General features: G+C 73.0%; 54 protein-coding genes and 1 pseudogene. 36 read left to right on the forward strand and 19 right to left on the reverse strand.

What is annotated here, in order from left to right; all coding sequences use genetic code 11:
* Window positions 1-317: 317 nt before the first annotated feature.
* Window positions 318-764, reverse strand: a complete 447-nt coding sequence (locus ACZ5WK_RS18500) for an SRPBCC family protein (RefSeq protein WP_405363195.1) — start codon at window positions 762-764, stop codon at window positions 318-320.
* A 124-nt stretch (window positions 765-888) separates the two neighbouring features.
* Between ACZ5WK_RS18500 and ACZ5WK_RS18505 the strand changes: the two genes are divergently transcribed.
* Complete coding sequence (locus tag ACZ5WK_RS18505; RefSeq protein WP_465548462.1) at window positions 889-2532, forward strand: AMP-binding protein; 1644 nt, start codon at window positions 889-891, stop codon at window positions 2530-2532.
* 69 nt (window positions 2533-2601) lie between these two features.
* Here ACZ5WK_RS18505 and ACZ5WK_RS18510 read toward each other — a convergent pair whose 3' ends face one another.
* Window positions 2602-3645, reverse strand: coding sequence for a helix-turn-helix domain-containing protein (locus tag ACZ5WK_RS18510; RefSeq protein WP_465548463.1), 1044 nt, complete (start codon window positions 3643-3645; stop codon window positions 2602-2604).
* Between the two features lie 720 nt (window positions 3646-4365).
* Between ACZ5WK_RS18510 and ACZ5WK_RS18515 the strand changes: the two genes are divergently transcribed.
* A complete protein-coding gene (locus ACZ5WK_RS18515; RefSeq protein ID WP_465548464.1) occupies window positions 4366-4923 on the forward strand; it encodes a glycine-rich domain-containing protein in 558 nt (185 codons plus the stop codon).
* Window positions 4924-4975: 52 nt separating this feature from the next.
* Entirely contained in the window at window positions 4976-5104 is a 129-nt protein-coding gene (locus ACZ5WK_RS18520; RefSeq protein ID WP_465548465.1) for a hypothetical protein, read from the forward strand.
* 159 nt (window positions 5105-5263) lie between these two features.
* On the opposite strand, the gene ACZ5WK_RS18525 is transcribed toward ACZ5WK_RS18520, so the two are convergent.
* A complete protein-coding gene (locus tag ACZ5WK_RS18525; RefSeq protein WP_465548466.1) occupies window positions 5264-5440 on the reverse strand; it encodes a hypothetical protein in 177 nt (58 codons plus the stop codon).
* Window positions 5441-5696: 256 nt separating this feature from the next.
* Between ACZ5WK_RS18525 and ACZ5WK_RS18530 the strand changes: the two genes are divergently transcribed.
* Window positions 5697-6734 (forward strand): hypothetical protein, encoded by a 1038-nt coding sequence (locus ACZ5WK_RS18530; RefSeq protein ID WP_465548467.1) that lies wholly within the window; start codon window positions 5697-5699, stop codon window positions 6732-6734.
* A gap of 56 nt (window positions 6735-6790) precedes the next feature.
* Here the strand turns inward: ACZ5WK_RS18530 and ACZ5WK_RS18535 are convergent, their stop codons facing one another.
* Complete coding sequence (locus ACZ5WK_RS18535; protein ID WP_465548468.1) at window positions 6791-7588, reverse strand: N-formylglutamate amidohydrolase; 798 nt, start codon at window positions 7586-7588, stop codon at window positions 6791-6793.
* A 273-nt stretch (window positions 7589-7861) separates the two neighbouring features.
* On the opposite strand from ACZ5WK_RS18535, the gene ACZ5WK_RS18540 reads away from it, so the two are divergent.
* On the forward strand, window positions 7862-8536 hold the full coding sequence (locus ACZ5WK_RS18540) for a DUF1345 domain-containing protein (RefSeq protein ID WP_465548469.1): 675 nt from the start codon (window positions 7862-7864) through the stop codon (window positions 8534-8536).
* A 120-nt stretch (window positions 8537-8656) separates the two neighbouring features.
* On the opposite strand, the gene ACZ5WK_RS18545 is transcribed toward ACZ5WK_RS18540, so the two are convergent.
* The 3 genes from ACZ5WK_RS18545 to ACZ5WK_RS18555 all read right to left on the reverse strand — a co-directional run bounded on the left by ACZ5WK_RS18545 (window position 8657) and on the right by ACZ5WK_RS18555 (window position 10215).
* On the reverse strand, window positions 8657-9130 hold the full coding sequence (locus ACZ5WK_RS18545; protein ID WP_465548470.1) for a GreA/GreB family elongation factor: 474 nt from the start codon (window positions 9128-9130) through the stop codon (window positions 8657-8659).
* Window positions 9131-9301: 171 nt separating this feature from the next.
* On the reverse strand, window positions 9302-9856 hold the full coding sequence (locus ACZ5WK_RS18550; RefSeq protein ID WP_465548471.1) for a TetR family transcriptional regulator: 555 nt from the start codon (window positions 9854-9856) through the stop codon (window positions 9302-9304).
* The gene (locus ACZ5WK_RS18555; RefSeq protein ID WP_465548472.1) at window positions 9853-10215 is read right to left on the reverse strand and encodes a DUF1304 domain-containing protein; all 363 of its coding nucleotides are present in this window, start codon (window positions 10213-10215) and stop codon (window positions 9853-9855) included. The genes ACZ5WK_RS18550 and ACZ5WK_RS18555 overlap by 4 nt, the downstream gene beginning before the upstream one ends.
* A 241-nt stretch (window positions 10216-10456) precedes the next feature.
* Here ACZ5WK_RS18555 and ACZ5WK_RS18560 point away from each other — a divergent pair, with 241 nt between their 5' ends.
* The 8 genes from ACZ5WK_RS18560 to ACZ5WK_RS18595 all read left to right on the forward strand — a co-directional run bounded on the left by ACZ5WK_RS18560 (window position 10457) and on the right by ACZ5WK_RS18595 (window position 20830).
* Window positions 10457-12157 (forward strand): glycoside hydrolase family 64 protein, encoded by a 1701-nt coding sequence (locus tag ACZ5WK_RS18560; protein WP_465548473.1) that lies wholly within the window; start codon window positions 10457-10459, stop codon window positions 12155-12157.
* A gap of 143 nt (window positions 12158-12300) precedes the next feature.
* Window positions 12301-13773, forward strand: a complete 1473-nt coding sequence (locus ACZ5WK_RS18565) for a glycoside hydrolase family 16 protein (RefSeq protein ID WP_465548474.1) — start codon at window positions 12301-12303, stop codon at window positions 13771-13773.
* A 201-nt stretch (window positions 13774-13974) separates the two neighbouring features.
* Entirely contained in the window at window positions 13975-15078 is a 1104-nt protein-coding gene (locus tag ACZ5WK_RS18570) for a LacI family DNA-binding transcriptional regulator (protein WP_465548582.1), read from the forward strand.
* A gap of 400 nt (window positions 15079-15478) precedes the next feature.
* Entirely contained in the window at window positions 15479-16768 is a 1290-nt protein-coding gene (locus ACZ5WK_RS18575; protein ID WP_465548475.1) for an ABC transporter substrate-binding protein, read from the forward strand.
* A gap of 23 nt (window positions 16769-16791) precedes the next feature.
* Window positions 16792-17733 carry a carbohydrate ABC transporter permease gene (locus ACZ5WK_RS18580; protein WP_465548476.1) on the forward strand — a complete coding sequence of 314 codons (942 nt, stop codon included), beginning with the start codon at window positions 16792-16794 and terminating at the stop codon, window positions 17731-17733.
* Window positions 17734-17782: 49 nt separating this feature from the next.
* Window positions 17783-18673 (forward strand): carbohydrate ABC transporter permease, encoded by an 891-nt coding sequence (locus ACZ5WK_RS18585; protein WP_465548583.1) that lies wholly within the window; start codon window positions 17783-17785, stop codon window positions 18671-18673.
* Window positions 18674-18807: 134 nt separating this feature from the next.
* Complete coding sequence (locus tag ACZ5WK_RS18590; protein WP_465548477.1) at window positions 18808-20250, forward strand: GH1 family beta-glucosidase; 1443 nt, start codon at window positions 18808-18810, stop codon at window positions 20248-20250.
* A gap of 100 nt (window positions 20251-20350) precedes the next feature.
* A complete protein-coding gene (locus tag ACZ5WK_RS18595) occupies window positions 20351-20830 on the forward strand; it encodes a hypothetical protein (RefSeq protein ID WP_465548478.1) in 480 nt (159 codons plus the stop codon).
* A 177-nt stretch (window positions 20831-21007) separates the two neighbouring features.
* On the opposite strand, the gene ACZ5WK_RS18600 is transcribed toward ACZ5WK_RS18595, so the two are convergent.
* The 4 genes from ACZ5WK_RS18600 to ACZ5WK_RS18615 form a co-directional block, all read right to left on the reverse strand.
* Entirely contained in the window at window positions 21008-21475 is a 468-nt protein-coding gene (locus ACZ5WK_RS18600) for a MarR family winged helix-turn-helix transcriptional regulator (protein ID WP_465548479.1), read from the reverse strand.
* Window positions 21476-21537: 62 nt separating this feature from the next.
* Window positions 21538-22752, reverse strand: coding sequence for an MFS transporter (locus ACZ5WK_RS18605; RefSeq protein WP_465548480.1), 1215 nt, complete (start codon window positions 22750-22752; stop codon window positions 21538-21540).
* Window positions 22753-22861: 109 nt separating this feature from the next.
* The gene (locus ACZ5WK_RS18610) at window positions 22862-23341 is read right to left on the reverse strand and encodes an SgcJ/EcaC family oxidoreductase (protein WP_465548481.1); all 480 of its coding nucleotides are present in this window, start codon (window positions 23339-23341) and stop codon (window positions 22862-22864) included.
* Complete coding sequence (locus tag ACZ5WK_RS18615) at window positions 23334-23882, reverse strand: hemerythrin domain-containing protein (RefSeq protein WP_465548482.1); 549 nt, start codon at window positions 23880-23882, stop codon at window positions 23334-23336. The genes ACZ5WK_RS18610 and ACZ5WK_RS18615 overlap by 8 nt, the downstream gene beginning before the upstream one ends.
* Window positions 23883-24205: 323 nt before the next feature.
* Here ACZ5WK_RS18615 and ACZ5WK_RS18620 point away from each other — a divergent pair, with 323 nt between their 5' ends.
* Both ACZ5WK_RS18620 and ACZ5WK_RS18625 read left to right on the forward strand, forming a co-directional pair.
* Entirely contained in the window at window positions 24206-25108 is a 903-nt protein-coding gene (locus ACZ5WK_RS18620; RefSeq protein ID WP_465548483.1) for a LysR family transcriptional regulator, read from the forward strand.
* 434 nt (window positions 25109-25542) lie between these two features.
* The gene (locus tag ACZ5WK_RS18625) at window positions 25543-26847 is read left to right on the forward strand and encodes a YncE family protein (protein WP_465548484.1); all 1305 of its coding nucleotides are present in this window, start codon (window positions 25543-25545) and stop codon (window positions 26845-26847) included.
* Between the two features lie 31 nt (window positions 26848-26878).
* Here the strand turns inward: ACZ5WK_RS18625 and ACZ5WK_RS18630 are convergent, their stop codons facing one another.
* A complete protein-coding gene (locus ACZ5WK_RS18630; protein ID WP_465548485.1) occupies window positions 26879-27784 on the reverse strand; it encodes an MBL fold metallo-hydrolase in 906 nt (301 codons plus the stop codon).
* A gap of 219 nt (window positions 27785-28003) precedes the next feature.
* Complete coding sequence (locus tag ACZ5WK_RS18635) at window positions 28004-28948, reverse strand: LysR family transcriptional regulator (RefSeq protein WP_465548486.1); 945 nt, start codon at window positions 28946-28948, stop codon at window positions 28004-28006.
* Window positions 28949-29057: 109 nt separating this feature from the next.
* On the opposite strand from ACZ5WK_RS18635, the gene ACZ5WK_RS18640 reads away from it, so the two are divergent.
* The 4 genes from ACZ5WK_RS18640 to ACZ5WK_RS18655 all read left to right on the forward strand — a co-directional run bounded on the left by ACZ5WK_RS18640 (window position 29058) and on the right by ACZ5WK_RS18655 (window position 31501).
* Complete coding sequence (locus ACZ5WK_RS18640) at window positions 29058-29975, forward strand: NAD(P)H-binding protein (protein ID WP_465548487.1); 918 nt, start codon at window positions 29058-29060, stop codon at window positions 29973-29975.
* On the forward strand, window positions 29965-30330 hold the full coding sequence (locus tag ACZ5WK_RS18645) for a darcynin family protein (protein WP_465548488.1): 366 nt from the start codon (window positions 29965-29967) through the stop codon (window positions 30328-30330). The genes ACZ5WK_RS18640 and ACZ5WK_RS18645 overlap by 11 nt, the downstream gene beginning before the upstream one ends.
* Window positions 30331-30454: 124 nt before the next feature.
* A complete protein-coding gene (locus ACZ5WK_RS18650; protein ID WP_465548489.1) occupies window positions 30455-31090 on the forward strand; it encodes a TIGR03086 family metal-binding protein in 636 nt (211 codons plus the stop codon).
* A 69-nt stretch (window positions 31091-31159) separates the two neighbouring features.
* Window positions 31160-31501 (forward strand): metalloregulator ArsR/SmtB family transcription factor, encoded by a 342-nt coding sequence (locus ACZ5WK_RS18655; RefSeq protein WP_465548490.1) that lies wholly within the window; start codon window positions 31160-31162, stop codon window positions 31499-31501.
* A 131-nt stretch (window positions 31502-31632) separates the two neighbouring features.
* Here ACZ5WK_RS18655 and ACZ5WK_RS18660 read toward each other — a convergent pair whose 3' ends face one another.
* The gene (locus ACZ5WK_RS18660; protein ID WP_465548491.1) at window positions 31633-32445 is read right to left on the reverse strand and encodes an SDR family NAD(P)-dependent oxidoreductase; all 813 of its coding nucleotides are present in this window, start codon (window positions 32443-32445) and stop codon (window positions 31633-31635) included.
* A 355-nt stretch (window positions 32446-32800) separates the two neighbouring features.
* Here ACZ5WK_RS18660 and ACZ5WK_RS18665 point away from each other — a divergent pair, with 355 nt between their 5' ends.
* A complete protein-coding gene (locus ACZ5WK_RS18665; RefSeq protein ID WP_465548492.1) occupies window positions 32801-33652 on the forward strand; it encodes an SAM-dependent methyltransferase in 852 nt (283 codons plus the stop codon).
* A gap of 197 nt (window positions 33653-33849) precedes the next feature.
* Here ACZ5WK_RS18665 and argG read toward each other — a convergent pair whose 3' ends face one another.
* Window positions 33850-35295: an argininosuccinate synthase gene (gene argG, locus ACZ5WK_RS18670; protein WP_396324930.1), complete on the reverse strand. Its 1446-nt coding sequence runs from the start codon at window positions 35293-35295 to the stop codon at window positions 33850-33852.
* Window positions 35296-35540: 245 nt separating this feature from the next.
* Between argG and ACZ5WK_RS18675 the strand changes: the two genes are divergently transcribed.
* From ACZ5WK_RS18675 to rocD, 3 genes and pseudogenes are all read left to right on the forward strand, one after another.
* Window positions 35541-36056 (forward strand): Lrp/AsnC family transcriptional regulator, encoded by a 516-nt coding sequence (locus ACZ5WK_RS18675; RefSeq protein WP_396324931.1) that lies wholly within the window; start codon window positions 35541-35543, stop codon window positions 36054-36056.
* A 146-nt stretch (window positions 36057-36202) separates the two neighbouring features.
* A pseudogene (locus tag ACZ5WK_RS18680) lies at window positions 36203-36346 on the forward strand (amidinotransferase); the annotation flags it as partial.
* Complete coding sequence (gene rocD, locus ACZ5WK_RS18685) at window positions 36343-37614, forward strand: ornithine--oxo-acid transaminase (protein WP_465548493.1); 1272 nt, start codon at window positions 36343-36345, stop codon at window positions 37612-37614. The pseudogene ACZ5WK_RS18680 and the gene rocD, both read left to right, overlap by 4 nt.
* A 99-nt stretch (window positions 37615-37713) precedes the next feature.
* Here rocD and ACZ5WK_RS18690 read toward each other — a convergent pair whose 3' ends face one another.
* Entirely contained in the window at window positions 37714-38628 is a 915-nt protein-coding gene (locus ACZ5WK_RS18690) for an alkaline phosphatase family protein (RefSeq protein WP_465548584.1), read from the reverse strand.
* A gap of 404 nt (window positions 38629-39032) precedes the next feature.
* On the opposite strand from ACZ5WK_RS18690, the gene ACZ5WK_RS18695 reads away from it, so the two are divergent.
* Complete coding sequence (locus ACZ5WK_RS18695; RefSeq protein WP_465548494.1) at window positions 39033-39518, forward strand: cupredoxin domain-containing protein; 486 nt, start codon at window positions 39033-39035, stop codon at window positions 39516-39518.
* Between the two features lie 45 nt (window positions 39519-39563).
* Window positions 39564-40034, forward strand: a complete 471-nt coding sequence (locus ACZ5WK_RS18700; RefSeq protein WP_396324935.1) for a hypothetical protein — start codon at window positions 39564-39566, stop codon at window positions 40032-40034.
* Window positions 40035-40058: 24 nt separating this feature from the next.
* Here the strand turns inward: ACZ5WK_RS18700 and ACZ5WK_RS18705 are convergent, their stop codons facing one another.
* Window positions 40059-40922: a hypothetical protein gene (locus ACZ5WK_RS18705; RefSeq protein ID WP_465548495.1), complete on the reverse strand. Its 864-nt coding sequence runs from the start codon at window positions 40920-40922 to the stop codon at window positions 40059-40061.
* Window positions 40923-41089: 167 nt separating this feature from the next.
* Between ACZ5WK_RS18705 and ACZ5WK_RS18710 the strand changes: the two genes are divergently transcribed.
* The gene (locus ACZ5WK_RS18710; protein WP_465548496.1) at window positions 41090-41440 is read left to right on the forward strand and encodes a VOC family protein; all 351 of its coding nucleotides are present in this window, start codon (window positions 41090-41092) and stop codon (window positions 41438-41440) included.
* A 60-nt stretch (window positions 41441-41500) separates the two neighbouring features.
* Here the strand turns inward: ACZ5WK_RS18710 and ACZ5WK_RS18715 are convergent, their stop codons facing one another.
* Window positions 41501-41887 (reverse strand): hypothetical protein, encoded by a 387-nt coding sequence (locus tag ACZ5WK_RS18715; protein ID WP_465548497.1) that lies wholly within the window; start codon window positions 41885-41887, stop codon window positions 41501-41503.
* A gap of 179 nt (window positions 41888-42066) precedes the next feature.
* Between ACZ5WK_RS18715 and ACZ5WK_RS18720 the strand changes: the two genes are divergently transcribed.
* From ACZ5WK_RS18720 to ACZ5WK_RS18740, 5 genes are all read left to right on the forward strand, one after another.
* Entirely contained in the window at window positions 42067-42525 is a 459-nt protein-coding gene (locus tag ACZ5WK_RS18720; RefSeq protein WP_396324979.1) for a carboxymuconolactone decarboxylase family protein, read from the forward strand.
* Between the two features lie 334 nt (window positions 42526-42859).
* Window positions 42860-43093 carry a hypothetical protein gene (locus ACZ5WK_RS18725; RefSeq protein WP_465548498.1) on the forward strand — a complete coding sequence of 78 codons (234 nt, stop codon included), beginning with the start codon at window positions 42860-42862 and terminating at the stop codon, window positions 43091-43093.
* 106 nt (window positions 43094-43199) lie between these two features.
* Complete coding sequence (lysA, locus tag ACZ5WK_RS18730; RefSeq protein WP_465548499.1) at window positions 43200-44648, forward strand: diaminopimelate decarboxylase; 1449 nt, start codon at window positions 43200-43202, stop codon at window positions 44646-44648.
* A gap of 270 nt (window positions 44649-44918) precedes the next feature.
* Entirely contained in the window at window positions 44919-47324 is a 2406-nt protein-coding gene (locus tag ACZ5WK_RS18735) for an ATP-binding cassette domain-containing protein (protein ID WP_465548500.1), read from the forward strand.
* Window positions 47325-47436: 112 nt separating this feature from the next.
* A complete protein-coding gene (locus tag ACZ5WK_RS18740) occupies window positions 47437-47886 on the forward strand; it encodes a helix-turn-helix transcriptional regulator (RefSeq protein WP_465548501.1) in 450 nt (149 codons plus the stop codon).
* Window positions 47887-48026: 140 nt separating this feature from the next.
* Here the strand turns inward: ACZ5WK_RS18740 and ACZ5WK_RS18745 are convergent, their stop codons facing one another.
* A complete protein-coding gene (locus ACZ5WK_RS18745; protein WP_465548502.1) occupies window positions 48027-49385 on the reverse strand; it encodes an FAD-dependent oxidoreductase in 1359 nt (452 codons plus the stop codon).
* Between the two features lie 469 nt (window positions 49386-49854).
* Here ACZ5WK_RS18745 and ACZ5WK_RS18750 point away from each other — a divergent pair, with 469 nt between their 5' ends.
* From ACZ5WK_RS18750 to ACZ5WK_RS18770, 5 genes are all read left to right on the forward strand, one after another.
* Window positions 49855-50871: a serine protein kinase RIO gene (locus ACZ5WK_RS18750; protein WP_465548503.1), complete on the forward strand. Its 1017-nt coding sequence runs from the start codon at window positions 49855-49857 to the stop codon at window positions 50869-50871.
* Window positions 50872-50976: 105 nt separating this feature from the next.
* Window positions 50977-51711 carry a response regulator transcription factor gene (locus tag ACZ5WK_RS18755; protein ID WP_465548504.1) on the forward strand — a complete coding sequence of 245 codons (735 nt, stop codon included), beginning with the start codon at window positions 50977-50979 and terminating at the stop codon, window positions 51709-51711.
* The gene (locus ACZ5WK_RS18760; RefSeq protein ID WP_465548505.1) at window positions 51708-53291 is read left to right on the forward strand and encodes a sensor histidine kinase; all 1584 of its coding nucleotides are present in this window, start codon (window positions 51708-51710) and stop codon (window positions 53289-53291) included. The genes ACZ5WK_RS18755 and ACZ5WK_RS18760 overlap by 4 nt, the downstream gene beginning before the upstream one ends.
* 191 nt (window positions 53292-53482) lie before the next feature.
* Complete coding sequence (locus ACZ5WK_RS18765) at window positions 53483-53914, forward strand: hypothetical protein (protein WP_465548506.1); 432 nt, start codon at window positions 53483-53485, stop codon at window positions 53912-53914.
* Window positions 53911-54144, forward strand: coding sequence for a hypothetical protein (locus ACZ5WK_RS18770; RefSeq protein WP_465548507.1), 234 nt, complete (start codon window positions 53911-53913; stop codon window positions 54142-54144). The genes ACZ5WK_RS18765 and ACZ5WK_RS18770 overlap by 4 nt, the downstream gene beginning before the upstream one ends.
* The last annotated feature ends 103 nt before the right edge of the window (window positions 54145-54247 follow it).

A 54247-nucleotide genomic window follows, 5' to 3' on the forward strand; every position in this document is an offset into this window, starting at 1 on the left:
GCGAACGACTGGACGATGGGAGCCGTGTGATCGGAGACGATCAAGCACGGTTCTGAGAGAGCCGGGGGGTGAAACTCCCCCCGGCTACTCGCTAGATTTCGGGTCATCTCCACCCATCTCTGCCCGAAGAGGCACACCGTCCGCACCGGGATTCCGGCGGATCCCGGCCACGGCCACCGGCCGGCCGGGATCCACCCGGGGCCGGCGGCCCACGCCGGAGGGCGGGTGCCGCACGCGCGGCCCCGCCCTCTGCCGGCCGGCTCGGGCGCCCGCCGTCGTGTCCGGCCACGCCCTCCCGCCTCAGCCGGCACCGGCGGTCAGGAGGCCTCGACCGCCGCCTTGATGCGCCGCCCGAACGCCGGTGCGTCCTTGCGGGCCGCGCTCAGGGCCAGGCCCACCAGCAGCTTGCCCAGGCCGTGGCCCTCCAGCTTGTTGAAGATCCGCACCCGGGTCGTGGTCTCCGTGAGCGGCGCCAGGTCGTAGCCCCCGACGTCGGAGGTGACGAGGTTCTTGGAGACCTCGGTCCAGCGGAGCGTGGTCGGCGCGTCCAGTGCGGTGATCCGGATCTGCCGCCGGGTCTTCATCCCCGCGTCCTTGACCGTGCTGCTGAACACGGTGCCGACGGTGGTCGGACCGTCCGGCGTCTTGCTGATCTCCAGCACGCGCGGGCTGAACCTGGGGTCGTTCCGGCCGTCCGCGAGGAAGGCGAACACCTCCGCGATGGGCCGCTCGACCTCGATCACGGCCTCGAACTGACCTGCCATGGATCCTCCTTCGACATTGGGGTGACGTGGCGTCATGGTTCCAGTCCGCCGGGGTGAATGACGTCAGGCGCGGCCCTGCATAGACTCGGTCGCCAGCTGTCCGGACGAGCCGAGGAGCCCCCGCATGCCCACCCCGCCTCCCAGCATCGACGCCGGCGCCTCGGCCACACCCCTGCTGGACGACACCATCGGCGCGGCCCTCGACCGTGCCGTCCGCGCCTTCCCCGGTCGCGAGGCCCTGGTCGACCTGCCCACGGGCCGTCGCTGGACGTACCGCGAGCTGTCCGCCGAGGTGGACCGGGTCGCGGGCGGCCTGCTGGCCCTCGGCGTCGGCCGGGGCGACCGGGTCGGGATCTGGGCCCCGAACTGCGCGGAGTGGGTCTTCGTCCAGTACGCCACCGCCCGGATCGGCGCGATCCTGGTGACCGTCAACCCCGGCTACCGCACGCACGAACTCGAGTACGTGCTACGGCAGTCGGGCATCCGGACGGTCGTCGCCGCGCCCTCGTTCAAGACCTCCGACTACGCGGCGATGCTCGCCGAGGCCGGGCCGCGGTGTCCGGAGCTGAAGGACGTCCTGCTGATCGGTTCGACCGGGTGGAGCGAGCTGCTCGCCGCCGGGGACACCGACCGGCCCGGGAGTACGGGCGCCGCACTCGGCCCGGACGACCCGATCAACATCCAGTACACCTCGGGCACCACCGGGTTCCCCAAGGGCGCGACGCTCTCCCACCGCAACATCCTCAACAACGGCTTCTTCGTGGGCGAGCTGTGCGGCTACTCCGAACACGACCGGATCTGCGTACCGGTGCCCTTCTACCACTGCTTCGGCATGGTCATGGGCAACCTCGCCGCCCTCTCGCACGGTGCCTGCGTGGTGATCCCCGCCCCGGCGTTCGATCCCGCCGCCACCCTGCGCGCGGTGGCCGCCGAACGCTGCACCTCGCTCTACGGCGTCCCCACCATGTTCATCGCCGAGCTCAACGACCCGGGCTTCGCCGACCACGACCTCTCCAGCCTGCGGACCGGCATCATGGCGGGATCGCCCTGCCCGACCGAGGTCATGAAGCAGGTCGTCGAACGGATGGGCATGCGCGACGTGTCGATCTGCTACGGCATGACCGAGACCTCCCCGGTCTCCACCCAGACCCGCGTCGAGGACCCGCTGGAGCGCCGCGTCTCCACCGTCGGCCGGGTCGGGCCGCACCTCCAGGTCAAGATCGTCGACCCGCAGAGCGGGCAGACCGTCCCCCGCGGCACCCCCGGCGAACTCTGCACCCGCGGCTACTCGGTCATGCTCGGCTACTGGGACCAGCCCGACCGCACGGCCGAGGTGGTCGACGCCGACGGCTGGATGCACACCGGCGACCTCGCCGTGATGGACGAGGAGGGCTACCTCACCATCACCGGCCGGATCAAGGACATGGTCATCCGCGGCGGCGAGAACATCTACCCCCGCGAGATCGAGGAGTTCCTCCACACCCACCCCGACGTCCTCGACGCCCAGGTCATCGGCGTCCCCGACGCCAAGTACGGCGAGGAGCTGATGGCCTGGATCCGGCTGCGCCCCGGCGCCGGCGAGCTGACCCCCGAGACCCTGCGCGCGTACTGCACCGGCCGGATCGCCCACTACAAGATCCCGCGCTACGTGCACCTGGTGGACGAGTTCCCGATGACCGTCACCGGCAAGGTCCGCAAGGTCGAGATGCGCGACCGGGCCGCCGCCCTCCTGGGCCTCCACACGGAGGCGGGTGCGGAGCACGCCTGACGGATGCCCGGGCCTCGCCGGCTGCTGCCGGCGAGGCGGCCCCTGACACCTGTGCAGCGCTTGCCCAGGTCAGCTGTACTCGCGGATGCGGATGTCCTTCGACCGCCACGGCTCAGGGATCTCGTCCGCGTCCGCCAAGCGCTGCATCCAGGCCAACTGATCGGCGAAGTACTGCCAGTACGGCGTGCCGTCGCCCTCGCCCTTGTCGAAGACCAGGATCGGTCCGTCGGTCCCGCGTTTCCCGTGGCCGTACAGCATGACGCGCATGGTGTCGTCGATCTGCTCGATCGCGAAGCTGCACGGGAAGTCGTAGAGGTAGACCTTCAGGTCGGTGCCCTCGCGGGCGACGGCCTGGACGAGAGGGTTCAGCACCTCTCGCACGTAGCGATTCGGATCCTCCATCGCTGCCTCGGCCGGCTCCAGCCGGTACCGGTCTCTACGGGAGGCGCAGTGTGGATCCATGATGAAGATCCGAATGGGAACCTCTTTGGACTTGGAGGTGAACAGCGGCAGCATCTCGTCGCTGCCGTAGAAGTTCCTGGTAAGGCCGAACATGACGATGCGTTCACGCGCACCGCGCAGACGATCGATCAGATCGGCTTTGGAGTCGGTGTTGGTCAGCGGGAAGGCGCCGGACAGGCCGGCCTGTTCGAGGTGTCCCAGCATGGCACCACTGTAGTCATGCCCAAACCCCAACCGGTCGGGCCGCGTGCCATAGACGCGGCAAAGGTAGTCAACGCGCTCATCGGACGGACGACGCTGGCCGTGCTCCCAACGGCACAGCTCAGCGTCCGAGACGTGCGGAGGATGAAGTCCGTCGTCCTCGTAGACGCGGTCGATGTGGGCCGACAACTCTGATCGACTCCACCCCTGTGCCCATCGGTGCGCCTCCAGAAGGTGCACGTTGGGAAGGGCCGTCAGGATCCGCATCACGATCTCGCTGGGCGGTAGGCCATCACGGATGCCCCCGAGCCGAATTGTTCGGGCTGCTTGCTCCGCTTGCCGGCGTGACCCACGGTCTACGCGCTGGATTGACGTCGTCACGGCGCTCATATTGACGGATTGCGTCAATGCTTTTGGCGTCTTTGCGCATACTGCCAGGTCGTCAGGCATCCGATGCTGAGTAGGCGGCCAGCTCAACTCCCGACGGGCTGGCTGTCCAGCGGGAGACGGCAGGTCCAGACAACACCTGAACGCGGGGTAAGGAGCGGCGATGTACTCGGCGGATGAGTACCCCACGATCCGGCGCAACCTCGCCAAGGCCCGTGCACAGCACGTGGACGACGGGGAGTGTGTGGCTCTGGAGGCAGTACATGGGCAGCGCTGAGGAGCGGCACCCGGCCCCGTGGACGCATTTCCTGGGCGGCCCTGCACCGTACCCGTCGGATGTTCCGGGCGATGAACTGGCAGCGCCGGTCGACCCGTTCGAGTGGCTGAGGGAGCTCCGGTGGCCGCCGAAGCGCCCGTCCGCTCCCCGCCCGGTTCTGACGCCGGAGGAGTTCAGCGAGATCCCGTTGACGTCGGAGCAGCGTCAGCGGCGAGCGGAACTGCTGGCCCGGGTTCGCGAAGCCAACCACCCGAAGCTCCGCTGATGGACCCGTACTCCGCGGCCGTCTTTGGCATCGGCGGCCTATGAGCTGACCAGCGCCGAGCGCGGGACGGCCTCTCACCTCCTGTGCCCCGGTAGGCACAGGACCGGCCCTCTTGGGTCCCCACAGATTCCCGCCCCGACCGTCAATCCCTGGCAGGCAGCCGGCCGGAGCGGGTTCCGCAACACCGAACGGCCCCGGCGTCGCCGACGTCGGGAACCCCGCAATGTGAGGAGACACCAGTATGACCACTCCGACGCCGCCCACGCCGCCGGCTCCGCCCGGACCCGGGCCGATGATCCCGGTGAACCCGGTCGTCCCGCCGACGACGTTACTCACGCGGGACGAGTTCCGACGCGTTGCCCTGACCGTCGTCGGCAACAACCCCGGAATGGAGATGAACCTTGCCGGGCAGATCGTGGGGGAGGCGCTGGCCTACCTCGTCACCGTCTCGCAGAACCGGGACCTCCCGCTCGCGCCGTCGCCCGTGGTGGACGAGGGCTGGCACGCCCTGATCCTGCAGACGGAGATGTACGGGCAGCTCTGCGAGAAGCTGGGCGGCTTCATTCACCACTACCCGGAGACGCCGGAGGAGACGGCGTACGACGCCGAGAACGTCGCCCTGACGCTTGCCATCATGGAGGCGGCAGGGGTGGCCCCGGACCGGGCGCTGTGGGCCCGCCCGGACAGGAACGAGGTCGGGGTCCGGTCGATCGTCTGGCACACCCCCAGCTCCAACTGCACGCCGATCAAGGTCGAGAAGAAGCCGAAGCCGAAGCCCAGCAAGGCTGTTCCGGCGTAACCGCCAACCGGTATCCGGGCAGTCCGTACGCTGCTGCGGGAAGGGAGATCTCATGGACAGCTGGACCGACCCGCAGTACGCGGATCTCGTCAGGACGTACCACCAGGCGGTGGAGGATGCCGAAGGGGAAGCGGAACAGCCCGTAGTGCGCATGTTCCTCGTTGACCCCGACCCGGAGTAGCCCACCGACCGGCCCGGCCGGGCCCACGTCCCGCACGGACGGAGGACGGTCGGGCCCCTGGACGCCTCTCGAAGGCAAGCGCAGCCGACCTGCGCCGAAGTCCCTGAACGGCCGTGGCCGTTCGCCGAAGCGCAAGCTCGTTGCAGCGCAGTGAGCCACTCAGCCAGCGGGCCGAGACTTGTCGTCCGCGCCCCCGAGGCGACCGGCGATGGCTGCGGCGAGAGCGAGGTACGCCTCGACCTTTGCTGCCTCAACGATGGTCTCGTCTCTCAGGCGCTTGGGAAGCGTTGCCAAGTACGCCCGGGCGGCGTTGGCGTGGTCGAGGTAGTCACTCATGCGGGCCCCCAGGTGATGTTCGGTCGATGTTCCCCGAGCGTAGACCCGAGCTGCGGGTGGTGGTGGTGTCTTTCGGACCTCGTCAAGCTCCTGGCGCCAGACACCCGCGTCCGGAGGGCGGGAGGTGCGCACCGGGGTTGACCTTGATCTACGGGTGCTCGACCTGTGGGCCTCGGCTCGCCCTGGTTCGCCGGCGTTCCCGCGACTCCTGGCCCTGCCTGATCGCCGCGGCTGCGGGGTGTTTAAGGTCGCGGCCATGACGAGGACCACACCGCCACGCCCGCTCGACGTCGAGGCGCTCTTCCCGGAGCTGGCCGCCCATCGGGGCACCACCACCCGGCTCCACCCGCGGCCGGGCCGCCCGGAGGTGTCGGCCAGCTCCGTGGGCGGGCCGCTGCTTTGGCCGGCGGACGAGGCGTGGCCGGTCTGCGCCGACTCCCACGGCCGCCGGCGGGGGAGGCGCCCGGCGGACGTCCGCCGGTACCGGGAGGTGCTGGCGGCCGCCTGGGAGCGCGACCCGGCGTCGGGCCCCACCGACGAGGAGCGGGAGCTGCTGGACGGGCTCAGGCGGGAACACCGGCTCGAAGGGGCCGAGGCGACCGGGCCGCTGCCGATGATCGGCCTCGCCCAGCTGTACCGGCGGGACCTCCCCGACCTGCCGGCCGGGCCCGGCGACTGCGACCTGCTCCAGGTGTTCTGGTGTCCCTTCGACGCGCACGGACCGACCGGCTTCGGCATGCAGATCGATCTGCGCTGGCGCCGATCGTGGGAGGTGACCGAGGTGCTGGCCGCCCCGCCGCAGGCACCGCTCGCCGGCTTCGACGGATATGTGCCCGAACCCTGTGTGCTGCACCCGGAGCAGGTGACCACGTACCCGTTCGCCGGCCTCCTGCCCGAGGACCTCTGCGCCAGGGTCGAGACCTGGGAGGACACCCGCGAGGAGGAGGCCGAGCAGTCCGAGGACGAGGGCGGGGACGAGGTCACGACGGTCGGTTACCAGTACGACCTGTCCATCCCGCCCGGCTGGCGCGTCGGCGGTTTCGCCTCCTGGCACTCGACCGACCCGGCCCCCATGGACTGCCGGGCCTGCGCGACCCCCATGCACCTGCTGCTCACCGTCGACAGCTCGGAGTGGGACGGCGGCAGCGGCAGCTGGAAACCACTGGAGCAACACGACCTGCCCCCGCACCCGCACGCGACACCCACCGAGGTGACCGTGGGCAGCTGGGGCGAGCTCAACGTCTTCGCCTGCCCCACCGACCCGGGCCACCCGCACCGCTGGAGCATCCAGTAGGCCGCCGGCTCCCGGTCGGAGGCCCCCAGCGGGCCCCCACCGCCCCCGGAGGACCGTCAGGCGGACACCCGGTCGACGAGAGCGGCGAGCGCGCCCGCCAGTGCGTCGAGCCCCGAGCCCGCCGGGCCGCCGGGCTCGTCCATGTAGAGGTCGCGGCGGATCTCCACCATGAGCGCGCTGACGTCGGCGGCCTTCCCGTAGTACCGCAGGGGCACGTACGTGCCCGCGAACGGGCTGTCGAGGCCGGTGCCGCCGAAGCCGGCGAACGCCTGCTGCGCCGCGTCGAGCAGTGCGGCGGGCGTGTGGAAGGGGTCCGTGCCGAGGCAGATGGGCGGCCGGGGCCCGTCGCCGTGCAGCTCGTACGGCAGGGCCTTCGTCGGGTACGAGTGGACGTCGATGACCACCGCGCGCCCGACCGCTTCGAGGCGTTCCGCGACCGCGGCCGTCACCGCCTCCGCGTACGGGTGGAAGTAGCGCTCCAGCAGTGGCTGCCCGTCGAAGCCGGCCGGGCGGAGCTCCTCGCGGTGCGTGGTCCGGGTGTAGACCGCCCCCATGCCGGCGGCCAGCATCTCCTCGCGCTCGTCGGGGAAGCGCTCGGGGTCGATGACGAGGCGGGACAGCCGGTTGACGAACCGCCAGGGAGTGACGCGCGCCGCCGCTGCCGCAGCGGCGGCGATCTCCGCCGTGTGCGCGTCGGTGATGTGGTCCAGTTCCAGCGCGAGCGCCTCGTCGTCCGGCACGATCCCGGCGCGGACGTCGGCGGGTATCGCGCGGGAGGAGTGCGGGACGTGCAGGATCACGGGGGAGTCGGGCGATCCGGGGTGGAGCCGGAAGGAGGCGGAGGTGTCGGTCATCTGTCCTCGATGCGGGTCGGGTCCGGTGATGAGGTGTCACCCCCATCATGTCCGCCCGACGGCCGGCTCCGTGCGGCCCGGGTGGCGTGCGCACGTGCGGGCAGGCCGTGCCTGCTGATCCGGGCGCGCCATTTGCCCCCCTGAGCCTCGGTGGCCTGCCGCGACAGGCGTCCTCGGCCTGCCGGGCTGCACCCCGGTTCACGTGCGGATACGCTGACGTTGCCCGCTCCCCGTCCCCTTCCGTCCGTCCCCGTTCGCTTCCGTCCGCTTTCGATGGCTCTGCGTCCCGAGGCCCCCATGACCCACCGGCTGGTGCTCTCCGCCGTTCCCCGGCTCGCCGGCTCGGCGGTCCTCGGAGCTGCTGCCGGCGCGGCCGTCGGTGTGCCGACCCACCTGCCGCTGGGAATCCTCGCCGGCATCGCGGTGGCGGAGACGGCCTTCGTGGTGGCCGGGTGGCTCGTCCTGTGGCCGATGAACCCCACCAGCACCCATCGCAACGTCGGGCGTGAGGAGTTCCGCCCCGTCGTCGAGGAACTCGCCGTCGTCGCGGCCGCCCTGTGCGGACTGGTCGGGATCGTGGCGCTGCTCCTGGTCGGCAGGACGGACGTGAGCCGGGCCGCCGCGGCGACGGCGCTCTGCGGCGTGTTCATGGCCTGGGCGGCGCTTCACCTGATGTACGCCACCCGCTACGCGTATCTCTACTACCTGCCGCCGGAGGGCGGGATCGACTTCAACACCGACGACCCGCCCCGGTACAGCGACTTCCTGTACTTCAGCTACAACCTCGGGATGACCTACCAGGTCTCCGACACCGGCGTCTCCAGCTCGGAGCTCCGGGCGGTGATCCTCCGGCACTGTCTGCTGTCCTACGTGTTCGGAGCCAGCATCCTGGCCACCACCATCAACCTGGTGGCCGGAATCGTCGGGCTGACGGGGTCGTCGGGCTGACAGGCTGATGATGGGCCGACGGGGTCGCCGGGCTGATGCGCTGCCCGAACCGCAGGCGCCGACCTGTCGCCCGTCGTCCCGAGTCCGCCCGCCTCCCGAGGCGCCCGTTTCCGGCCGTCGTTACCCGTCGTCCCCGCCGCCGAGGGAGAGCACGACGGCCGTCGTCCGACCCCCGGGCGCCTCGTAGCTGACGGTGTCGCCGGCGCGGCGGCCGATCAGGGCGCGGCCGAGCGGGCTGTCGGTGGTGACCAGTGTCCGGTCCAGCGCCCCGGCGACCTGGCCGATCTGCAGGGTGGTCTCCGTGCCGTCGGCGAACCGCACCGTGACGGTGCTGCCCACGCCGACCGCGTCGGTACTCGGAGGGCCCGCCACGGCGGCCTGGCGCAGGCGGCCGTTGATCTCGGCGATGCGGGCGTCCAGCCGGTCGACCTCCGTGGCGCGCTGCAACTCGTCGGCCTGGTCCGCCCGGTCGCCCACCTCCTTGCCGCCCCGCAGGGTGACGGCGACCTTTTCGCGGTCGGTGCGCAATGCGGCGAGCTCGCGTTCGAGTGCCTCGCGGGCGACAGCGCTGATGGGCTCGGCTTCACCGGTCATTCCCGGCTCCTCGGGGGGCAGGTGGCACGGGTGAGTGTCACAGGACAATTGCGGCATTTTCGAAGATATCAGGCAAGTGGTGGGGCTGCGGTGGCAGGCCGTGGCCCCGGCTCCCGGCCTCGGCCGGCCCGGGTGGCCCGGGCGCGGGCGGGCCGAGTGGCTCGCCGTCGCTCAGGCGAACGGTGTGCGGTGGAGGGAGATCAGCAGGCGCCAGCTGTGGGCGGCGAGTTCGGCCGGGGTGGCCGGCACCAGGTCGTGGAGCCAGTCGGCGAGCAGGGCGGTGAAGGTGGCGGCCACCGCGGTGGCGACCAGGTCGGGGTGCGGGGCTCCGGCCAACTGCCGCTCGGTGCGGCTGCGTTCGCGGAGCTCGCGGTGGAGGAGGTCGCCCAGCGGGCCGGTGCCGCCGGGCCGGAGCAGGGAGCGGTAGACCGCCGCGTGCCGGTCCACGTCGGTGAGGAAGGCGGCCAGGGCGGGTGGAGGGGCAGCGGGGTCGGGGGTGCCGCGCCACGCGTGCAGCGCATCGACGGCGTCCCGGACGACCTCGGCGCAGGCGTCCACGGCGAGGGCCTGGAGGTCCTCGTAGTGGAGGTAGAAGGTGGCCCGCCCCACGGCCGCCCGCCGGACCACAGCGGCCACGCTCACCTCGGCCAGCGGGCGTTCGGCGCACTCGGCGAGCAATGCGGCACGGAGGCGGGCCCGGGTGCGGTCGGCCCGTGCGTCGCTCATCGGGCGGCCAGGACGGCGGCGAGAGCGAGGGCGCCGGGCAGGGCCTGGGCGAAGAGGATCCGGCGGTTGGCGGTCGCCGCGCCGTAGAGGCCCGCCACGACCACGCAGGAGAGGAAGAACACCTGGACGCGGAAGCCGGTCGGGTCGTCGGCGACCAGGCCCCAGACCAGGCCGGCGGCCAGGAAGCCGTTGTAGAGGCCCTGGTTGGCGGCCAGCGGGGCGGTGGCCTTGGCCATCGGTGCGTCGAAGCCGGAGAGTCCCCGGCCGGGCGCGCGCTCCCAGAGGAACATCTCCAGCACCAGGATGTATCCGTGCAGTGCGGCCACCAGGCCCACCAGTGTGTTCGCCACGATGCCCATAACGGGCTCCTTTCTGGACTGTTGTCCAGCAATCATAGACACATGTCCAGAACCTTGCGAACCCGCTCGCTTCAAGAGATGAACTCACCTGACTGGGGCAGAAGTTCGTTGCTTCACCTCTTGACCGTGGCGGGCCAAGGCGGGACAGTGTGTCGACCGCGTGAGAGCGCTCTCACGGCGCGCTCTCCTCCCGTTCCCCTCTCGTCCGCCGCGCCCCACCGCGCCGAGGGAAGGCATCCCCATGACGGCACCCCCACCCGCCCCCGCCCCCGCCCCCGTGCCGGGGCCCGCCGGCCACCGCCCGGCCCTCGACAGCCCGGACCTCGACAGCCCGGCCATCCGTCGCCCGGACCACCATCGGGAGGCCCAGCACCGCCCGTGGCAGCACCGCCCGACCCAGCACCGCCCGACCCAGCACCGCCCGACCCAGCACCGCTCGGCCCAGCACTGCCGGCCGCGACGCGGCCTGCCGATGGCCGTGCTCACGGTGCTCGCCCTCCTGCTCACCGGCCTCTGGACGGCGGCGGGCGCGCGGGCGGCAACCGACTACACCCAGTCGGCGGCCACCGCCGGCCCCGGCTCGGTCCGGTTCACCTTCACTCCGGCCACCCCCGCCGGCCTCGTCGACGTCCACTACCGGCCGAGCACCGGCGGCCAGCAGGACTTCCGGATGACCCAGAGCGCGGGCAGCTGGCAGAAGACCGCCGACGGGCTGGCCGCCGGCTCCACGCTGGAGTACTGGTTCACCTACGAGAAGTCCGGCCCGCTCTACGACACCCCGCACTTCACCTTCACCGTCGGCTCGTCCGGGCCGGGCACCCCGGGCGGGGGCGGCGGGCCCGGCACCTTCCCGCTCACCTTCACGAACAACACCCGGGGCGCCTACGCCGACTCCCAGATCTACGTGACCGTGCTCGGCATGGTCGCCCCCGGCCAGTGGTCCTACCTGCGGCCCGACGGCACGACCGCGCACATCGACCACCGCGACGCCACGGCCCCCGGCCACCTGACCAAGAACGGCGTCGCCTACCCGAACATGTCCTTCACCCTCGACCGGGCGCGCACCGTCCCCTCGCCGGCCTCGATCCGCGGCGGCCGGATCTACATCTCGCTCGGCTCGCCCCTGTTCATCCCCGTCTCGCCCGACGACCAGGGCTGGGGCGGGCCGGACCCACGAAACGCGGCCGACCCCAACAACGACGTCTACTACGACTGGTACGAGTACACCTACGTCAACGGCGAGGTCGCGTTCGGCGGCAACACCACCCAGGTCGACGGCTTCGGCTTCCCGCTGACCGCCCGGCTCCAGCAGGCGTCCAGCGGCTACGACACCACCGCCGGGATCACCCGGACCCGCGCCGAGGTGATGGCCGGCTACGCCGCGGCCGTCGGGCCCGCCTTCCGCCCCCTTCAGGGCACGTACCGGATCGTCGCGCCGCGCTCGTCCGACCTGTTCCTGGCCGGCGGTGCGCAGCAGGGTTACCTCCAGCCGGTGATCGACCGGTTCTGGTCCACCTACACGGCGGGCCAGTTCACCTTCACCCGGCTCGGTGAGACCTTCACCGGGCGGGTCAGTGACAACACCCTGACCTTCACCAAGAACGGCGCCGGGCCGTTCCACCTGGCCAAGCCCACCTCGCCGGACGTGATGGCCTGCGCAGGCGCGCTGGCCAGCGGCAACGACACCGAGAAGCAGCTCGGTGCCGAGCTGTGCGCGGCCTTCCACCGCGGGGTCGCGCTCACCCCGGCGGACTGGTACCGGCCCTCGGCCTACTACCGCAGCGGCGTGGCCGGGAACGACTACGCGGCGTACCTGCACGGCGTCAGCCTCAACGGCCGCTCCTACGCCTTCCCGTACGACGACATCAACGACCAGTCGTCCGTGCAGATCCTCGGCAACGCCAACCCGCCCACCGGCCTGACCCTCGGCATCGGCTGGTGAACCCGAGCCCGCGGGCGGGAGGTGCCTTCCCGCCCGCCGTAACTCCGGGGCCCTGCCCCGCCGTTCCGCCCGCACGCGGCCCCGCCGACCCGCCCGAACCCTGCACCGAGCCCACGTCCGCCCACCTACGGAGGTGCACCACCGTGTCCGCACGTACCGTTCCCAGAACCACCGCCACCCGCCGCCGGCGTCCGCGCCGGGCGCTGGCCACCGTCCTGACGGCGGCCGGCGCCGCCACCGCGCTCTGCGCCGCGCTCCTCGGCTCCACCGCCACGGCCGCCGTCCCGCCCGCCCCGGCCGGCTGGACCACCGTCTGGAGCGACGACTTCGGCGGCGCCGCCAACACCCTTCCCGCCGGCGCCGACTGGATCGTCGACACCGGGACGAGCTACCCCGGCGGCGCCGCCAGCTGGGGCACCGGCGAGGTCCAGACCTACACCTCCGACACCGCCAACCTCCGCCAGGACGGCGCCGGGAACCTGCGCATCACCCCGATCCGTGATGCCAACGGCAACTGGACCTCCGGCCGGATCGAGACCCGGCGCAGCGACTTCGAACCGCCGGCCGGGGGCAAGCTGCGGATCGAGTCCCGGATCCAGATGCCGAACGTGACCGGCCCGGCCGCCGCCGGCTACTGGCCGGCCTTCTGGACGCTGGGCGCGCCGTACCGCGGCAACTACTGGAACTGGCCGACCATCGGTGAGTTCGACCTGATGGAGAACGTCAACGGCGTCAACCAGGTCTGGGGCACCCTGCACTGCGGCGGCAACCCCGGCGGCCCGTGCAACGAGACCACCGGCCTCGGCGCCGTGCACGCCTGCCCGGGCTCCGCCTGCCAGGGCAACTTCCACACCTACGCGCTGGAGTGGGACCGCAGTGTCAGCCCGCAGCAGCTGCGCTGGTACGTGGACGGTGTGCAGTACCACTCCGTCACCTCGGCGCAGATGGACGCCGCCACCTGGAACGCGGCCACCGCTCACGGGCACTTCATCCTTCTGAACGTCGCGATGGGCGGCGCGTTCCCGGACCCGGTGGCCGGGTACAAGACGCCGACGGCGGGGACGGCGTCCGGCGTGCCAATGCTGGTCGACTACGTCGCGGTCTACAGCTCCGGGGGAGGGGGCACGACGCCGCCGACCACGCCGCCGCCGACCACCCAGCCCCCGACGACGCCGCCGCCCACCACGCCGCCCGGCGGCACGGGCAGCGCGTACGGCACCATCCAGGCCGAGGCCTACAGCGGCCAGTCGGGAACGGCGCTGGAGACCACCACCGACAGCGGCGGCGGCCAGAACCTCGCCGCCCTGGCCAACGGCGACTGGGCGCTCTACCGGGGTGTCGACTTCGGTGCCACCGCGGCCCGGCAGTTCAAGGCGAGGGTGGCCTCGGGGGCGGCCGGCGGCGTCAGCGGGCTGGTGGAGGTCCGGCTGGACAGCCCGGCCGGCGCCCCCGTCGGCTCGTTCGCCGTCGCCAACACCGGCGGCTGGCAGAGCTGGACCACCGTGCCGGCCAACATCAGCGCCGTCACCGGCAAGCACGACGTCTACCTGACGTTCACCAGCGGCCAGCCGGCCGACTTCGTCAACGTCAACTGGTTCACGTTCAGCACCACCTGACGCGGGGCGCCGTGCGGCGGCAGACGGTCACCGTCTGCCGCCGCCGCGGCGTGCGCGGGTGCGGCGGCAACGGGCACGGCAGCGCCCATGCGAGCGCCCGTGGGAGGGCCCCATGGGAGCGCTCTCAACCGTGCGTCCGCGACCCGCTAGGCTCTGGGACGAAGCGTCCGCGTGCGAGAGGAGCCCACGGTGCCGGAGCAGATGCCGCGTCCCACGGCCGAGGCGGACGCGGCCGCGCCGCGTCCGACACTGGAGTCGGTCGCCGAGCGGGCCGGGGTCTCCCGGGCCACGGCGTCGCGGGTGGTGAACGGGGGAGCGGGGGTCCGAGAGGCGCTGCGGGAGAAGGTCCAGCGGGCCGTCGAGGAGCTCGGCTACCTCCCCAACCTGGCCGCCCGCACGCTGGTGACCCGGCGCAACCACGCGGTGGCCGTGGTGGTGGCCGAGCCCGGCAGCAGGCTCTTCTCCGACCCGTTCTTCGCCCAGCAGCTGCGCGGAATCGGCCGTGAACTCTCCGCGGCCGACAACCAGATGGTGCTGATGATGGTCGAGGACCAGCACGACTACGAGCGGGTGGGCCGCTACCTGGCCGGCGGCCACGTGGACGGCGCGCTGCTGTTCTCGCTGCACCAGCCCGACCCGCTGCCCGAGATGGCGCGCAAGGTCGGGCTGCCCTTCGTGGTGGGCGGCCGCCCGGGCTGGCCGGGCGCCGAGTCCGACCGCGAGCTGGTCTACGTGGACAGCGACAACCGCGGCGGCGCCCGGCTGGCCGTCGGCCACCTGCGTGCGCTCGGGCGCGGTGTCATCGCCACCATCACCGGCCCGCTCGACCAGACCTCCGCCATGGACCGCCTGGACGGCTACCGGGACGTGCTGCCCGACGGTGACCCGGCGCTGGTCGCCGAGGCGGACTTCACCCCCGACGGCGGCGGCCGCGCGATGGCCGAACTGCTGGCCCGCCGGCCCGACCTGGACGCGGTGTTCGCCGCCTCCGACGCGATGGCCTCGGGCGCGCTGCGGGTGCTGCGCGACGCGGGGCGCCGGGTGCCGGAGGACGTCGCCGTGGTCGGCTTCGACGACGTCGAGTCGATCGCCGCCTGGACCGAGCCCCCGCTCACCACGGTGCGCCAGGACATCGAGGAGATGGGCCGGCTGATGGCTCGCCTGCTGCTGCGCCGGCTCGCCGAGGCCGGCTCGGCCGCCGGCGCGCCCGCGGGGCCGGCGTCGTGGCCGGCGGCGGGCCGGCGGCCGGGGGGTCCGGCCTCGGTGATCACCCCGACCCGGCTGGTCCGGCGCGCCTCGGCCTGAGTGGCATCTCCTCCCGAGTAACGCCTTCCGACTCCCGAGAGGCGCCTTCCGACTCTCGAGCAGTGCCTTCAGGGCGCTGCCTTCTGCACTGCCGCCTTCACTTCCTGAACGCCCGTTGGCGGTAACTCCGAGATTACGTTCGGGTTTCGACCCCTTGACCGGTGCGCCCCCGCGCGGCACTCTCCTCTCAGTGCTTGAGAGCGCTCTCAGAAAGCGCTCTCACCCACCGCGCCACGCTCGCACCCATCACGCCACGCACTCACCAAGCGCTCTCGCACCGAGCCCACGCACTGCTCTCTCGCACCGCCAGCACCGCTCGCACCGCCTCGGCCGCCGATCTCGGTCGGCCCGCCCGCATCGCCCGCCCCCCGAAGCCCACCCGCCCCGCCAGGGAGACCTCATGCGCCGCTCCGCCGCCGCCCTCGGCAGCACCGCCCTCGCCGCCATCCTCCTGCTCACCTCGTGCAACAGCTCCGCCGGCTCCTCCGACACCGCCGCCGGCGGCAAGGTGACCATCACCGTCGACCTCTTCGGCACCTTCGGCTTCAAGGAGAGCGGCCTCTACGAGGAGTACATGAAGCTGCACCCCGACATCACCGTCAAGCAGACCGACACCCAGGACGAGGGCCAGTACTGGCAGGCCCTGCAGACCAAGCTCGCGGGCGGCGGCGGCCTCGCCGACATCCAGGGTCTGGAGGTCGGCCGGGTGGCCAGCGTGCTGCAGAAGCAGGCCGACAAGTTCACCGACCTGAAGAACCTCGGCCTCGGTGCGGTCAACGACGAACTGGTGCCGTGGAAGGGTGCCGCGGTGAAGACCGCCGACGGCCGGGTGCTCGGCGCCGGCACCGACATCGGGCCGGAGGCGATCTGCTACCGCACCGACCTGTTCAAGGCCGCCGGCCTGCCCACCGACCGCACCGAACTGGCCGCCCGCTGGTCGACCTGGCAGGGCTACCTCGGCCTCGGCAGGGAGTACGTCGCCAAGGCCGCGCCCGGCAACGTCTGGACCGACAGCGCGGCCGGCATGTTCACCGCCGAGGTCGGCCAGCAGAAGGTCCGCTACGCCGACGAGAGCGGCAAGCCGGTCTTCGAGACCAGCCAGGCCGTGAAGACCGCCTGGGCCGACGCCGGCCGGCTGGTCGCGGACGGCCTCTCGGCCAAGCTGCCGCAGTGGACCCCGGAGTGGAACAAGGCCTTCAGTACCGGCAAGTTCGCCACCCTCAGCTGCCCCGCCTGGATGCTCGGCTACATCAAGGGCCAGGCGGGGGAGGCCGGTTCGGGCACCTGGGACGTCGCCCCCGGCCCCGGCCGGACGGGGAACTGGGGCGGCTCCTACCTGATGGTGCCGAGGACGGCCAAGCACCCGAAGGAGGCTGCCGAGCTGATCAAGTGGCTGACCGCCAAGGAGCAGCAGACCACCCTGTTCACCAAGCAGGGCTCCTTCCCGTCCTCCACCGGCGCACAGGCCGCGATCAAGGGCGTCGCCGACCCGTACTTCAGCAACGCGCCGATCGGCCAGATCTTCAGTGAGTCGGCGGCCGGCATGCCCGCCCAGGTGCTCGGTGTGGACGACGGCGTGATCGGCAAGGCGTTCACCGACGCCCTCGGCGAGGTCGAGCGGACCGGCACCGCACCCGACACCGCCTGGAAGCACGCCATGGACAACATCCGCAAGGCCGACGGCAGCTGACGGATCCTCACGAAGGCGCCACGATGGCCACGCTCTCCTCCGCCCGCCTGCCCGCCGCCGGCCCGGCAAGGGCCCGCACCCGCCGGGCCGGCCGGCTCGCACCCTACGGCTTCCTCGCCCCCTTCTTCGTCCTCTTCGCGGCCTTCGGGCTCTTCCCCCTCCTCTACACGGCCTACGTCTCGCTCCACCGCGTCGAGCTGCAGAGCGCCGACCGGATGGACTGGCTGGGCCTGCAGAACTACACCCGCCTGCTGGCCGACCCGTTCTTCTGGAACGCGCTGCGCAACACCTTCACCATCGGCGTGCTCTCCACCGTCCCGCAGCTGCTGATGGCCCTCGGCCTGGCCCACCTGCTCAACTACCGGCTGCGCGGCCGTACCTTCTTCCGGGTCGCGATGCTGCTGCCGTACGCGACCTCGGTGGCCGCCGCCACGCTGGTCTTCGCCCAGCTCTTCGGGCGCGACTACGGCCTGATCAACTGGGTGCTCGGACAGCTGGGGCTCTCCCCGGTGGACTGGCAGGCCGACACCTGGGCCTCGCAGTTCGGCGTCTCGGCCATCGTCACCTGGCGGTGGACCGGCTACAACGCGCTGATCTACCTGGCCGGCATGCAGGCCATCCCCGGCGAGCTGTACGAGTCGGCGGCGGTGGACGGCGCCTCCCGGTGGCAGCAGTTCCGGCACGTCACCGTCCCCGGCCTGCGCCCGACGATCGTCTTCACCGTCGTCGTCTCGACGATCGGCGCCACCCAGCTGTTCGGCGAACCGCTGCTCTACGAGGGCAACGCCGGCGGCGGGATCTCCCACCAGTACCAGACCCTCGGCCTCTACCTGTACGAGCAGGGCTGGAGCTTCTTCCACCTGGGCCGCGCGGCGGCCGTCGCCTGGGTGATGTTCCTGTTGATCGTCGTCCTGGCCCTGTTGAACGCGGCGATCGCCGCCCGGCGCAACCGTACGGACCGGTGACCTCGTGACCCTCGTGCGACCTACCCCCCGGCCCCGGCCCGCCTCCCGGATCCGGCCGGCCCGCCGCCTCCGGAAGGGCCCGGGCCCCCGAACAGGCTCCAGCCTCCGGAAGGCCCCCCGCTCGCCGCTGCACGGCGGCCCACTCACCTACGCGGTGCTGATCGCCGCCACCCTGGTGTTCGCGTTCCCGTTCTACTGGACGCTGGTGGCCGCCAGTCGCTCCAACGCCGAACTCAGCTCGGCCGCACCGGCCCTGACCCCCGGGCCGAACCTGCTGCACAACATCGGTGAGGCCCTGCAGCAGGCCGCGATCGGCGAGGCGCTGCTGAACTCGCTGATCGTCTCGGCCACCGTCACGGCCGGGGTGGTGCTCTCCTCCACCCTGGCCGGCTTCGCCTTCGCCAAACTGCGGTTCCGCGGCCGCGGGCTGCTGCTGGCCGTCACCGTCGCCACCATGATGATCCCGCCGCAGCTCGGCGTGATCCCGCTGTTCATGCTGATCGTCCGCCTCGACCTGCAGAACACCCTGCCGTCGGTGATCCTGCCGTCGCTGGTCTCCGCCTTCGGTGTGTTCTTCATGCGCCAGTACCTGATCCAGGCCCTGCCGGACGAGCTGGTCGAGGCCGGGCGCGTCGACGGCGCCTCGCTGCTGCGGATCTTCCGGTCGATCGTGCTGCCGGTGGCCCGGCCGGGGATGGCGGTGCTGGGCATGCTGACCTTCATGGCCACCTGGAACGACTTCTTCTGGCCGATCGTCGCCCTCAGCTCCCAGAATCCCACCGTGCAGGTCGCGTTGAAGTCGCTCGGCCAGGGGTACGTACCCGACCAGTCGATCGTCCTGGCCGGCGCCCTGATCGGCACGCTCCCCGTCCTGCTCGTCTTCGGCCTGCTCGGCCGCCAGATCGTCGGCGGCATCATGCAGGGCGCCGTCAAGGGCTGAACCCCGGAGGCGCAACCCGGACCCACCACCCCGAGAAGCCACACCCTTGAGAACCGGCGACCCCGGACCGGCGGTCCCGACCCACGACCCCGGACCGACGGCCGGCCCCCGAACCCGCGACCCCGGAAGGCGACATGACCGACCACGCCCCGCCCCTCACGTTCCCCTCCGACTTCGTCTGGGGCGCGGCCACCGCCGCCTACCAGATCGAGGGTGCGGCCGCCGAGGACGGCCGCACCCCGTCCATCTGGGACACCTTCAGCCGGACACCGGGACGAGTCCGCAACGGAGACACCGGCGACGTCGCGACCGACCACTATCACCGCTACCGCGAGGACGTCGCGCTGATGGCCGAACTCGGCCTGCCCGCCTACCGGTTCTCGCTCGCCTGGCCGCGTGTCCAGCCCGGCGGCAGCGGGCCGGCCAACAAGGCCGGTCTGGACTTCTACGACCGGCTCGTGGACGAACTGCTCGCGCGCGGCATCGCCCCGGTGGTCACGCTCTACCACTGGGACCTGCCACAGGAGTTGGAGACTCCAGGCAACGGTGTCTCCGCCGCGGGCGGCGGCTGGACGGACCGGGCCACCGCCCACCGCTTCGCCGAGTACGCGGCGCTGGCCGCCGCCCGGCTGGGCGACCGGATCGGCACCTGGACGACGCTCAACGAGCCCTGGTGCAGCGCCTTCCTCGGCTACGGCAGCGGCGTCCACGCCCCCGGCCGTACGGACCCGGCCGCCGCCCTCGCCGCCCACCACCACCTGCTGCTCGCCCACGGCCTCGCCGTCGGCGCGCTGCGCGCCGAACTCCCCGCCGCCGCACAGGTTTCGCTCACCCTCAACCTGGCCGCCGTCCGCCCGCTCACCGAGGGACCGGCGGACCGGGAGGCGGCCCGGCGGATCGACGGCCTGGCCAACCGGATCTTCCTCGACCCGGTCTTCCACGGCCGCTACCCGGCCGATGTGCTCGCCGACACCGCGCAGGTCACCGACTGGTCCTTCGTCCGGGACGGCGACCTCGCCGAGATCTCCCGCCCGATCGACGCGCTCGGCATCAACTACTACACCCCGACCGTGGTCGCCGCCGACGACCCGGCCGATCCGGCCCCCCGCCAGGACGGCCACGGCGGTGAGCGGTCCCCGTGGCCCGCCGACCGGGGCATCCGCTTCCTGCCCGCCGAGGGCGAACGCACCGCCATGGGCTGGCCGGTGGACGCCGACGGCCTGTACGAGCTGCTCACCCGCCTCCGCGACGAGCTGCCCGGCCTGCCGCTGCTGGTCACCGAGAACGGCGCCGCCTACGACGACTACAGCGACCCGGCCGGCGCGGTGCACGACCCCGAGCGGATCGCCTACCTGCACGCCCACCTCACCGCCGTCCACCGGGCGATCGCCGCCGGCGCACCCGTGCGGGGGTACTTCCTCTGGTCCCTCCTCGACAACTTCGAGTGGGCGTACGGCTACGGCAAGCGGTTCGGCGTCGTCCACGTCGACTTCGCCTCCCAGCGCCGCACCCCCAAGGACAGCGCCCGCTGGTACGCCGAGGTCATCCGCACGGGCAGGCTCGGGCCTGCGGCCTGAGCGGCCGACCGCGGCCCGGCCGGGAGGAGAGTCCTCCCGGCCGGGAGGAGAGCCGAAAAGCCACTGGCGCGAAGGCGGTGACTTGGCCAGGCTGCGGCCCATGGACTGGATGCCCCTGCTCTCCACGCTCGCCGGTGCCGGTATCGGCATCACCGCCACCCTGATCGCCGACCGCAACCGCTGGCGGCGCGAGCAGGCCCGGCACGCGCTGGACGTCCGGCGCGAGGTGTACACGGAGTTCGTCTCCGCGCTCAAGGCGGCCGGTGAGGAGATCCGGGCGGTCGCGCTGGGCGACCATCGCTCCGACGCGGCGCGCGACGCGGCCGTGCGGGAGGCCTTCCGGAGCACCGGCCTGTACACGGCGAGCGAACGCCTCTGGCTGGTCGGGCCGCCGCCGGTCGTCACGGCCGGCAACGAGGCCTTCCTCAGCCTGCGCCGGATCCGCGACGCCTACGCCCGCGGGGTGGCGGTCGGCTCCGTCGAGGACGCGCCCCTGATCGCCCGGCGCCGCACCGCCATGGCCCGGATGCGCGGCCTGATGCGCGAGGACCTCGGCATCGGGCCGCTGGGCTTCGAGTGACCGCGCCCCACCCGTGACCGCCCCACCCGTGACCGCGCCCCACCCGTGGCCGTGACGGCGGCGCGCCGCGCCGACGCGGGGCGCGGGGGTGGCCCTCCCCTCCGGACCCACCCCCGCGCCCCGTCCCCGGTGCGTCGGCCCCGTCCGGCGGCCGCCTCCGCACTCGTTGGCGTCCGGTCAGGCCAGCGGGCTTCCCACGTTGCGCAGCATGCGCCGCAGCACCCGCAGGGCCGCCGCGTAGTCCGCATCGTCGATGCCCTCGTGGATCCGTGCCCGGATGGCGGGCGCCTGCGACTTGAGGCCGGCCCGGGCCGCGTCGCCGGCCTCGGTGATCCACAGCCGTCCGTCGTCGTCCCGGGAGACCCAGCCGCGCTCCAGCAGCACCGCGGCCTCCGCGTCCAGGTCGTCCTCCGGCCGCAGGTACGACGCGGTGGCGTCGACCAGTTCGGGGACGGTCATGCCGTGACCGTCCTTGGAGATGTCGTTGCGCGACAGGTGCCGCAGCATCCAGTACTGCGGCTGGGTGAAGCCGAGTTCGGCCTGCTGGCGCCGGATGAACGCGATGATCTCCTCGTAGGCGACGCCGGTCCAGTACGCGACCGGTTCCGCGGCCAGCTCCTGCTGCGTGTACTCGTGCGTTTCCACGGTGGTGTGCTCCTTCGGTGAGGTGGTGTTGCGAGTGGGTGATGGAGGTGGCGGGCTGTTGGTCAGAGCGTGGTCCGGCGGGCGTACCAGACCGTCAGGGCGGTCAGCAGGCCGATCCCCGCGCCGGTCCAGAGAGCGGTGGTGAGGGTCGCCGCGTCGACGATGAGCCCGCCGCCCAGCGCCCCGAGGGCGATCGCGAGGTTGAACACCGAGGTGTTCAGGGCGGTGGCCGCCTCGGTGTCGCGGGGCGCGGACCGCAGGATCCAGGTCTGGACGCTCACGGGGACGCCGCCGAAGGCGAGCCCCCAGCCGATCAGCAGAGCGACGCCACCGACCGGCGCCGTGCCGACGAGCGGGAAGAGCGCCAGGATCACGGCGAGCGCCAGGCCGATGGCCATGACGATGCTGCGGATGTCGCGTCCCACGGCCGCGCCGACGAGGAAGTTGCCGACGATGCCGGCGACGCCGAAGGCCAGCAGCAGCGGGCCGACCATGCCCGGGCTGATGCCGGAGACGTCCTGCAGGATGGGGCTGACGAAGGTGAAGGCCGCGAAGTGGCCGCCCACGAGCAGGAAGGTGGTCAGCACGCCGGCCCGTACCGCGGGGTTGCGGAACTGCGCGGCGAGTGTGGCCAGCCGCACCGGTTCGGTGGCGGGCATCGCCGGCAGCAGGACGAAGAGGGCGGCGACGACGAGCAGGCCGAGCCCGCCGACGGTCGCGAAGGCCGTCTGCCAGCCGCTGAACTCCCCGATCAAGGTGCCGGCCGGCACGCCCAGCACGTTGGCGGCCGTGGCGCCGCCGAAGGTGATGGCCGTCGCCCGGCCGACGAAGGCGTCCGGCACCATCCGGACGGCGATGCCCGCGGCGAGCGCCCAGAATCCGCCGATGCTGATGCCGATGAGGAAGCGGGCCCCCAGCAGCACGACGAAGTCGGGTGCCGTCACGGAGAGCAGGTTCGCCGCGGCCATCAGGCCCAGCAGTGCGATCAGGACGGTCCGGCGGTCCCGGCGTCCGATCAGTACGGGCAGCAGCGGCGCGGCGGCGGACGCCACGAGGCCCGGCACGGTCACCATGAGGCCGGCGACCCCTTCGGAGACGTCGAACGCGCCTCCGATGGGCGTGAGCAGGCCCATCGGCAGCTGCTCGGCGGTCACCATGGCGAACGTGCCGACGGCCACGGCCACCAGGGCCAGCCATCGTCGCAGGGGTACGGCGTCCGGGCCGGGGGCCGGATCGGTGCCGGCGGTGGTCGCCCGGGCGGATTCGACTGTCGTCATGTGAGGCGTTCCTCGGGTGGTGGCGGGCAGGCGGAAGCAGCCGCCGGCCCGTCAGCGGACAAGGGTCGTGGGGTGCAGGGGGAAGAGCCGGCGGCGGGTGCCGTCGGGGTCAGGCCATGACCGGGGTGGTCTGCGCGCTGCTGATCAGCCAGCTGCTCCCGGCTGCCGAGCCGTCCCCTGCTCGGCCGAACTGGCCCTCTTCGCCATCGAGTTGCCTGACGACGACATAGGTGAGACGCCCCGTGCGGGTGGCGGGCAGGCGGACGCCGGGTCCGTCGTCGGGTGACGGCTCCCGGTGGTCGAAGACGTGCTTCACGCAGGCCACGATCGCCGTGTCGGGGCCGATGAAGCGGATGTCGTCGATCTCGGTCCTCGTCAGCACGTCCGCGAGCGGCGATGCCAGTGCCGCGGTCATCGCCCGGGCCAGGCTCTCCCGGCCGGCCACCCGCCGGCCCCCGAAGTTGACGACGCTCACGTCCGCCGTGTGGAGCGGGATGAAGCGGGCCGGGTCGCTCTGGTACTCCTCGGCCTCGGCGACCAGCCGTCGGATGGCCGCGAGGTCGTGGTCCCGCTGGGAGAGATCATTCATCGTGCAAACCCCGTTCGTGTCGTCGATCGGCCTGCGCCACGGGCAGGTCCGTGGAGGTGTCCGGCCCGGCTCGCCGGGCGTGGACCCGGCCGAAGTGCGCCCACTGCTCCTCCGTCACGAGGGCCTGGACCAGCGGGAGCACCGCCTGCTCCTCGTGGCCGAGGTGGCCGCCGACTCCCGCGACGAGCGAGCCGGCGAGGTCGGCGAGGAGGTCCGGACCGGCGGCCGGATCGGCCAGCGCCTCGTCGATCGCCCCGATCAGCCGGTCGATCGCGAGGTGTTCGGCCTCCAGCGCCTCCAGCAGCGCCAGGTCGAACGGCCGGCCGTTCAGCGCCCGGCGCAGGACCGGCCAGAGCGCGTCGTCCTCGGCGCTGTGGTGGACGCGCAGCGCCTCCTTGAAGGGTTCCCAGACGCCCGCTGTGCGCAGGCCGTCCCGGGGGTCGTCCCCGGGCAGGGCCACGGCCTCGGCGATGCCGTGCAGGCCGCGTCGCAGAACCTCGTGCATGGCGTGCATCGCCGCCATGTCGAGCTTGTCGTTCACGGCCGGCCGTCCTCCGCCCTCGCGCGGTCCGGCGGGTCGCTCGCGGGTTCCGTCACGCGTACGGACACGTTGTCTCCTTCGGGGGATCGGTCGGTCGCCCGTTGAACGGGCAGGCCGGGGCAAGGGCCGGACGCCGCTCGGAACAGGCGGGAACGGGACGTCAATGAGGTCTCCGGAAAGGCGAGTTGCGCCGACCGGGAATCGCGGCGGACGTGCTTCCGTGGACTCCCCCACCTTCCACCCGCAGTACTTCGGCGATCAACGTAGACTTCGCGCGCCGATCGATAACTCCGGGGTTATCGCACGTGAGGGGCGGGGGAGCCGTGGAACTGCGCGATATCGAGATCTTTCTGACACTGGCCGACGAACTTCATTTCGGCCGTACCGCCGAGCGGTTGCACATCTCCCAGGCGCGGGTCAGCCAGGCCATCAAGAAGCAGGAACGCCGCATCGGCGCCGCCCTGTTCGACCGCACCAGCCGCACGGTCACGCTCACCCCCGTCGGACGCATCCTGCGGGTCGAGCTGCAGCAGGCCTACGACCTGATCCACGCCGGGCTGGCCCGCGCCAGCGACGCCGCACTGGGCGTGCGGGGCACGCTCCGGCTGGGGGTCATGGGGGTCATCGGCAACGAGATGCGCCCGATCATCAGCGCCTTCGAGGCCCGGTACCCCGAGTGCACCGTCCAGGTCGTCGAGTACCACTTCAGCGACCCCTTCAGCCTGCTGCGGGCCGGCAAGCTGGACGTGCAGGTGGCCTGGCGCCCCGTGCACGAAGCGGACCTCAGTGTCGGCCCCACCGTCTTCACCGAGGGCCGCGTCCTCGGCGTCGCGGCCGGCTCGGACCTCGCCGGCCGTGAGTCCGTCTCCCTGGAGGACCTCGGCGGCCGGCTGGTGCTCGACGGCGGGCCCCGCGTCCCGGAATACTGGATCGAGGCCATGATCCCCAAGTACACCCCGAGCGGGCGCCCGATACCGCGCGGCAACTCCGTGGGGACGTTCCACGAGCTCCTCTCCCTCCTCGCCACCGGCCAGATCGTCTGCCCGGTCAACGGCCATGTCCGCCGCTACTACACCCCACCCGGCATCGCCTTCATCCCCATCCACGACGCCCCACCCACCGAGTGGGCCCTCGTCTGGCCCACCGCCACCGAGCCCGCCCGCCTCCGCGCCTTCCTCGACACGGCCGCCGAGTTCGGCGCAGCCCACGCCCCGCGGACCGGCTGAGTCGTCGAGGCGCCTGCGGGGCGCAGGGGAGTCGCGGCGCGAGGGTCGCGCACCGCACGGCACCGCACTGCACTGCACCGCCCGCACCTCACGTACCGCGCCCCACCGCCCGTACCGCACGGCCCGTACCGCACGGCACCGCCCGCACCGCGCCGCACCGGCCTCCTCCGGCCAATTGGTGGCGACCGACGTCTTGGCAGGGCGTGGGCGCCGTCCTTACCGTCGAGTAACGCGATTCGGCGACACCGCCTCCGACCCGCGCTCCGACGCCTGCCCCCGCACCCCTGCTGTCCGGCGCCTGCCCTCCGTGTGCCTGCTTTCCTGTGCCTGCTCCCCTGTGCCTGCTCTCGTGTGCCTGCTCTCCTGCTCCTGCTTTCCGATTCCCTGCTTTCCGACCTTGCTTCCGAACTCTGCGCACCCGCGAAGGAGCGGCGATGTCCCCGCAAGAGCCCCGGTCCGACTCCGTCCCGTCCCGCCGATCCCGGCCCGCCAGGGCCCTGGGCGCCCTCGCGGCCGCCCTCGTCCTGCCCCTCGCCGCCATCGCCCCGGCGGCCGCGACGGCCGGCGCCGCACCCGAACCCGCAGGCGCCGCCCTGCGCGAGGTGATGTTCGTCGGCAACAACTGGGACGGCACCGCGGACGTCATCCGCTCCACCGGCGACCTGGCCAGGATCGGCCGCGTCAACGTCGTCCCCGACAAGGACCAGCGGCTCGCCGAGATCTACCTCAACCCCGTCAAGCTCGCCTACTTCCTGGGCATCCGGCTGGGTCCGGGCGAGGGGCACGACCAGTTCGTCGACGACATGTACTCGACCCCGGACGGATCCGCCGTGGTCGTCTCCCGCCCGAGCTTCGCCGACGTGGTGTCCATAGACCTCGCCACCGGGCGGATCAACTGGCGCTTCCCCGTGTCGGGTTACCGCTCCGACCACATGGCGCTCTCCCCGGACGGCACCCGCGTGGCGGTCTCCGCCTCCACCTCCAACACGGTCCACGTGCTCGACGTCCGCACCGGCGCGCAGCTCGGCTCCTTCCAGACCGGCGACAAGCCCCACGAGAACCTCTTCACCGACGGCGGGCGGCAGATCTGGAACATGTCGATCGGCGAGGTCAACACCGCCCTCGACGCGCCGTGGCTGGACTGGACGAAGGGCGACCGCCGGATCACCGTGGTCGACGCCGCCACGTACGCGCCGGTCAGGATCATCGACATGCGGGAGCGGCTGGACGCAGCCGGCCGCTCGGACCTCTCCGACGCGATCCGCCCGGCCGCGTTCACCCCCGACGGATCGACGCTCTACTTCCAGGTGTCCTTCTTCAACGGCGTGGTCGAGTACGACGTCGCCGCCGACCGGATCACCCGGGTCAAGACCCTGCCGAAGAACCCGGCGACCAGCGAGGACCGCACCACCTGGGTCAACGACTCGCGCCACCACGGCCTGTCGATGAGTCCGGCCGGTGACAAGCTGTGCGTCGCGGGCACCATGGACGACTACGCGACCGTGGTCGACCGGGCCACGCTCCAGGAAGGGCCGCTGGTGCCCGCCTCGAAGCCGTACTGGGCCACGGTGAACGGCGACGGCACGGCCTGTGTGATCTCCGAGAGCGGCGCCGACCAGGTCACCGCGATCGACTTCGCGACCGGGCGCAAGACCGTCTCCGTGCCGGTCGGCGACCACCCGCAGCGGGTGCGCCTCGGCCATGTGCCGGCCGACTGGACCGGCCCCTCGGGAGCGTGAGCGCGGCCGGTCCCGGCGTCACCCGTCCACGTCAATCGGTGTGGTGGACGATCAGGAAGTCGTCGAAGACGTGCCGCCCGGGCCGGCCGGCCACCTCGTCGAGCGCGCGGCGGACGTCGTGCAGCTGGCCGACCGTCATCTGCAGGGGAGGCTCGTCGGGCTGGTACGTGTAGCGGATCGGGTAGTCGACACCCGGCTGGTCGGTCATCTCGACGTGGCAGCCGAGCACGTGGCTGACCGGGTGGTCGGCCGCGAAGGCGATCAGCCGGTCGATCGTCGCCACGTAGGCGTCCCAGTCGGCGACGTACAGGCGGCCCGGGTAGACGGTGTCGCCGGTGAGCAGGAACCCGGTGAACGGGTCGTAGTAGGTGATCGCGGCCTCGTGGTGGCCGGGGCTCGTCAGACAGGTGAGCACCCGGCCGCCGAGGTCCAGCCGGGCCGGCTCGTCGGGGTCGTCGCCCAGGCCGAGGAACGCCCGGACGGTGCCGAGCCCGGCGTCCACCACCTCGGTGTCCGCGCGGTCGGCGAACTGGGCGTCCCCCGCGATGTGGTCGCCGTGGCCGTGGGTGTGCAGGACGAGCAGCCGGTAACCGGTGCGCGGGTGGCGGGCGAGCCAGTCCGCGACCAGCTCGTCGACGACGCGGCGCAGCGGGAAGTACGCGGGCGACGCGGTGGCCCCGGTGTCGATCAGGACGGCGCGCTCGTTGCCGAACAGCAGGAACAGGAAGGGCGCTTCGTAGTTGACCGCCTTGTTCTGCCGCAGGATGACGGTGTGCTCGTCGTAGTGGTGGACCTGGAGCTCGGGGTCGGTGTTGTGCTTCGCCGACTCGGAGCCGTGGATCCAGCGCACGTCGAGCGAGCGCCCCGCGAGGTGCGCGGCCTGGTCGGTGAAGTCGACCGGGCTCGTGAAGTCGGCCGGTTGCTGGCGGGGGGTCATGCGGTCTCCCGTGGGCGTCCTCCTCGCCGGCCGAGTGCGGCACCTGCCCCGCCGGCGGCGGCCCGACTGCGGGCCGCCGTTCGCGAACCTACCAGGCACCGCGGCGGGCGCGCGGCGCCCCTTCGGGCATGCCCGGCTCCCACCGCCCCGGGCCTCCGGCCGCGGTCGGGTCCGGGCCTGTGACCGGGCACCCGGGGATCGCGGAGCGGCACCGTCGGCTTATTCATCCCGGGCCGGACGGAGTACCCGGCGCACGGCGTCGCGCAGCCACTGGTGGCCCCCGTCGGCGGTGTGGCGCGGATGCCAGGCCATGCCGATCGTCAGTGGCGGCAGCGGCAGCGGGATTTCCAGCAGGCGCAGCCCCAGCGCGTGCGCCGCGTCGCTGAGTGGTGACGGGGGCTCACCCGGCAGCGCGGTCGGCACCAGGCAGACCGCATCGCCGCCTGCGGCCAGCGCCATCGCCGCCAGATGTCCGGGCAGGACGGCGCTGACCCGCCGGCTGAGCCCCTGCTCGGCCAGGGCCGCGTCCAGCGGGCCGGTGAAGCGTCCCCGCCGGCTCACCGCCACGTGCTCGGCGGCGGCCAGCCTGGCGGGCGTCAGGGTTCCTTCGGCGAGCGGGTGCCCGGCCCTGACGCCGGCCGCCATCCGCAGCGTGGTCAGCTCGTCGACCCGGGTCTCCGGGTCGACGTGGTCGATGGCCCCGATCTCCAGATCGATCCGGCCCTCGCGCAGCGCGGGGCCCGCCTCCCATTCCTCGGCCAGCACCCGCAGCGAGACGCCCGGTGCCCGGCGCCGGGCCAGCCCGAGCAGACCCGGCGCCAGCGCCGCGCCGACCAGGTCCGAGGCCTGGACGGTGAAGGTGCGCCGCAGGGCGGCGGGGTCGATCCCGCCGCTCGGGGTGAGCAGTGCCTCCAGCCGCCGCACCACCGCGGCGGCCTCGTCCCGCAGCGCCTCGGCGCGGGGAGTGGGCACCATCGCCTGTCCTGCCCGCACCAGCAGCGGGTCCTGGAGCACCCGGCGCAGCCGGGCCAGGGTGCGGCTCATCGCCGCGGGGGAGGTGTGCAGCCGCGCGGCGGCACGGGTCACGCTCTGCTCGGTCAGCAGGGCGTCGAGGGCGACGGCGAGGTTGGCGTCGAGGTTCGGGACTGGGCTGCTCACCGGCATTATTCCGTTTCAGGCAATGATTGGATGCTGAAGTTCCCATTGTGGCAATCCGGTTCGGGTCGCCACGATGAGGGGGCCGTACCGATCCGAAACAGACCGCGAGGTTTTCATGATCGTCATTACCGCCCCCACCGGGAACATCGGCCGGCGGCTGCTGTCGCTGCTGGTCGAGGCCGCGCCCGCACGCGGAGAGGAGTTGCGCGTCGTGGTCCGCGATCCTGCCCGGCTCCCCGAGGCCGTGCGCGGACGGGTCGAGGTGGTCACCGGCTCGCACGGCGACGCCGCGACCGTCGAGCGCGCCTTCACCGGGGCCGACGCCGTCTTCTGGCTGGTGCCGCCGGACGCCTCGACCACGCCCGACGAGGCGTACAGCGGCTTCACCCGCCCGGCCGCGCGGGCGTTCGCCGCCCACGGCGTCGGCCACGTCGTCGGCGTCTCGGCGCTCGGCCGCGGCACCCCGCAGGCCGCCCGCGCCGGGCTCGTCACCGCCTCCCTGGCCATGGACGACCTGATCGCCGGCTCCGGCGTCGCCTACCGCGCCCTGGCCAACCCGTCCTTCTTCGAGAACCTGCTGGAGGACGCCGACTCGATCCGCGAGAACGGCGTCTTCACCGATACCGCCGCCGCGGACCGTCCCGCCCCGCTGGTGGCCGTCGCCGACATCGCCGCGACGGCGGCCGGGCTGCTGCTGGACCGCTCCTGGGCCGGCGTCGGCAGTGTTCCGGTACTCGGCCCGCAGGACCTGTCGCCCGACGACCTGGCCCGCATCATGACCGAGGAGCTGGGCCGTCCGGTCCGCTACCGGCGCCAGCCGTTCGACGAGCTGCGGTCCACCATGCTCGGCTACGGCCTCAACGAGGCGTTCGTCGAGGGCATGGTCGACATGAAGCGTGCCAAGGACGAGGGCCTGGACTCGGGCGTCGACCGCTCGCCGCAGGCGGGCCCGGCCACCGGATTCGCGCAGTGGTGCGCGCAGACCCTCAAGCCCGCCGTCCTCGCCGAACCGGAGGCAGCCGATGCCCACTGACCGAACCGAGCCGCCGGTCACCGCGTTCATGCTGGTCAAGACCACGCCCGAGTGGCTGGCGATGACCGTGGCCGAACGCGTCCGGGCCTTCACCACCCAGGTCGTCCCGGTGATCGAGGCCCGCACCCGCGGCGTCCGCTCCCGCTTCTACGACACGGAGTTCTACTCGGCGCGGGTCACCGACATCTGGGTCTGGGAGGCGGACGACCACGACGCCTACCGGCTGCTGATCGACGCGCTGCGCGAAACCCCCTTCTGGGACCGCTACTTCGACGTTGTGGACCTGCTCGTGGGCACCGAGAACGGCTACGCCCGCACCTATGGACTGGAGCCGGTGGCCACCCTCGCCACCTGACGCTCCTCCCCGGCCGGCCGGTGCCGCCACCGCCCCGCGGAGGCACCGGCCGCCGGCGCCGAGCGCCCCGGCGCGCAGGGTGGCATCGTGGTCCGAGCGCCGACCCCCACACCGAGGAGGCCTGATGACGCCCGACTCCACCGACGCTGCCGCCACGGACCCGGGCCGCGACCTGCGACCGGCGGCCGACGCGCTGGCCGGCCTCGTCCGGGGCGTGCGCGACGAGCAACTGCACGCCCCGACCCCGTGCGGTCCGCTGACCGTCGGCGAGCTGCTCGACCACATCGCGGGCCTCAGCACCGCCTTCCGTGACGCCGCCACCAGGACCGTGCGGCCCGACGCCGGCCGCCCCCCGGTGCCCGACGCCTCCCGGCTGGGCCCCGACTGGCGCAGGAGCATCCCCGCCCGGCTCACCGAGCTCGCCGACGCCTGGCAGCCGCCCGAGGCCTGGGCCGGCACGGCGACCGTCGGCGGCGCCGAGATGCCGGCGGCCACGGCGGGGGCAGCCGTGTTCGACGAGGTCCTCGTCCACGGCTGGGACCTCGCCGCCGCCACCGGCCGGCCCTTCCCCGCCGACCGGCCCGGGCTGGCCCCGGCGATCGGGACGGCCTACGCCTGGGTCCGGTCGGTGGCCGCGGCCAACCCCGACGGCGTTCCCGGCCTGTTCGGCCCCGTCGTCCCGCACCGCGACGACGCACCGCCGTTCGACCGCCTGCTCGCGCTGACCGGCCGCGACCCGTCCTGGGCCCCGCCCGGCTGACCCCGGGTCGGGCGGTCCGATCCACCGGGGTGCTTGTTAGATACTTAGCCAAGATGCTAAATATTGTCGGTGACAGAAGCTCAGGACGACGCGGGCGTCTTCCGCGCACTCGCCGATCCGACCAGGCGCCAGATCCTGGAGGACCTCAGGGGCGGGGAGCTCGCGGCCGGCGAGATCGCAGGCCGGTTCTCGATCAGCGCGCCCTCCATCTCCCGCCACCTCGGCGTGCTCAAGGGGGCCGGCCTGGTCACCGAGCGCCGGGACGGCAACCGCATCCTCTACTCACTGGCCGAGGAGCGCCTGGCGGCCAGCGTCGGCCGCTTCCTCAGCGCCGTCTGCCCCGAGCAGATCGTGCTGCGCCACACCAAATGGCGCCCCATGGCACAGAACGAGGGGAACGAGGGGACATAAGGCGGCCGAACCTGTCCAGCGTCGTCGAACGGCGGCTGCTGGTGAACCACCGGCTCGCCCCGGATGCCGCCGCCCGGGCCCCGACCGGCGCCGAGCGGGCCGCCCGCCGCCGATCCCGCGTCGGCCCCCGGTCAGTGCGGGCGGCGCGGCTCGATCCGGAAGTCGAAGGCCGCGGTGCCCGGGTCGAGGGCGGTGACCCCGCCGTCGACCGTGAGCACCGCGCCGGTCACGTAGCCGGCCGCCGGCGACAGCAGCCAGCCGATGGCCGCGGCCACCTCCCCGGGCTCGCCGGGGCGGCCCGCCGGGGTGAGCCGGGTGACCTCGCGGTAGGCCTCGTCCACGCCCCCGGCCAGCCCCTCCCGCTCCGCGAAGCGGGCCATCGGGCGGTCCGCCATCTCCGTGCGCACCCAGCTCGGGCAGACGGTGTTGGCCCGGAGCCCGAGGCGGCCGTAGTCGACGGCGAGCGAGCGGCAGAGCTGGAGCAGCGCGGCCTTCGAGGTGGCGTAGGCGGCGTTGGCGGCCCCGTTGCGCAGAGCCGAGACGGAGGCGACCGCCACGACGGCCCCGCGGGACCGCAGCAGGTGCGGCAGTGCGGCGCGCAGGAGGAGGAACGGGCCGGTGACGTTGGTGCGCATCACCAGCTCCCAGTCCTCCAGGGTGACGTCCCCGACCGAGCCGCCCCGGCCGACCCCGGCGTTGAGCACGAGCCCGTCGAGCCGGCCGAAGGCGGAGACGGCGGTCTCGACGAGGGCCTCGACGTCCTCGGGGTCGGTGGTGTCGGAGACGTGGGCGATCGCGCCGGTCTCGCGGGCGACGCGCTCCAGCGGTTCGGGGCGCCGCCCGGAGATCACCACCTGGTGCCCCTCGGCACGCAGCAGCCGGGCGGTGGCGGCACCGATGCCGGTACCGCCGCCGGTGATGACGACGACGCGCTGGTCGGACATGGGGGTGCCTCCGTGGGGTCGATGGTCTGCGGATCATCGGATCCTATGCTCACGCGGCGTCAGGTCCGCTCCCGGGGCTGCAGGTTCTCCCGCTCCCCCTGCCCGACCGGACCGTCATCAGGGCCCTCGCTCACCACCCGCACGCCCCGCGGCAGTTGAGCCTCGGCGAAGCGCCGGCTCGATGCCCGACCCGGGCCGGAGCCGGTCGAAGCCGGCGCATCTCCTTCGACTTCGACGAGATCGCCCGCCGGCTCGTCGGGCCGGGGTCGATGCCGACGTCCCGGGGGCCCGGCGGGCCGAAGGAGGCCCTGGTTAGGATGAGATGACTTGACGTCACGGATCGCGGGGAGAACTCATGTGGGACGATGCGGTGCTCGGCGGACCGGGGCAGGCGGTGACGGGGGAGTGGCAGCCGCCGACGGAGCTGAACACCGGGATCCCGCACCCGGCGCGGATGTACGACTACTACCTCGGTGGGAAGGACAACTTCCCGGCCGACCGGGAGGCCGCCGAGAAGGTCATCGCGGCCATGCCCGACGCCCGGCTCGGGGCGCGGATCAACCGTGACTTCCTGGGGCGCGCGGTGGAGTTCGCGGTCGGCCAGGGGGTCCGCCAGTTCCTGGACATCGGCACCGGGATCCCGGCGGTGGGCAGTACCGGCGAGGTCGCCCACCGGGTGGCTCCGGACGCCCGGGTCGTCTACGTCGACAACGACCCGATCGTCCTCACCCACTCGCGTGCGCTCCTGGCCCACCACCCGGCCGGTCACACCACCGTCCTCCACGCCGATCTGCGGGACCCGCAGGCGATCCTCGGCGACCCGGGCCTGAAGGAGGCGCTCGACCTCTCCCGGCCGGTGGCCCTGATGCTGGTGGCGGTGCTGCACTTCGTCCGGGACGAGGAGGGCGCCGCCGATACGGTGGCCCGGCTGCGGGACGCGCTGGCGCCGGGCAGCCTGCTGATCCTCTCGCACGGGACGCAGGACTTCATGTCGGCGGAGGCGGTCGCCGAGACGACGCGGGTCTACAGCCGGGCGAGTTCCCCGCTGGTCCTGCGGACCCGTCCCGAGGTGCAGGAGTTCTTCGGCGACTTCGAACTGGCCGACCCCGGGCTGGTGCAGCTGCCGCTGTGGCGGCCGCAGACGGACCTGCCGCAGGGCTGGCAGCAGGCGGCCCCCGCCTACGCGGGAGTCGCCGTCAAGCGTTGACCGCCCGGCGGAGCCGGCGGTTGACGCCGACGGAGGCAGCAGCTGACAGGGGCAACGGCTGACAAGAGCCAGCGGCCGACAGAGGCGACGGCCGACGATCGGAACGGTTGACGAACGGACCGGCCGAGGGCAGCGACGGCCGACGGACGCGGCGAAGGGGCCCGGCAGAGCGGGCCCCTTCGTCTGCGGAGGGCCGGTCAGTCCGTGCCGGACTCCATCGCGGCGCGGTCCAGCAGCTCGTCGGCACCGGAGACCTCGCCCCGGGAGGCGATGGCCTCGGCACCGCCCTGCGGCATGGCGCCGATCAGCCCGGTCGCGGCCGCCTGGGCGGCACCGACGGCGGGGTTGGCGTCGCCGATCAGGCCGAGCCGGGCGTACTGCTCCAGCTTGGCGCGGGAGTCGGCGATGTCGAGGTTGCGCATGGTGAGCTGGCCGATCCGGTCGACCGGGCCGAACGCCGAGTCCTCGGTGCGCTCCATGGAGAGCTTGTCCGGGTGGTAGCTGAAGGCGGGGCCGGTGGTGTCGAGGATCGAGTAGTCCTCGCCGCGCCGCAGCCGCAGCGTCACCTCGCCGGTGACGGCGGCGCCGACCCAGCGCTGGAGCGACTCGCGGATCATCAGGGCCTGCGGGTCCAGCCAGCGGCCCTCGTACATCAGCCGGCCGAGGCGCCGGCCCTCGTTGTGGTACTGGGCGAGGGTGTCCTCGTTGTGGATGGCGTTGACCAGGCGCTCGTAGGCGGCGTGGAGCAGGGCCATACCGGGCGCCTCGTAGATGCCGCGGCTCTTCGCCTCGATGATCCGGTTCTCGATCTGGTCCGACATGCCCAGGCCGTGGCGGCCGCCGATGGCGTTGGCCTCCATCACGAGGTCGACCGGGGTGGCGAAGGTCTTGCCGTTGATCGTCACCGGGCGGCCCTGGTCGAAGCCGATCGTCACGTCCTCGGCGGCGATCTCGACGGACGGGTCCCAGAACCGCACGCCCATGATCGGGTCGACGGTCTCGACACCGGTGTTGAGGTGCTCCAGGGTCTTGGCCTCGTGGGTGGCGCCCCAGATGTTGGCGTCGGTGGAGTACGCCTTCTCCGTGCTGTCGCGGTAGGGCAGGTCGTGGGCGAGGAGCCACTCCGACATTTCCTTGCGGCCGCCGAGCTCGGTCACGAAGTCCGCGTCCAGCCAGGGCTTGTAGATCCGCAGGTGCGGGTTGGCGAGCAGGCCGTACCGGTAGAACCGCTCGATGTCGTTGCCCTTGAAGGTCGAGCCGTCGCCCCAGATCTGGACGTCGTCCTCGAGCATCGCCCGGACGAGGAGGGTGCCGGTGACGGCGCGGCCGAGCGGGGTGGTGTTGAAGTAGGCGCGTCCGCCGGAGCGGATGTGGAACGCGCCGCAGGTGAGCGCGGCCAGGCCCTCCTCGACCAGCGCCGCGCGGCAGTCGACCAGGCGCGCGATCTCGGCGCCGTAGGTCTGCGCACGGCCGGGTACCGACGCGATGTCGGGCTCGTCGTACTGGCCGATGTCGGCGGTGTAGGTGCAGGGGACGGCGCCCTTGTCGCGCATCCATGCGACCGCGACCGAGGTGTCGAGGCCGCCGGAGAAGGCGATGCCGACGCGCTCGCCGGCGGGAAGGGAGGTGAGGACCTTGGACATGGGAAGAGTATGCATGATCTCGCATGGTCATGCAAGAGGACGGTATGCCTCCGAAAAAGCCGGAGCGGGAGGCCCGGCCGGCCCGGCGCCGTGCCGGCCACGGCCGGCCGACCGCGGGGCAGTCGGGCCGAAACCGCTGCGCGCGCCGCCCGACCGCGGGGCACACCGCCCCGGCTCTCGCGGCCCGTGCGGCGCGCCCGTCCGGCTAGGGTCGGGAGCCGACCGCCGGCCCGGGAGGACCAAGCATGACCAGCGAAGCAGCACCGTTCGACGAGCTGGACCGCCGAATCGTCAACGCCCTGATCGAGAATGCCAGGGCGAGCTTCGCAGAGATCGGTGCGTCGGTCGGCCTGTCGGCCAGCGCGGTCAAACGCCGGGTCGACCGGATGCGCAAGGACGGCGTGATCACCGGGTTCAGCGCCACCGTCCGACCGGCGGCCCTCGGCTGGAGCACCGAGGCGTACGTGGAGGTGTACTGCGACAGTGCCGCGCCGCCCAGGCGCCTCGCGGAGGTCGTGCGCGACTACCCGGAGATCACGGCCGCCATGACGGTGACCGGCGCCGCCGACGCGCTGCTGCACATCCGGGCGACCGACGTCCGGCACTTCGAGGAGGTCCTCGAACGCATCAGGAACGAGCCCTTCGTCCGCAAGACGATCAGCTGCCTGGTCCTCTCCCACCTGCTGCCGGAGAGCCCGGAGGCCGGTGTGGGCCGGGCGGGCGAGCGGGCCGCGCCCGGCCACGCAACGAACACGCGCTGACCGGCGGCCGAACGCAGCATTCGTGCGTACCTGAGCAGCGCAGACGCCTTGTCCCGCGGCTGTGGGCATTCCTACCGTTGAGGCACGTCAGATCACCACCTCACCGGAAGCGGAGGAACCCCTCCGTGCCCACGAGCTGCGAGGTCCGGGAGTCCTTCGTCGCCCCGCAGGCCCGCGGCCTCGTCGGCCGGCCCGCCGACCGCGGGTACGTCCCCGTCCCCGTCGACCGGCCGGAGTTCCGCAAGGCCGGCGGCGGCATCACGTGCTGCACCCAGGAGATCCGCGCATGACCACCCCCGCCACCGCCCCCACCTCCGCCTCTCCCACCGCGGCCTCTCCCGCCCGGGCGGCGCGCTCCTCGGCCGAGCTCATCCGGGCGGAGGAACCCGTCCTCGCGCACAACTACCACCCGCTGCCCGTCGTCGTCGCCCGCGCCGAGGGCGTCTGGGTCGAGGACGTCGAAGGCCGGCGCTACCTCGACCTGCTGGCCGGCTACTCGGCGCTCAACTTCGGCCACCGCCACCCGGTGCTGGTCGAGGCCGCGCACCGCCAGCTCGACCGGCTCACCCTGACCTCCAGGGCCTTCCACCACGACCGCCTCGCCGGATTCGCCGAGGCGCTGGCCGGACTGACCGGCCTCGACATGGTCCTTCCGATGAACACCGGCGCCGAGGCGGTGGAGAGCGGCATCAAGATCGCCCGCAAGTGGGCGTACGACGTCAAGGGCGTGGCCCCGGACCGGGCGACGATCATCGTGGCCGCCGACAACTTCCACGGCCGCACGACGACCATCGTCGGCTTCTCCACCGACGACACCGCCCGCGCCGGATTCGGCCCCTTCGCCCCGGGCTTTCGCATCGTCCCCTACAACGACCTCGCCGCACTCGAGGCGGCGATCGACGAGACGACGGCCGCCGTCCTGATCGAACCCATCCAGGGCGAGGCCGGTGTGGTCATCCCCGACGACGGCTACCTGACCGGCGTCCGCGCACTGACCCGGCGTGCGGGCTGCCTCATGATCGCGGACGAGATCCAGTCCGGCCTCGGCCGCACCGGGCGCACCCTGGCCGTCGACCACGAATCCGTCGTGCCGGACGTCCTGCTCCTCGGCAAGGCGCTCGGCGGAGGCATCGTCCCCGTCTCCGCGGTGGTCGCCCGCCGCGAGGTCCTCGGCGTGCTGCACCCGGGCGAACACGGCTCCACCTTCGGCGGCAACCCGCTGGCGGCCGCCGTCGGTTCGGCCGTGGTCGGGCTGCTGGCCACCGGCGAGTTCCAGCGCCGCGCGGCCGAGCTGGGGGAGGTCCTGCGCAGCGGCCTGGAGGCCCTGAAGGGCAGGGGCGTGACCGGCTACCGGGCCCGCGGGCTGTGGGCCGGGGTGGACGTCGACCCGGCGATCGGGACGGGCCGCCAGATCAGCGAACGGCTCCTGGGCGAGGGCGTCCTGGTCAAGGACACCCACGGTGCCACGATCCGGATCGCCCCGCCCCTGACGATCACGCGGGAGGAGCTGGAATCGGCCCTCGCGGCTCTCGGAACGGTCCTCGGCCACCGAGGGTAGAAGCACCGCAGAGCCCTGGCCGGGGCCGCCCGCGACCGGCCCCGGCCAGGGCCGCACGCGGCGTGCGCAGGGGCCGGTTCCGCTCGGCGCCCGCCCCTGTCACTTCCAGATACCGGTGATGTCGGACGCCGTCATCGAGCGTCCGGCGTGCGCGGTGCCGAACATGGACTCGATGGTGTGCAGCACGTCGTAGTGGTCGTAGCGGGTGCCGCTCGTGCTCCCCGGAGCGACCGGCTGGCCGGCGAGCACGGTGGGGATGCGGTTGTCCACGCCGTGCGAGTCGTCCTCGTCGAAGGTGACGATCAGCAGGCTGTTGTTCTGCTGCGCCCACGCCGCGTAGCCGCCGAGGTTGTCCCTGAGCCAGCTGTCGCCGGTGGCCACCGGGCAGTCGTGCATGTCGTTGCAGAGATTCGGGATGACGAAGGAGACGTTCGGCAGTAGGCCGAAGTCGTGCGGGAACCGGTCGAAGGTGCGCGCGGTGTCCGGGGGGACGTTGCCGAAGCCGAACCAGGGGTTGTGCTTCTGCGCGTACAGCCCGCTGCGGCAGGTGGTGTCGCCCTGGCCGGGCAGGTCCTCGTTGTAGCTGGCCCAGCTGTGGCCGGCGTTCGTGAGTTCCGTCGCGAGGTTGGCGGCGTTGCTGAAGCCCGGGGTGACGCAGCTGTCGTCGGTGATGCCCTGGGTGTCCCCGGAGAAGAGGGCGTAGTAGTTCGGCTGGCTGGGGTGGGTGATCGCGCGTGAGTCGGTGAGGTCGGCGCCTCCACTCGCCAGGGAATTGATGAAGGGCGCGTCGGGGTTGCCGATGATCTGCGCCTCCTGGTGGTTCTCCAGGACCACGACCACCACGTGGTCCGGGGCGGGGAACGTTGCGGCGTGTGTGGTGGTGCTGCCCGCCGGTCCGCACGCCGTCCAGAGGCCGGCCGAGGCGACCAGGCCCAGGGCCGCCGAGAACCGGGAGCGCCGACGGAGTTTCCGGTGGGTGCGGGTGCGGGGGCGCCGTGCGACGGTGTCCTTCATGGTTGCGGGCTGTGACCGGGACATCTCGACTCTCCTCCCGGTGGGATGCGAGGCCGGCGGCCGCGGCGCCGTCACCCCCTCCCCCTCCAGCAGAACCCGGTGCTCCGGGCGTGGCAAACGGGGCACCGACCCTCGGCATGCCCGGCTCAGCGGCGCCTGTCGTGACGGCTTCGGCGGACACGCGCCGGTCCGCCGCCGGTCCGCGGTCCGTCCGCCGTCCGGACCTCCACCGGTCACCCGGGGGAGTGGTTCGGCGCCGGTTCCCGAAGGGGCGAACCGTTCACCGGGCGGGCCGTGCCGAAGGTGTGGCGGGAGCCCTGACATCGTCACCCGTGCGACGGCCCGGCACGCCGCCGGCCCCGCCGGTGCGACGGTCCTTCCCGCCCCCTTCGAACGGAGCCCCCGTGGCCACCTCCCGACTGCTCCGGGCCGCCGGTGCCCTTCTGCTCGCCGCCGCGCTCGGTGCCTGCTCCAGCAGCAGCTCAGGAAACGGCGGTGCGAGCTCGGGCAGCGCGAGCACCGCCACCGCGAGCGCGGGCCCGGCGAGCACGAGCACCGCCGGCACGGTCAGCGCGAGCGCAAGCACCGCGAGCGCGTCCGCCACCGGCACGCCGTCGCCGTCGGGCACGACCAGCAGCGGCGCCGTGCAGGTGACGATCAAGAACTTCCTCTTCGAGCCGGCCGACTTCACCGTGCGGCCCGGCGAGACCGTGACCGTCACCAACGAGGACTCCGCCGCCCACACCCTCACGGCCGCCGACAAGTCCTTCGACACCGGCACCATCGCCCCGGGCAAGTCGGCGACGTTCACCGCGCCGACCCAGCCCGGCAGTTCCCCCTACATCTGCACGATCCACCCGTTCATGCACGGCACCCTCACCGTCGGCTGACCCGCCCCCCACCGACCCGTCCCACCGATCCCGGAGGTATCCGTCATGGCCGGCCCCGCCCCAGGCACCGTGCGCCGCGGACGAGCCGTCGACGCCGTCCTGCGCCTGCTCGCGGCGGCCGGTCTGGCCGTGGACGCCGCCGTCCACGCCCGCCTCGCCGGCCAGTACGACGCCGTCACCGCGGACATCAGCCAGGGAACCCTGTTCCGCGCCGAGGCCGCCGCGGCGAGTCTCGCCGTCGTCCTCGTCCTGCTCTGGCGCCACCGGGTCGGCGACGCCTTCGCCTGGCTCACCGCCGCCGCCGGCCTCGCCGCGATCCTCCTCTACCGCTACGTGGACGTCGGAGCGCACGGCCCGCTGCCCAACATGTACGAACCGATCTGGTCCACCGACAAGACCACCGCCGCCTGGGCGCAGGCGGTCGCGGTGGCGGCCCTGACCGTCCTGCTGCTCCGCCCCCGCGGCCGGCGCAGACTCCGGCGCACCGAGGCGCCCGGCCCGGACGGATCGGCTTGACCCCGGTCCTCCCGGCTTCGCTCCCTACGACTCGGCGGGGGCGAGATGCCACACGCCGCGTTCCAGGTCGAGCGTAGCGACCTGGCCGGCCCGCTCCGGCAGCTCCTGGCCGAGGCGCCACGGCTGGGACAGGGCCGACAGCTTGACGGTCACCACGGTCCCGGATGCGGTCCCGACGACTCCGATCCAGTGCGGGCTCTCACCGATCAGCTGCTCCGGCAATGATCCGTCCGGTTCCGGAACCCTCACTGATGAGACTCCGTCGGCACCGACCAGAGCGGAGCCGGCCAGCAGGGCCAGAAGCCGGCCGAGGACCGAGGCGGGCACGGCCGGATCCGTGGATTCGATCGCCAGGTAGCAGTCGTCGTGCCCGGAGAACCAGAACCGCGAGCCGTCGAGGCGAGGAAGGACCGGCTCGTCGTCGGTGGCCGTGCCGATGGCCAGAGCGAGCTCATCAAGCTGATCAGGGGTCGCCCCCGATGGCACGTCGACCAGCAGCAGCTCGTAGGGCCACCAGTCGTTGCTCAGGAACCGGGGCAGGCTGTCCCGGTGCATCACCAGGAACTCCTCGCCGAGCTCGATGGAGCCGGAGGCCCATGCCCCGACCGGGTGGACGGTGCAGTCGACCCCTTGCTCCGCCGCGATCAGGGACGGCCGCCATTGCTGGTGGTCCTCGTGCAGGAAACTGGTCGTCGCCAGGTTCACGACGACGACCGTGTGGTTCGCCGTGCGGGTGAGCACATCGATCAACTCTCCGGCCCGGGCGGCCGCTGCATTGATCATCCACGAGCCGTCGGCCTCGCGGACGCTGAAGCTCAACGGGAACGGCAGACGCTCCAGCCCGACACAGTTGGCGCTGAAGGCCCCGTGGCGCTCCACCTCGATCACTGTCGCATCCCCGTCTGAACTCGCCCGTACCGTGAGCCGTGCAGGCCACCATCCCCTCGGGCCCCGGGCGGTGGCTCTGCTCGGCCGGTCGACCCGCCAGTGACCGGCACACACCCGGTACGGCGTCAAACCACCGGTTTGCCCGCGCCAAGACCTACCCTGGCCGCATGATCATCGGTGGGCACGTTATCGTCTACAGCCGCGATGCGGAAGCGGACCGGGCGTTCTTCAGGGACGTGCTGGAGTATCCGCACGTCGACGCGGGAGGCGGCTGGTTGATCTTCAAGCTCCCGCCGAGCGAGATCGCCGTGCATCCGACGGAAGGCCCGGGGAGCCAGGAGCTCTACCTGATGTGCGACGACGTCGACGCGACGATGAGGACCCTGGTCGCGAGGGGAGTGGAGTTCGTCCAGCCGGTCACCGATGCGCGTTGGGGGCGGCTGACCAGGTTCCGACTGCCGGGTGGCGCCGAGGTGGGCCTGTACGAGCCCCGCCACGCGCGGGCCACCGATCTGTAGTTCTCCCGGAACTCGCGCAGCACCCGTTCGTCGGCCGGCACAGCTCATGCCCCGCCCCGGTCAGCCGGGCTGGGCCGCGGCGGGGGCGGGCGGGGCGGCTCGGCCGAACATCGCGCAGATCACGGCGGTCTGAAGGGCCTTGCTCGCCTCGACGATCCCCGGGTCGGCGTCGAACTCGAACAGGAGCTCCGTCGACAAAAGGATGGTCGCGGTGCGGTCGGTGTAGTTGCTGCTGGAGTAGCCGGTGATTCCCCCGTCGTGGGCCCAGACCGTGCCGCACGGGGTGGTGGCGGTCTGGATGCCCAGCCCGGAGCCGGGTCCGTGCTCGGGGTTCGCCGGGTCGATCGGGACGGTGGTGAGCATCTCCCGCAACTGGGCCGCGGGCAGCAGCTCGCCGGACATCAGCGCGGTGTAGAAGCAGGACCAGTCCTGCGGGTCGGAGACCACCGCGCCGGCGGCGCCGCCCCAACTCTCTCGGCTGCGCCTGTCACATCTCCGGCCCGGGATCCGTCGAGGGGTGTAGGCAGAAGAAACCGCTGAAGGGACCCGCTGTGAACACCACCATCACCACCACCGAGCAGCCCGCCGACACCACCGTGACCTCGGCGCCGGCGTCGGCGTCGCGGATGCCGGACCCGTCGGAGCTGGTCCCGGAGCTGAAGGAGCTGGGCGGCTGGCTGTACCGGGCGACGGGCAACCGCTCGGTGCCGCGCACCACGATCGGCCTGGTCCAACTGCGCGCTGGGCAGATCGTCGGTTCGACCTACCTGACCGCCCTGCACACCGGTCTGCTGCGCAAGGCCGGCGAGACCGACCAGCGGATCGACGCGGTGGCGACGTGGCGCACGGCCCCGTACTTCACCGACGCCGAGCGCGTCGCCTTCGCGCTGGTCGACGCCGTCCTCACCGCGAACCCTCACGGCGAGCGCGTGCCCGACGACCTCTACGCCGAGGCCGCCCGCCACTACGACCCCAAGGCCCTCGCCACCCTGACCATCGCCATCGGCCAGGTCAACTTCTTCGTCCCCCTCGCCCTGATCGGCAAGCCCGTCCCCGGCGTCGCCCCGTCCGAGCAGTGGACCTGACACCCCGCCCGGCCGCCTGCCGCACCGGCCCGGTGCCGGCAGGGCCGTGACCTGTGCGGTAGCGCCGCCGCCCCGGGAACGGTTGCCGGGACTGCCGCACCCGGCGGTGCGCGGCCCGAGGGGTCCCGCTCCTGACGGGGTGGGCGGCGCGCACCGGTGCCGGTGGAGGGGAACCACCCTCCAGCACCCGAGGGATGTCAGAAAGGCGTCAAGGACGGCCGCCTGCGCGTAGGCCACGCGTCAAGGCCGGCTGCGTCCGGCCCGCACCGGGGCTCCACTGGAGCAGCGGGCCCGAACCGGTGGTCCGCTCGAACCCCGGAAGGAAGCGTCCACCATGAGCGAGACCCAGACCGCCGTCGCCGTCGCCACTGTCGCGCGGCCGCTGCGCAGTGTCGGGCAGATCGGGCAGACCGCCGTCCTGCCGCGGCGCCCCGGCGCGGCGCCGGTCCCGGCGTTCCGGCAGGAGCCGGGTGAGGACGAGTCTGCGGACGGGCCGTCCGCAGCCGGTGCCCAGCCGCTGCGCGAGCGGGCGGCGCACTGCCGGATCGCCATGCAGTACCTCGACTGACGGCGTCCGCCGTCCGCGGTCTGCCCGGGCCGTCCGCCGACGCCGTCCGCGCCGTGCGCGGGTCCGCCACCGACACGCCTCGCCCTCCCCGCAGGAGTACCCCGCCATGACCAAGCCGTCCGCCACCCCGCTCGCCCTCCTTCCGCTGCCCGGCCGGTCGGCCGCCACCGTTCCGACCGCCACTGTTCCGGCTGCCGTCGCTCCGACCGCCACCGTTCCGGCCGCCACTCCGGGAGACGCCCCCGGTAGCGGAGCCGCCACCGGCAGCCCCTGGCCGGCCTCGGCACGCGCCGGCGCCGTCGGGGAGCTGCTGGTCGGCGGAGTCGGCCTCGCGGAGGCCGCCGACCGCTTCGGTACCCCGCTGTACGTCCTGGACGAGGCCGAGGTGCGGGCCCGCGCCCGTGCCTACCGGCAGGCGCTGCCGCACGCCGAGGTGCTGTACGCCGCCAAGGCGTTCCTGTGCAGCGCGATGGCCGACTGGGTCGCCGAGGAGGGCCTGGGCCTGGACGTCTGCTCGTCCGGCGAACTGTGGCTGGCCGCCTCGGCGGGCTTCCCGGCCCACCGGATCGTGCTGCACGGCAACGCGAAGACCCCGGAGGAGCTGCGGCTCGCCCGTCGGCTGAGGGTCGGCCGGATCGTCATCGACGGCGCGGCGGAGATCGCCCGGCTGGCGGCGCTGGTGGCGGCGGACACGCCGCAGCGGGTGCTGGTCCGGGTGCTGCCGGGGATCGCCGCCGGCCATCACGAGGCGGTGCGCACGGGCGTCGGCGGGCAGAAGTTCGGGTTCGCGATCGAGGGCGGGGACGCGGCCGACGCGGTGGCCCGCGTGCTGGCCCAGCCCGGGCTCGAACTGGCCGGCCTCCACTGCCATCTGGGCTCCCAGATCACCGAGGTCGAGCCCTATCTCGCCGCCGTGGACGCCGTGGTGCGGTTCCTGGCCGGACTGCGCGACCGCCACGGCGTCGAGCTGCCGGAGCTGGACCTCGGCGGTGGCCACGGCATCCGCTACCTGCCCGGGGACGGCGAACTCGACCTCGCGGACTTCGCCGGCCGGGTGACCACCCGCCTGGCCGCCCGGTGCGCGGAGGCCGGCCTCGCGCTGCCGCGCCTCCTGGTCGAGCCGGGCCGCGCCATCGCGGGGCCGGCCGGGGTCGCCGTCTACCGCGTGCTGTCCGTGAAGCACACCGCCGACGGCCGGGTCTTCGCCGCGGTCGACGGCGGTATGAGCGACAACCCCCGACCCGCGCTCTACGGCTCGCCGTACACCGTCAGGCTGGTCGGCCGACGCTCCGACGCCCCGCCGGCCCGGACGGACGTGGTCGGCCGCCACTGCGAGGCCGGCGACGTCCTGGTCAGGGACGCGTGCCTCCCGGCCGACCTGCGGGCCGGCGACCTGCTGGCCGTCCCCGCCGCCGGCGCCTACCAGCTCTCGATGGCCTCCGGCTACAACCTGGTCGGCCGCCCCGCCGTCCTCGCCGTCCGTGACGGCCGGGCCCGCCTGCTGATCCGCCGCGAGACGGTCGACGACTTCCGCTCCCGCGAGGTCGGCCGCTGACCGGGCGGACGCGCAGAGCCCGGGGCAGGCGGGCACCCGGGGCGCGCAGCTGCCCGACGGGCCGGGCGGCGGGACGGCTCCTCGTGGCCGGACTCCGAGGGGGTCCGCCCTTCCCGGCGGGACAGGAGGCCGGACCGGTCAGGAATCGAGAAGCGCAGGCCCCCGAGCGGCTCGAAGCTGGTTAGATCGAGCCGGGTGATGCCGGCGGAGACCGCGGAGGCGGCGCTGCCCGGCAGTTGAAGGCGGCCCCGCGCAACAGATGGAGACACGATGAGCACGGCCCCGAGGACGAACGCGCAGTCGCCCGAGCTGCACGTTGCGGACAGCCACGACCTGATCCGCGTGCACGGCGCGCGTGTGAACAACCTCAAGGACATCAGCATCGAGATCCCGAAGCGCCGCCTGACGGTGTTCACCGGCGTCTCCGGCTCGGGCAAGAGCTCACTGGTCTTCGGCACGATCGCCGCGGAGTCCCAGCGGCTGATCAACGAGACCTACAGTGCCTTCGTGCAGGGCTTCATGCCCACGCTGGCGCGGCCCGAGGTCGACGTCCTCGAAGGGCTGACGACCGCGATCCTCGTCGACCAGCAGCGGATGGGGGGCGACGCCCGTTCCACGGTCGGCACCGCCACCGACGCCAACGCGATGCTGCGCATCCTCTTCAGCCGGCTCGGACAGCCGCACATCGGCTCGCCCCGGGCGTACTCCTTCAACATCCCCTCGGTCAGCGGGGCGGGTGCGATCACGCTCGAACGCGGCGGGAAGACCGTGAAGGAGCGCCGCAGCTTCAGCATCACCGGCGGCATGTGCCCACGCTGCGAGGGCCGGGGCTCGGTCACCGACATCGACCTCACCCAGCTCTACGACGACAGCAAGTCGCTCAACGAGGGCGCGCTCACGATCCCCGGCTACAGCATGGACGGCTGGTACGGCCGCATCTTCAGCGGCTGCGGCTTCTTCGACCCGGACAAGCCGATCCGCAGGTTCACCAAGAAGGAGCTGGACGACCTCCTCCACCGGGAGCCGACCAAGATCAAGGTCGACGGCATCAACCTGACGTACGAGGGACTGATCCCGAAGATCCAGAAGTCGATGCTCTCCAAGGACATCGATGCGCTGCAGCCGCACATCCGCGCCTTCGTGGAACGGGCGATGACCTTCACCGCCTGCCCCGAGTGCGGCGGCACCCGGCTCAGCGAGGCGGCCCGCTCGTCGAAGATCGGCGGAACCAGCATCGCCGACGCCTGCGCGATGCAGATCAGCGACCTGGCCGCATGGGTCCGCGCCCTCGACGACCCGGCGGTGGCGCCGCTGCTCACCACGCTGCGGCAGACCCTCGACTCGTTCGTGGAGATCGGCCTCGGCTATCTCTCGCTCGACCGGCCCTCGGGCACGCTGTCGGGCGGCGAGGCACAGCGCGTCAAGATGATCCGCCACCTCGGCTCCTCGCTCACGGACACCACCTACGTCTTCGACGAGCCCACCACCGGCCTGCACCCCCACGACATCCAGCGGATGAACGGCCTGCTGCTGCGGCTGCGGGACAAGGGCAACACGGTGCTCGTCGTGGAGCACAAGCCGGAGACGATCGCGATCGCCGACCACGTCGTCGACCTCGGCCCCGGTGCCGGTTCGGCGGGCGGCACCGTCTGTTTCGAGGGCACCGTCGAGGAGCTGCGGGCCGGCGGCACCATCACCGGCCGCCACTTCGACGACCGGGCCCGCGTCAAGGAGACGGTGCGCAAGCCCACCGGTGCGCTGGAGATCCGCGGCGCGACGGCGAACAACCTGCGCGACGTCGACGTCGACATCCCGCTCGGGGTGCTCACGGTGGTCACCGGCGTCGCCGGCTCCGGCAAGAGCTCGCTCCTGCACGGGTCGCTGTCCCAGAAGCCGGGGGCCGCCGGCGAGGGCGTCGTGTCGATCGACCAGGGTGCGATCCGCGGCTCGCGACGGAGCAACCCGGCGACGTACACCGGCCTGCTCGACCCGATCCGCAAGGCGTTCGCCAAGGCCAACGGCGTCAAGCCGGCGCTGTTCAGCGCCAACTCCGAGGGTGCCTGCCCGACCTGCAACGGCGCCGGCGTCGTCTACACCGACCTGGCGATGATGGCCGGCGTCGCCACCACCTGCGAGGACTGCGAGGGCAAGCGGTTCGAGGCATCGGTGCTGGACTACCACCTCGGCGGCCGCGACATCAGCGAGGTGCTCGCCATGTCGGTGACCGAGGCCGAGGCGTTCTTCGGCGACGGCGAGGCGCGCACACCGGCCGCGCACCGCATCCTCGTCCGGCTCGCCGACGTCGGGCTCGGCTACCTCACCATCGGCCAGCCGCTCACGACGCTGTCCGGCGGCGAGCGGCAGCGGCTCAAGCTGGCCACCCACATGGCCGACAAGGGCGGCGTCTACATCCTCGACGAGCCGACCACCGGCCTCCACCTCGCCGACGTCGAGCAGCTGCTCGGCCTGCTCGACCGGCTCGTCGACTCCGGCAAGTCGGTCATCGTCATCGAGCACCACCAGGCGGTCATGGCCCACGCCGACTGGATCATCGACCTCGGTCCCGGGGCCGGCCACGACGGCGGCCGGATCGTCTTCGAGGGCACCCCCGCCGACCTCGTCGCCGCACGCTCCACCCTCACCGGCGAGCACCTCGCGGCCTACGTCGGCGCCTGACGGAGGACTCTGCCGGCACCGGTGGCCTGCCCGACCCGCGGCGGAGCGTGTTCCACGGGTCGGGCAGGCATTCCCCTGCCCGACCGGTGCCCTCTGTGGCACGATCTCGAAGATGACCAGCAAACCCGACGAGACGCAGCGCCTGAGCGATCTGGCACGGCTGCGCCGCGTCCGCGACCGCATCGACCGGGAGTACGCGCAGCCGCTCGACGTGGAGGCGCTCGCCCGCGGCGCGCACATGTCGGCCGGGCACCTCAGCCGCGCGTTCCGGCTCGCGTACGGGGAGTCGCCGTACGGTTACCTGATGACGCGCCGCATCGAGCGCGCGATGGCGCTGCTGCGCCGTGGCGACCTCAGCGTCACCGACGTCTGCTTCGCGGTGGGCTACGGGTCGTTGGGCACCTTCAGCACCCGCTTCGCCGAACTGGTCGGCATGTCGCCCAGCACCTACCGCCGCGACGCGGCCGGCGCGACGGAGGGGATGCCGTCGTGTACCGCGAAACAGGTGACCAGACCGATCAGGACCCGCGAAACCCCGGCCTCCGCCGACCGGCCCCGGTAGCGACCGGGGCTGGTCGGCGGCTCCGGTCGCTGCGAAGGACCGGGCGCCGCCCACGGGCACGTCGAGCCGTTCATCCATGCACCGCCGGGGCCGCCGGGGCCGCCGGGTCAGCGGGCGACCAGGGCGTAGGCGGCGGGGCGTCACTCCCGGTGGGGTCGGCGGCCTGTGGCGGTGGTCGCCGCGGTGAGGACCTTCAGAGCGACGGACGGGTGGAACAGCACCGCGGGAGAGGCGGTCATGTTCACGACCCGGACGAACCGGGCCCACACCCCCGCGTCCTTCACGGCGACCTGGAACAGCCGGGCGTTGTACCAGTGCGCGATCCGGGCGCCGAGCGGCTGCCTCTCGGGGTTCCACATGAGGTCGGAGTTGGTGGACAGCGTCCACGGCGCGAGCAGGAGCCGCCCCACCCGCTTCTGGCAGGCCCGGGCCAGCCCGTCCAGGCCCTCCCCGGGCCGCCGGGCCGCGAGCATCCGGCGCAGCAGGTCCGCCTCCATCGCGGCCACCGTCAGACCCTGCCCGTAGACGGGATTGAAGACGCAGACCGCGTCGCCGAGGGCGATCAGCCGCTCCGGCCAGTCCCGGACGGCGTGGTACTGGCGCCACTGGTTGTCGAGGTTGGTGTAGCGGTAGGTCGGCTCCTGGGTGGTGCGCTGCTCGATCTGCTCGGCCAGCCGCGGGTTGCGCAGGCCCTTGGCGAAGCCGAGGAAGCCGTCGTCGTCGGTGGGCGGTTCGTCCTCGAACGCGAACAGCGAGCACGTCCAGCGGTTGTGCTCGACCGCCAGCAGCACGCCGGCCTCCCGCACCGTGGGGGCGGACAGCATCTGGTAGGCGATCCGGAAGTCGGCCGGCCGGTCCTCGGGCCGGTCGAAGTTCATCGAGGTGTAGGTGACCTTCGCCCTGACCACCCGCTTCGGCGGCACCGCGACGCCGCCCGCGCGCAGCCACTCCTCCAGCTTGCTGGTCCGGCCGGAGGCGTCGACCACCAGGTCGGCGGCGATCTCCTCCGGATCGGCGGCCTGCCGGCTGATCCGGACGCCCGTCACCCGGCCGGAAGGGTCGCGGAGCAGCCCCTCGCACCGGGCGGAGGGCATCAGTGTGACTTCGGGGAGGGCGAGCACCCGGCCCCGGATCCGCCGCTCCAGCTCGTCCCGGGTGAAGGTCTGGATCATGACCCCCGTCCGCTGCCGCGGCGCGTACCCGGTCGGGAGCAGGAAGTCGATGCCCTGCCCGTAGTCGAACACGGGGGCCCCGAGGGCGGCGAGTTCGTCCCGCAGCCCGGGGAACAGCTTCTCCAGGACCTCGCCGCCCTTGGCGAGCATCGCGTGTGCGTGATACCCCTGCGGCGCACTCGGATGCGCCCCGCTACGGTCGTCCACGGCGTCCCGTTCGACGACCACCACCTCGCCGAAGAACTCGGCCAGGACGCGTGCGGTCACCAGCCCCGCGTAGCTGCCGCCGATCACGACGGCCTTCCCCGATGCGTACTTCTTGCCCATACGGCCTCCGCCAGCAGATTTGCGAACCGGTCCACCCTTGCGGCAACTCCCCGCTGGAATACCGGTGTTGAGGAGATGTCCACCCGAACGAGGGACGTGTGGATGTTCGGTCGTCCCGCGTCGCGGCCGGCCTCCCGCGGGTGCGGTGCCGCCCCTGTGCCTACCCACGACGGACCGGCCGACGCCTGCCGCACCCCGTGCCGGGCAGGCCGTGGCCGTTAATTCGGTTGCGTCGATCTTGAGGAGGGCTAGGCTATGGCCGTTCTCGCTGCGCAGTTGGCGTGGCCGTGGTTTTTGCCGCGTGAGGACTGACGTAGAGACCTAGAGGAGGTGTGTCCGAATGGTTGCCGCCCTGTCGCGGCGCGCTTTCGTGTGCGCGCCATACGCCTCTCTCTTCCGTCTTTCGCCCACCGGCTGACGACGCGTCGCATCCGGCGCACCGGTGGGCCGTTCCTCAGGAGCCACCGCAGTGCGCGAGCGCTTTTCCGACAGCGATTCCTTCTCCCGTATCCGCCCCAAGGGCGCACCCCGGCGCGGCCGCCGGTCCGAGCGGTTCGACGACCACGAGCCCGAGTTCACCCACTCCGGGGCCTTCGAGCCCTTCGAGTCCTCCGAGCATGTCGCGTCCGGGCCTTCCGGTTCCGGCGCCTTCGACGACCACTCCGACGACTCCGCCTTCCCGGCGCCGGCGGCCGACGGTCCGGCCGAGGGCGATCGCTGGTCCACCTGGGACCAGTCCACTCCCACCGAGAAGGGGCCCCAGCCGCGCCCCGCATGGGTGGTGACCGAACTCGCGGCCGTCGACACCGAACTCGGGATCGTCAAGACCGGCAAGGAGGCCGACGTCTTCCTCCTCGAGCGCGGCGTGCCGGGCACCGGCCGGCGCACGCTGATGGCCGCCAAGCGCTACCGCGACGCCCAGCACCGGATGTTCCACCGCGACTCCGGGTACCTGGAGGGCCGTCAGCACAAGGAGAGCCGGATCGCCAGGGCGATGGCCAAGCGCACCGCCTTCGGCAAGGAGGCCATCGCCGGGCAGTGGGCCGCCGCCGAGTTCACGGCACTGTGCCGGCTCTGGTCGGCCGGCGTGGCCGTTCCGTACCCCGTGCAGATCACGGGCACCGAGATCCTCATGGAGTTCGTCGGTGACGCGGGCGGCACGGCGGCGCCGAGGCTCGCCCAGGTGCGCGCCGAGGAGGCGGACGTGGACGACCTGTGGGAGCAGCTCGGCCGCAGCCTTTCGCTGCTGGCCCGTGACGGCTACGCCCACGGGGACTTGTCGGCGTACAACATCCTGGTCCACGACGGTCGGCTGGTGATCATCGACGTGCCGCAGATCGTGGACGTGGTCGCCAACCCGCGCGGGCGCTCGTTCCTGGAGCGGGACGTGCGCAACGTCGGTGCCTGGTTCGTCGCCCGGGGGCTGCCCGAGCGGCGCGTCGGCGAGCTGGTCGAGTCGCTGGAGTTCGACGCACGGCTGGGGTGAGCCCGGTGGCCGCGGGGGAGGGCCGGCCGCGCCCCGGCCAACCCCCGGCACGGGCCCGCACGATGCGTATGAGAGGGTCGGCAGCCCGGACGAGAGGAGGCGCCGATGAACGGGAGCGGGCCCGGGGCCGTGGGCGGCCCCGCCGGCCGGGTGCTGGTGGTCGACGACGACGCGGCGATCCGGCGCACCCTGGAGCGCGGCCTGCGGCTGAGCGGGTTCTCGGTGAGCCTGGCCGAGGACGGCGAGGCCGCACTCGCCGTGCTGGCGGCCGCCGCGCCGGACGTCCTGGTGCTCGACGTGTCGATGCCCGGCCTCAGCGGCGCCGAGGTCTGCCGCACCCTGCGGACCCGTGGCGACGACATCCCCGTGCTGATGCTCTCGGCCCTGGACGAGCCCGCCGACCGCGTCGCCGGGCTGCAGGCGGGGGCGGACGACTACCTGGTGAAGCCGTTCGCGCTGGAGGAGCTGGTGCTGCGGTTGCGGGCGCTGCTGCGCCGCCGGCCCCCGCAACCGGACGAGCGGGTGGTGGCCGGCCCGCTGGTGATCGATCCGGCAACCCGGCAGGCCCGGCTCGACGGCGAGGAACTCCGGCTCACCCGCCGGGAGTTCGAGCTGCTCACCCAGCTCGCGCGCAACGCCGGCCTGGTGCTCTCCCGGGAGGTGCTGCTGGAGCGGGTCTGGGGCTACGACTTCGACGTCCGCAGTGACGCCGTCGACACCTTCGTCAGCTACCTGCGGCGCAAGATCGAGGCGGGCGGCCGGCCCCGGCTGCTCCACACCGTGCGGGGCGTCGGCTTCGTCCTGCGGATACCCGGCGGCGACGGGGCGGGGTCGCCGTGAAGCTCTCCACCCGGATCGCGCTGTGGGCGGCCGCCGTGGTGCCGCTCCTGGTGGCCCTGGCCGGGCTGTTGCTCCTGCCGCTGGTCGGCCGGGACCTGCGCCACCAGCAGGACACCCGGCTCAACGACCGGGCGGCCGCCGTCCTGCCCAGCGTCCGCGCCCTCGTGGCCGCCGACAGCAAGGGCCGGCCCAAGGCCGAGCAGACCCAGCAGCGGAAGGTGCTGGACTCGGCTCTGGACGCGGGCGTGCGGGTGGCCGGCCAGGACGGGTCCGTCCTGCTGTCGGTCGGTCCGCAGCCCGCCGACGCGGAGGCCTTCCCCGCCGTGCCGGGCGGTCCGATGACGGTGCGCGACCAGGGCAGGGCCTGGCGGGTGCTGACCGTCAGGGTCGGCGCCGCGGGGGCGGCCGGCTCCGGCGGCACGCTCTGGGTGGTGGCGCCCGCGGGGCAGGCCGACAGTGAGACGGCCGCCGTCCGGCGGCGGGTACTGCTGGTGGCGCTGGTCGCGGCGCCGGTCTCCGCGCTGATCGGGTTCGTCCTCGCCGAGCGGGCGACGGCGCCGCTGCGCCGGCTCAGCCGCCGCGCGGCCGCGCTCGACCCGGCGGCACCGGCCGGCACCCCCGGGGCGAACGGCGCCGGCGGGCCGGACACCGCCGGCGGGCCGGACACCGCCGGCGGAACGGCCGGTGCACCCCGTCCGGCCGACGCCGACGATCCGGCCGGCACCCCCGGCCCAGCCGGTCGCGGCTTCGTGGCGGAGCGGACCGGGACGACGGAGGTGGACGAGCTCTCCGCCGCGCTCGCGCTCCTCCTCGCCCGCTACGACGAGCAGGCGCGGCGCACCGCCCAGGCCCTGGACACCGCCCGCGCGTTCTCCTCCACGGCCTCGCACGAACTGCGGACCCCCCTGATGAGCCTGCGCACCAATCTGGACGTGCTGGCCGCCCACCCGGATCTGCCCGCCGCCGACCGGGCGGAGATCGTCGCCGAGCTGCGGGACGACCACGCCCGGATGCTCGACCTGCTCACGGCGCTGGCCGCGCTCGCCCGGGGCGACCTGGTACAGGTGGACGCGTTCCGGTCGGTGGACCTCGCCGAGGTCGCCGACGCGGCGGTCGGCGAGGCCGCCCGCCGCCATCCGCAGGCGGCTTTCACGGCGGACGTCCCGCAGGAGGTGCGGGTGTTCGGCTGGGAGCCCGGACTGAGGATCATGCTCGCCAACCTGCTCGGCAATGCCGCTGTGCACGGCCGCCACGGGCAGGAGCCGGCGCAGGTGGCGCTCCGGCTCGCGGCCGAGGGCGAGACCGTGCGGCTCACCGTGGACGATCGCGGCCCCGGGATCGGTCCGGCCGAGCGGGAGGCGGTGTTCCGCCGGTTCCACCGCCGGCGCGACAGCCCCGGCTCGGGCCTCGGCCTCACCCTGGTCGCGCAGCAGGTAGCGCTGCACCGGGGGACGGTCCGGATCACGACCCCGCCCGGCGGCGGCTGCCGGATGGAGGTCAGGCTGCCCCGGCCCCGCCCCGATGCCCCGACCATCGAGCTGCCGGCCGGCCGCGACTGGATCTCGGGCACCGGCCACTGAGCCGCCGTCCGGCTCCGCCACTGCCGCCCGCGGCCCGCCGCTTGCCGCCGTTCCCCGTTCCCCGTTCCCCGTTCCCCGTTCCACAGGGAATCCACAAAGAGCCGTCCTACTCTCCTGGCGACCGTCCCGGCACCGGCCGGTCCTTGTGTGCCCGGCCGGTGCCGGCACCCGTAACGGAGAAAGGAAGCCACATGCCCGCCAACCGTGTGTCCGTCAGCCGCAAGGCCGCCGCCCTCGGCGCCCTCGCCATCGCCGGTTCGCTGCTCGCCGCCGTGCCGGCCCATGCCGACGGGGGCGGCTCGCCGTCGGGTGCCCCGACCGCCGCGGCGACGCCGAAGAGTGACGGTGCGAAGAACATCTGCAAGCGGCTGCCCAAGACCGAGGAGCGAGTCACCAAGGCGCTGAACCGGCTCAACGGAGACGCAACCGTGGTCGGCTCGGTCGCCCGCCTGCAGCAGCGGGTCACGGAGGCCAAGGCCGCCGGCCACGCCGAGATCGAGACCTACCTCACCAACCGGCTGACCGCCCGCAAGGCCCTCGTCACCACGCTGCAGGCCCGCCAGGGCGACCTCAAGGCCGTGGCGACCTGGTGCGCCGCCCACAACGAGGGGGCCGGCAAGTGACCCGCCGCCCGGCCGCCGCGCTCGCGGCGCTGGCCCTGGCGGCAGCCGCCCTCCTCACCGGCTGTGGCCCCTCCGGATCCCACACGGGGGCCACCACCGGCTCCTCCGCGGGCAAGCAGGACGGCGGTGCGGCCGACAGCGCCCAGGCCCAGGACATGCAGCAGAAACTGGACGCCGCCGAGAGCGCCGCCGCCCAGGCGGACACCGACGCGGCAGCCGACAACGGCTGACGACTCACGGCCGCCCACACACGGCCGCCCACACACGGCCGCCCACGCACGGCTACCGGGCACGGCCGACCGCCCGTCGGAGGCGAGCCTCCGACGGGCGGTC

This window comes from Kitasatospora sp. NPDC032757 (assembly GCF_055579305.1).

Excerpts from the sequence above, each read along its gene's own strand:
- lysA (WP_465548499.1), top strand. The coding sequence starts at position 43,200 with ATGACCAAGCCGTCCGCCACCCCGCTCGCCCTCCTTCCGCTGCCCGGC.
- ACZ5WK_RS18665 (WP_465548492.1), top strand. The coding sequence starts at position 32,801 with ATGTGGGACGATGCGGTGCTCGGCGGACCGGGGCAGGCGGTGACGGGG.
- ACZ5WK_RS18580 (WP_465548476.1), top strand. The coding sequence starts at position 16,792 with ATGGCCACGCTCTCCTCCGCCCGCCTGCCCGCCGCCGGCCCGGCAAGG.
- ACZ5WK_RS18560 (WP_465548473.1), top strand. The coding sequence starts at position 10,457 with ATGACGGCACCCCCACCCGCCCCCGCCCCCGCCCCCGTGCCGGGGCCC.
- ACZ5WK_RS18720 (WP_396324979.1), top strand. The coding sequence starts at position 42,067 with ATGCCGGACCCGTCGGAGCTGGTCCCGGAGCTGAAGGAGCTGGGCGGC.
- ACZ5WK_RS18500 (WP_405363195.1), bottom strand. The coding sequence starts at position 764 with ATGGCAGGTCAGTTCGAGGCCGTGATCGAGGTCGAGCGGCCCATCGCG.
- ACZ5WK_RS18700 (WP_396324935.1), top strand. The coding sequence starts at position 39,564 with ATGGCCGGCCCCGCCCCAGGCACCGTGCGCCGCGGACGAGCCGTCGAC.
- ACZ5WK_RS18610 (WP_465548481.1), bottom strand. The coding sequence starts at position 23,341 with ATGAATGATCTCTCCCAGCGGGACCACGACCTCGCGGCCATCCGACGG.
- ACZ5WK_RS18735 (WP_465548500.1), top strand. The coding sequence starts at position 44,919 with ATGAGCACGGCCCCGAGGACGAACGCGCAGTCGCCCGAGCTGCACGTT.
- ACZ5WK_RS18535 (WP_465548468.1), bottom strand. The coding sequence starts at position 7,588 with ATGACCGACACCTCCGCCTCCTTCCGGCTCCACCCCGGATCGCCCGAC.
- ACZ5WK_RS18510 (WP_465548463.1), bottom strand. The coding sequence starts at position 3,645 with ATGCCTGACGACCTGGCAGTATGCGCAAAGACGCCAAAAGCATTGACG.
- ACZ5WK_RS18765 (WP_465548506.1), top strand. The coding sequence starts at position 53,483 with ATGCCCGCCAACCGTGTGTCCGTCAGCCGCAAGGCCGCCGCCCTCGGC.
- ACZ5WK_RS18640 (WP_465548487.1), top strand. The coding sequence starts at position 29,058 with ATGATCGTCATTACCGCCCCCACCGGGAACATCGGCCGGCGGCTGCTG.
- ACZ5WK_RS18635 (WP_465548486.1), bottom strand. The coding sequence starts at position 28,948 with ATGCCGGTGAGCAGCCCAGTCCCGAACCTCGACGCCAACCTCGCCGTC.
- ACZ5WK_RS18575 (WP_465548475.1), top strand. The coding sequence starts at position 15,479 with ATGCGCCGCTCCGCCGCCGCCCTCGGCAGCACCGCCCTCGCCGCCATC.
- ACZ5WK_RS18590 (WP_465548477.1), top strand. The coding sequence starts at position 18,808 with ATGACCGACCACGCCCCGCCCCTCACGTTCCCCTCCGACTTCGTCTGG.
- ACZ5WK_RS18505 (WP_465548462.1), top strand. The coding sequence starts at position 889 with ATGCCCACCCCGCCTCCCAGCATCGACGCCGGCGCCTCGGCCACACCC.
- ACZ5WK_RS18530 (WP_465548467.1), top strand. The coding sequence starts at position 5,697 with ATGACGAGGACCACACCGCCACGCCCGCTCGACGTCGAGGCGCTCTTC.
- ACZ5WK_RS18550 (WP_465548471.1), bottom strand. The coding sequence starts at position 9,856 with ATGAGCGACGCACGGGCCGACCGCACCCGGGCCCGCCTCCGTGCCGCA.
- ACZ5WK_RS18745 (WP_465548502.1), bottom strand. The coding sequence starts at position 49,385 with ATGGGCAAGAAGTACGCATCGGGGAAGGCCGTCGTGATCGGCGGCAGC.
- ACZ5WK_RS18645 (WP_465548488.1), top strand. The coding sequence starts at position 29,965 with ATGCCCACTGACCGAACCGAGCCGCCGGTCACCGCGTTCATGCTGGTC.
- ACZ5WK_RS18555 (WP_465548472.1), bottom strand. The coding sequence starts at position 10,215 with ATGGGCATCGTGGCGAACACACTGGTGGGCCTGGTGGCCGCACTGCAC.
- ACZ5WK_RS18660 (WP_465548491.1), bottom strand. The coding sequence starts at position 32,445 with ATGTCCGACCAGCGCGTCGTCGTCATCACCGGCGGCGGTACCGGCATC.
- ACZ5WK_RS18605 (WP_465548480.1), bottom strand. The coding sequence starts at position 22,752 with ATGACGACAGTCGAATCCGCCCGGGCGACCACCGCCGGCACCGATCCG.
- ACZ5WK_RS18515 (WP_465548464.1), top strand. The coding sequence starts at position 4,366 with ATGACCACTCCGACGCCGCCCACGCCGCCGGCTCCGCCCGGACCCGGG.
- ACZ5WK_RS18740 (WP_465548501.1), top strand. The coding sequence starts at position 47,437 with ATGACCAGCAAACCCGACGAGACGCAGCGCCTGAGCGATCTGGCACGG.
- ACZ5WK_RS18570 (WP_465548582.1), top strand. The coding sequence starts at position 13,975 with ATGCCGCGTCCCACGGCCGAGGCGGACGCGGCCGCGCCGCGTCCGACA.
- ACZ5WK_RS18725 (WP_465548498.1), top strand. The coding sequence starts at position 42,860 with ATGAGCGAGACCCAGACCGCCGTCGCCGTCGCCACTGTCGCGCGGCCG.
- ACZ5WK_RS18710 (WP_465548496.1), top strand. The coding sequence starts at position 41,090 with ATGATCATCGGTGGGCACGTTATCGTCTACAGCCGCGATGCGGAAGCG.
- ACZ5WK_RS18520 (WP_465548465.1), top strand. The coding sequence starts at position 4,976 with ATGGACAGCTGGACCGACCCGCAGTACGCGGATCTCGTCAGGACGTAC.
- ACZ5WK_RS18625 (WP_465548484.1), top strand. The coding sequence starts at position 25,543 with ATGTCCCCGCAAGAGCCCCGGTCCGACTCCGTCCCGTCCCGCCGATCC.
- ACZ5WK_RS18540 (WP_465548469.1), top strand. The coding sequence starts at position 7,862 with ATGGCTCTGCGTCCCGAGGCCCCCATGACCCACCGGCTGGTGCTCTCC.
- argG (WP_396324930.1), bottom strand. The coding sequence starts at position 35,295 with ATGTCCAAGGTCCTCACCTCCCTTCCCGCCGGCGAGCGCGTCGGCATC.
- rocD (WP_465548493.1), top strand. The coding sequence starts at position 36,343 with ATGACCACCCCCGCCACCGCCCCCACCTCCGCCTCTCCCACCGCGGCC.
- ACZ5WK_RS18595 (WP_465548478.1), top strand. The coding sequence starts at position 20,351 with ATGGACTGGATGCCCCTGCTCTCCACGCTCGCCGGTGCCGGTATCGGC.
- ACZ5WK_RS18630 (WP_465548485.1), bottom strand. The coding sequence starts at position 27,784 with ATGACCCCCCGCCAGCAACCGGCCGACTTCACGAGCCCGGTCGACTTC.
- ACZ5WK_RS18650 (WP_465548489.1), top strand. The coding sequence starts at position 30,455 with ATGACGCCCGACTCCACCGACGCTGCCGCCACGGACCCGGGCCGCGAC.
- ACZ5WK_RS18675 (WP_396324931.1), top strand. The coding sequence starts at position 35,541 with ATGACCAGCGAAGCAGCACCGTTCGACGAGCTGGACCGCCGAATCGTC.
- ACZ5WK_RS18525 (WP_465548466.1), bottom strand. The coding sequence starts at position 5,440 with ATGAGTGACTACCTCGACCACGCCAACGCCGCCCGGGCGTACTTGGCA.
- ACZ5WK_RS18545 (WP_465548470.1), bottom strand. The coding sequence starts at position 9,130 with ATGACCGGTGAAGCCGAGCCCATCAGCGCTGTCGCCCGCGAGGCACTC.
- ACZ5WK_RS18690 (WP_465548584.1), bottom strand. The coding sequence starts at position 38,628 with ATGAAGGACACCGTCGCACGGCGCCCCCGCACCCGCACCCACCGGAAA.
- ACZ5WK_RS18755 (WP_465548504.1), top strand. The coding sequence starts at position 50,977 with ATGAACGGGAGCGGGCCCGGGGCCGTGGGCGGCCCCGCCGGCCGGGTG.